This is a genomic window from Sphingobacterium sp. UBA7625, assembly GCF_002484085.1.
Taxonomy (GTDB): Bacteria; Bacteroidota; Bacteroidia; order Sphingobacteriales; family Sphingobacteriaceae; genus Sphingobacterium; species Sphingobacterium athyrii.
This window is the reverse complement of record NZ_DLJD01000065.1, coordinates 57,672-115,342: the sequence shown is the minus strand read 5'-3', so window position 1 is coordinate 115,342 and position 57,671 is coordinate 57,672. Positions and strand designations below refer to the sequence as shown.

Genomic DNA, 57,671 nt, shown 5'->3' with positions numbered 1-57,671 from the left:
TTGTTGCTCACTATGGGAGTCACACTATTCTCGGCTTGCAAAAAAGAGTATGAAATTGCGCCGACACCTTACACCGAAATCACCTCATTTAAGATTCCGTACAACGCGGGTAAAGATACCATCGTAGCAGCAGTGGATGGCGAAACCATCTATGTCTCCTGGCCCGGATCAACCGAATGGCCTATTCCGGAGACTGTTGCTCCCATTATCAACATTTCCAAAAATGCAAGTATAAGCCCTGCTTCTGGAACAGCCATTGCGCTCAAAGACGGGCTGCAATATCAGGTTAAAGCCCAGGACGGAACCCTCAAAACCTATACCATAAAACTGTCAAACGGTGCGCTTCTTCCCTCTTTCCAAGACGAAGAAACCCAAGTGACGGCAATTGTCGGCCAAAGCAGTTTTTATATCCGAATGAATAATCTTGCGCTGGATGGAAGCGATAATCTCTACCTCGTCGACGATCAGAATAAAAGCTATAAACTTATATTGAATACATTTACTACTTTCTATGTGGATCAGCAAGATGGTTCAGGTATTCCTGCCGGTGATTACTACGCGCAGGTGATCAACAAATTCGGCATCCCTGTTAAAAGTAGTAAAAAGTTTGTAACCGTTCCTGCCGGCCAATTCCTTCCTTATGTTTATTTTAGCCATACAAAAGAATGGCTGGTCAAAAGAGGTGAAATTATCAATCTGCCCGCAAGACATTTGACCAAAGCATCTGAGATTCGAGCTGTAAATTTAAAATATACCGAAGAGGGTAACGCCAACAGCTTGCCTTTGACTTTCCTCGGTATTTCTGATGATTTAAAATCCATTAAAGTGCAGATACCCGAAGATGCGCCGATAGGACTTACTTCAGATTTAAGCAGTGGTATTAGCATACGTGTAGTATTCAATCGTCTTCTCACACAAACCACTCCTTATCATGCCTATCCAATCAAAATCGTGGAGTAAAATCCTGCCGTTTTTCATAGATGATAAATCAGAAAACAGCATAAAAAATCAAAAATAAATACGAATCTTTATAGAATCGTTATAAATAAAAGAAAGAACATGTTAAGTCAACATATCAAAGAGCAGACGCACGCTGCTCACCAAAACGTAGAAGGAACGATCGTGCGCCAATTGAAAAATATTCGTTCTGAAGCAGATTATGCAGAGGTTTTAAAAGGTTTTTATGCTTATTTCCGTGCTGTGGAAGATAGCATCGCTCCTTTTGTTACATCCGAAGTATTACCTGATCTGGCGGAACGCCGCAACTCATCGTATATCAAAAGTGATATTGAAGCCTTGGGCGGTAACGTGGAGAATCTTCCGGAAGCAACAGCTCCGGCGGTAACCAATGTGCAGGAAGCTCTTGCGTCATTATATGTACTGGAAGGATCGATCATGGGTGGTCCCTACATCGTACAGATGCTGAATAAATATGGCGTCAACAAGGGAACCTCTTTCTTTGAGGGTTACGGTGACAATAGCCGTGAGATGTGGGCTGGGTTTACAGCAGTATTGAACAAATATGCTGCGGATCCTGCAACTTTTGACCGTTCGGTAGAAATTGCAAACCAAACTTTTTATAACTTTGGTGAAGTATTCACGCCTATTGCCAGTGCAAACTAAATAGGCTGGATATTGTTTAACCCTTCACATGGAGCAAAAAGACAATAATAAAGACAATAAATCAAAATGGTTGAAGCGTGCCGGCATGGGGGCATTTATTTTCTTCCTGGCAAAGGGACTTGTTTGGCTCGCGGTATTTTTTTTCGCAGCGAAGTCCTGTAGTACTTTTACTTAACGTTTGAAAAGAAGCAGTCTCTAGTATTTGCTATGAATGAATACTAGAGATTGCTTCTGTTAATTTCAAGCAAACAACCGTTTAGCGATTGCAAATTCCTTTAGCTCGCGCAGTATTTTCTATTACCGTTTTTAGCTTATTCCATTCACGCTCAGTTGGAAAGTTCATTGCTAGACAAGTTTATGTTAATATTCCAATGGTTGCTTCCTCCATCTTGCACATCGATAATATCTTGTGAGAACTTCTCGCACTTCATCCTTATGTCCCTATATAAATAGATACGGATAATAATATATAAACTTCCAAACTGGTTTTCGGTGGTGGATCTCCTTTGCCTCCTCCTTGCTGGTGATATGTCAAAACTTTATTAAAATTAACTGTATTTTCTTCTTCATCACGATAGCGTTTTTCATCATAATCGTAAAACATACCATCTTGGGCTTCTCTAATGACCTAGATATCTCTTCTTGCTATGTCACTATCAGGTTTAACCATAAGCAGCATTTGAGAATAAACAATAGCCTCTTCATCCGACAATATTTTTTCAGGAATATGGTTATAGTACAAAATAATCTCCAGAATATCTGCATCCATTGGCTTTAGCTTATCCGCTTCTTTCGCATGGTACAGACCTATCAATTCACACCCATCAATATGATTTAAAATCCCCCCATCAACCTACTAATGGATAGATGTATTCGCCAATCATCCTCTTTACCCCCTAAAAGTCTTAACATATAAGTATAGATAAAAAAGTTAACATCTCCGTTTTCTGGATTATAAGCAAGTCTATATAAAACTTGTTCAAACTCTTCAAAGTCAATACTATTAAACAAACTATCAAGTGGATTCAAGTTTAACTCCTTCAAACTAGTCTCCAAATTCTTTAATTCCATTTCGTTAATTACTTTGCTAAAACTTGTAACGCCTTCCATTTATAAACAGGATCAGTAATTACCCAAACATTGCTAACTACAGTCTTACCCGCAACATTTTTAGTAGACATTCCCTCTTTTACGGACAGAGATTACAATGGGAGTCTAAATATCCCCTCTATGCCGTAAGAATATGGGCCTTAATTTATCAAGTTCAATAGACTCCCATTGTCTCTCTTTCGCAAGTAAAAGAAGTTCATTGCCAATACATAATACCTCTTTAAAAAATACGTTTATATCAACAAAACAAGATGATGTTGATTTTCTGTTTTCAAAAAAATCTACCCTATATAAATTCGAAGCCTTAGATAAAGTAAAATAAAACGGTCCATCAAAAAAAACAAATCTTCCTTTGTAATTCGAATTAATTTTCATTACATCTAGTTCATTCTTCCAAGATTCTAAAATAAGAACAATATTATCATTCCATTGTTTTTCCGGAAAATATTTATCGGGTCCCAATTCTAGCGAAATAATGCCTGTTAAAACACCTCTTCGAGAAAATTCCAATGATTCTCTAACAAAATTAATTTTCATTTCTTACACTTTAGTAAACGGGATAACCTGTTTCAATAATTTTTGTTGCCTTATTAATCCACATCTCTATCTCCAAACCGTTTGAAGCCGTACCTCTTAATAACATACGATCTCCCTGTGTTTCAAGCTTAGTGTGAACATTTTTATATGCATCTCTTATTGTTTTAATTACAGTTTCCTTTGACATCGTTTCAGGAAATAATGTTTTCAATGGACTCACTCGGCTTCCTCCTTTAACATGACCTGATAAAACATGTTCTACATCTACAGACATTTTCTTCCAACTTGGTAATATCTTTTTGAGATGACTTATGACCTTCGTGCTTTTCTTTAAAGCATTTACTTTCCCATTTGGGCTTCGATCAAGAATAGCGAACCCAGCTGTAGCTATCCAATAAGATGTTTGATCAATTTTTGCTTCGTCAAATCTTGGCACAATGTAATGTCCTGTAAAATGATGAAAACTATCTTCAAACTGTGAAAAACCGGGTATGGCACTAAATTGCACATCCGCCATTGCATTCCAAACACCGTTAATTTGCGCACTATTTTGTTTATAAAAGTTATTCACACTCTTATAGCCATTTACAACTACTTCCTCAAGTCTGTTATAAGCATTAGTAAATACTTTTTTTATTGGAGGATCTCCATCACTCCACCCTCCATCGATATCAAAACCACTCACCGGATTATTCCCCATACCTACATAAGGCGAGTCATATTGTCCATAAGGATCTGTTGTCAACCATCTTCCTATCGCAGCATCATAATTACGTAGCTCAAAATTGTTCCAGCCGGTCTCCTTGTCCTTCTCAGCGTACAATCCCTGATAACCATATCTGTTCTCAATACCTCCAGAACGTACTTCCATACCAAAAGGATAGTAATCTGCATAGTAAACAATATCAGCCGCTCCCCCTGGAGTCTTGTTCCTGTTAATGACTACTCTAGTATTGCCCAGATGATCAGCAATCGTATATTGATAATTGCTTCCCAGTCTATAGTAGGTACCCAAACGATCCGATCCATAGATTGGCTGTTCCTTTAGCTGTATTGCTCCCGTTCCCTGCTGCTCAAAGACTGCGGCCAATGTCCCATTTCCATCGTAGCTGTACCAAGTTACCGCACCGGTACGATGATCTTTCTTCATCACCCGATTGCCGTCATCGTCGTATACAAAGCTAAGAATTATTGTCTGCTTTGTATTATCGCTGTAGATTTTACTTACCTTGCCTGTTACATCATAATCAAGGTACATGCCTGCAGATCCCTTTACCTGTGAAGCTAGCTGCCCCAATGCGTCGTAGGTGTAGTTAGCGTAGTTACTTACCGATGTTAATTTATTGGTATTCGCCTGATAATTGTAGGTATAATTACCTAAAACTGTAGTACCGGTTCCCGTGCGGATAAGGGATTTAATATTACCATGACTGTCATAGGTCAGCCCGTGTTCCCGGTTGGACTCGCCCGCAGAAACAAATGCAGAGCCAGCAAAATTTGGTGTCCCCCAGCGGCTTTCGGCCAGTTGTCCTACCGCGTCATAACTGTAGATGTTCATCACAGCAGCGACATCCGTCGAGCTCGGTTTCTTCGAAAACCAGCTTATTCCGTTAATCAGACCACTATAGCTTGCGGCACTTCCTCCCTTCTGGATATTGGGTATTCCTACCTGTTTGTTGTTATAGTCTCCCGGATGGTATTCTAGGTTTAAGCCAAAGACATCCGGCGCAAAACCATTCCCACCGTCCATCCCCGGATCTTTTGCTGCATTGGCGTTGTTAATACTCTTAAGTTTACCATCAATACTATACACATAATCTATACCCTGTAATTTATCACCCAGCTCCATGCGCTTAAGCGGGCCATGTAGGTAATAACTGTATTTAGCATGCAGAACTTTACTTGTAGCATTGTCAGTTGTATTGGTATAAGTGGCTACCAGACGTTTATTTTTATCATATTCAAAATAGTGAACCATGGTTTCAACAGCAGTACTTTTCTGGTAAATACTCTTGACCACATTGCCCAGATCATCATAGGTATAATCCATTGTTTTATAACCGAGACCGGCAACATATTTGACTGTCCAAATCACATTCCCATCACCATCGTAGTTGTACCAGGTTTTACTGACTAAATTCGCGGGAGTCACCGCTCCACTATACTTAGCCTTGGTAGCCACGGCGCTACCGGAAAGAAAATAGCTATCTTGAACGTAATTTGCAAGTGTGGGTACTACCGATGCTGTATCATAGGTCACCACAGTCACATCGTATTTTGTACCTGCTGGATACTTACTAGGATCTTCTTCGGTAGCATCAAGCATGGCAGCTGTAAGATTTCCAAAATTAACCGCACCCGAAGGGGACAGTTCACCGCTCTCCACATTGCGACCATAACGATCATAGTTTGTATAGCTGAACTTATTGGTCGATCTCTGAAGTGCGTTCTGTGAATAGCGCAGCTTACCATCACTGCTGTATTTGAGTTCACTCTTACCCGCATCCGGATCCGTGCTTTCAGTCAGGTTGCCTTTGCCATCATATTTGAATGTTTTGACAAATGGAACACTGGCCAATGTAGCAAAACTTCCTACGCCGCTGGTCCATAATTTCTTAACACCCTCCGGAGCTATAGTAGCTTTAACACGTCCCAGTTGATCATAGAATGTGAAAGTGACATCGGATAAACCTAACTTATAAATAATCTCATTATACCCCGAAAAATCGGAAAACTGATAAAGTCCCGGTAAAAGTGCCCTCGTCCCAACATTCACCGACTCAGCTTCACTCCGAAAATAGTCCTTTAGCTTACCAGATGGGAATGTGATATTTTGATTGGTGACTATACCAAAATAATTGGTTTCCGAGGTATTCAGCGCCAAAACTCCGGTCAACATCAGGTCATTCCCACTGCGTCCCGTCATTACGGTACGTCCATCTATGCTCACGACAACGGAAGCTCTATTGTCTGCATCAAAACTTACAGACATCATTTTCTGTCCGTTAACATTCAATGTCGTATCCCCGATATCAGAGACCGGAAAATAGGTACGGCGCACCAAATTATAAAAGTCCAGCTCTTTATGGACCGGCGCATTGAACTGGCGTACTTCGTGACCGCCACCCAATTTCATTACCTGTCCAACCCCGCCAGAGACAGACAGGACATTAGTGCCGTTTTTGGCTCCAGCGGATGTACTATAAGGCATATTGGTATAATCATGGAGCCTTTCCCAAGGGTTCTTGCTGCTGTAATAATAGCCTAGGCTGCCGATAAGGCCACTGGTGGTATCAACAGGATCGGGTTTGAGGCTCTTTTCCGGCAATCCTGCAGTGCTCGTAAATCTGCTATAATTGCGATAATTAAACACTGTATTCCCCGTTGCACGCACAAAATCTTCCTTATAATTGAATGCAGCATTGTTGATCGGAGCAGACATCGTTGTCCCTACCTGCCTACCCCCCACATCATAAAGAGGCTGTGCCGCCAGTACATGCCCAGCCTGGATATTCCTGGTCTGGGTTTGAATCAGTTTACCATTGTCATCAAAAAAAGACTTAGTCTCTCCAATAACCGCTCCACTCGCGTCAAAAGAACGGGACAATGTCCAGTTCATCTCCGTGTTCTCATTAGGATTGTTAGGAGCAGCTGGCCCAGAGACCCCATTGTCAATCCGCAGCACCACGTTTGACCCACTCTTAAAATGGACGCCTGGTTTGAGCGTTATACTCACTCCACTGGTTGCGGTATACGTTTGACCTGACTCCACAACAAATGAGGTCGTGCCACTCGCTGGTAAAGTTATTGGATTCAAGCTGACAGTTTGCGAAAATGTAACAAGAGGAATTACATGCAGTATAAATTGCAACATGATCCTTTTAGATATCAAAATTGTCTTCAGTGATTTTTTCATCCTACAATCCATGTTTTGAATGTTTAGTATATACCGATCTTATTTATTGATTGCACGCCCCAAGCGATTCAAAACTGACCGCGCTCCATCCTGTATAAAATTCTCCATTTTGGGAATAACCGAAAGCAACTGTGTACGGATCTTCTTCCGTACATAAAGTGAAAACTCGTTTACCGCCTACATTTGAGCCCAAATATTTAAGAGGCATAATAGAATATGCATTCACTCCACAGTTTTTATAGCGGATCCACATTGTTTCTGGATCAAGACCAACTGTAAATTTATAGGTTTTACAGGCGGAGCATATACCGATCGTATTTGCATTTCGTTGCCCCAAACGATCCAATTCTGCTTTGGCTTTTTCATTGGCATCTGTTTTGCTAAATTTTGAAGAAAATGCCCCGGCAGCTATTTGATATGAATGTGTAGAACCTTCCAATTGGTATCCGCAATCATTTTTTCTATATATGCCGCTTATTTCATCATTATAATACACTTGATCAGCTGATTTCGAGGCATAGTTCATCTGATATTCATTGGTCTTATATGGTGCACGACCAAACTGTTCCCTATAGGTTTTTATCAGACGTCCGATTGCATCATACTCAAATCGCGTAAATAGATTGAGATGATCCAAAATATAAGTAAGCTGCCCTGAGAAAGCATCATAGACATAAGCTATAGATGAACTATTTTTGGGGTGAAAACGAAAATCATCTACAAATCCTGCAACAGTACCGGTATTTTTAGTGAATACTTTAAGCGTTGTCCCCCCTGTAACCTTGATCTCCAAATTGACTAAAGTCCAGTTTCCAGACTTCTTCGTACTGGTAGCAGACGTAATAGGAGCCACAATATCGGCTCCGCCAATGTTGTAGTATAGACCAAAATTACTATTAGCTACATTTCTGACCCAGACACTAGCCACATAAGTACGTCCCATTGTCAAACCGGATACGGGAACAGTATATTCAAATCCTGTTGCGTTAGCAGGAACCGACAGACTTTTGCTTCCCGTATGCGCAGCATTAGATGAAACTGTTCCTCCCCCTTTGGTTACCTCTCCAGATACCGTTTTACCCAACAGCTCGTCCTCAGCCCCACTGAAAGCAATTTCACTATACTTCGCAAAATTAGCTCCCGCCACAATCTTACTATTGTTATAGCCGTAACGATTGGCAGAATAATTATTATTTCTGTCATAATCTTCCAATGCCTTGGAATATACATTGTACAGGCTGTAGGCGCTTACTAACTTCCAGTAACCACTACTAAAACTAAACTGGGAGATAGGTAACACCCCCGATACCCCATATTGATCTGGTATTTCGAGAATCTCCTCCCTTTGCTTACGCCAAATATTACCATTGGTCACTGTATTTTGCTTGATGATAACTCCGTCTAAACCCAATACATCGCCTCCTTTTCCCCAGATCGTTCTGGAAGCACTAATGACCCCTAACTTATTATTATTAGCATCAACTTTATAATTCACCTGACTGTATACCTGACTTAACATATTCTTATTATTTAAGTTGATTAGCTTACTCCTCATCTCAGAATATTGTTTATAAGCAAAACCAGTTTCAGTCACAAAGTAATTTCCATAAGAATCTTTTTTGAGCACACTATCGGGCTGACCATTCAAGAAATCGAAACCTAGATTTTTCGTAGTTTCGGAGGAGTTATTGACATAGTCATTAATCGTTGATGATAGTAAAATAGAAGGGTATTGTTCTCGGGCAGTCATTATAACGTTGGAACCATCCTTAGCCGTATTATATCGTGCTTCTGCAAATCGCTCATTTATGAAACCTTGCAGATTAAACTTATTTTTCAACTCCGTCTTATAGTAATCACGGATGTCATTTGACGGTACTGCCCTTTCGGTTTGATCATATAAATACTCATTCTTTGTTTCTTTAATGAGTTTACCATCTGCATCGAAATATTTAATACCTTTGAGGTCTCCGATATTGGTAGTAAAATCACTAATTCGAAGATTTACGGCATGTACATTATGTTCTCCACCATCCTGATCTTGTAAGATCGCCCGTTTGATCATACGCTCGTCCATAACCCTATACCTATTTTCTGTATAACCTTCTTTTTGGGAATCACCATTTGGTAAAATAACCTTGTTCTGGATACGGACAGATTCATACATCACTCCCGGTCCCGGTATTTCACGTGCGTATTTAAGGATATCCTGAACCCCTCTGTTCAGGAGCTGTTTGTACATCGTCTTATATTGCTCATTTGAAGTTCCTGAAAAATCTCCTGTTTCAATATTATAAGGTAGATAAGAGGTCAGACCAGTGGAGGAATTATTCACCCTGTATTGATACTCAGTTTGATAAGTGGTATTATCGACTGTTTTAATACCAATTGTTTTTATACGTACACCGCCACCGTAATTGATCAAAGGATCAAGCGGAAGCCTGATATTACCGGCATACATAGAGGGTACATCACCCGTAAATCGAATTATGATACTATTGGTCGCACTGACATCACGACCTTCATAATAACATGTAGGGCTCCCTGAGTTTGAATAAATAGGCGCCACTGGAAATGACAATATTTTTCCTACAAAAAAACCGTTAATGACGCTTCCTACAGTATATTTTTCTTCAAAGATCTTTACATCCAACGGGAGATCAATTGCAAATCTTCGATTATCTAATCTTCTGAAAGACCTCATTGGAATGGAAACGTTTCGTTCAAAAACAGCTTTCTTAAACTCATTGCTCTCGTAATTGAGTTCAATACTACTACCTGTAGGCGAACTTATAGACCTTAAATTCCAGGCGTCAGTTCCTTTGGCAGATGTAGCGGTGACGCGTTTTGCCAAATCATCATTTAATCCAAGCAAAGTTTTATCAATATCGCCCTTATAGTATCCCCAAACATCTTGACAATCTTTGCAGTACTCGGGATTTTTCGTTCGGCGAAGTTTTAAGGCAATAGGATTTTCCCCGAACCCAGTTCCATTTGCCACAGTATAAACCTTTCCCTTTCCTCCATTTGTTACGGCTGTGATCATACCATAATAAATGGAGTTATCCTCCGCATGCTCGACCATAGTTCCAACTTCCATTGAAATCGTGGAAACAGTGGTAAATTGATTATTTGCAACTACAGTAGCGTCGAATATAGCATTATTTGGTTCATCGTAGGAAAATACAGTTTGCGGGAGGAGATTCGCTCCACCTTTTCCTTTAAATTGAATACCTGTCAAGGTTAATTTGCCATATTTTACAGTAGGTTGGTCTATCCTAAAACTATTGGGAGTATTCTTGACCAGGCTATTGTCATGTCCGAAATCAATGATACGAATGGCTTTACTTTCCAATAAAGATCGTCCGACTTCATTGACATCACCAAAATCAAGCACATTCGAAAACAGACCATTATATGAATATTTTATATCTCCCGAACTTTGCTCATTAACCAAATTAGCATCGGAATTATTTAACAGATATATTCTAGAAAGTTTTAATGACTGGGCTGAATGAGAACTAAATCCGCCGTTATTATACTCATCTTTGCCGAAAAAATTTGCTCCAGTTCCCTTACCGTCCAGTCGGACATCTTTTTCAAAAATAGCTGTATGTGTCCTGGTCCGTATTTTATTCAGGTAATATAGTTGTTTATAACCGAAACTGTACATTTGATAATTTTGGTCTAAATCACGATCTTTCCCTTCTGCGGGCGTGCGCCACAAATAATTATCGGTCCACATACCATAATCCATCGCTGTCCAATACCCCCAATCTGCTGCGTCAACCAATCCATTTCCGTTCCGATCTACGTAATCTGGCCCTGTTACTGCGGTCAATAACCAAGTATAAGCGTAGGGTTCATCTCGTGTAGTTGCTGAAAATTTAAATCCTTCTGTTGCGTTGTTTATATAATTATAAGAGTATTCACTATATGAATAAACAGGTAAAGCATAATGATAGGTCACTCCTGATTCATTGGTCACCATAAATCCACCGATTTGGCTAGCTCCTTTGCTGACGGTGGTATTATAACCGATGACACCACCATTTACCAATCTCTTAAACCCCTTGGCTGTCGTGCCAACATCGATAAATCCTTTCGATTTAGCAGCGCCACTGGAAATTTCCGCGTTTGTAAAGTATTTAATATGTTTTGAACCTATGATCTCATTCCCCAAACGATTGTCTATATTCCCCCCCATGCTAAAGGGTAAAATAGTGCGTCCACGCAGCACGCCCAACTGCATAGCTACATCGTCCATCCCTTGATCAAAAGAATTAGAAAAATCGTTCACAAATCTAAATCCAACTCCTTGTTTTATAAAGGAGTTTGTTGCAGTAGCTTTACTAAAGCTTGCTCCTGACTGGCTATTTTGCAAATGTAAAGAACGTTGATATAGGAATGGACGAATCTGTCCTCCTACTCCTTGTCCGGAAATGGAATAATTATCGTATTCAGGTAAAGTGCCTCCCAACATTTGAAAGTCCTCCGGATTATCAGCTATATTGATATTATCAGGTAAAAGTCTATAATTGTCATAATTATAATCATTCCAATAGGAATAATCGGTATTTTCGGAAAATATCGGGGCATATAAACTTCCCGAAGAGTAGACCAGAGATGTTTCATCGCTCCAATAACGTGTATTTTTGAAGGACAACCCTACACTTATTACGCCCAGGGGGATGGTTAACCCAAAACCTGAGCTATTGGTACTAATCTTTCCTGCATTTTTATTCATTACGGATCCAGTAGAACCCATAATAGATAAACTTGGTTTATTAGACGAGCTACTCATTGATGCGGACAAGAGGCTGGTCGATACCTTATCGCCGCCATTTGATTTGGCTAATGAAACACCTCCTCCCACACTTACACTCTCGAAATTTGTGTTTATACTAAGACCAGTTGACAAACCAATCCCCTTAGCGACCGCTCTCCCTGTGGAAACACTCATCCCTGTATAAACACCACCGTAAGGACCAATACCAACATCTATACCAGTACTAATAGGCCCCATATTAAAACCGTAACCCACGCTAGCGCCGACACCGAAACCTTGATATGTATCCGAGGAGAATACCAATCCGACGTTGACAGTACTTGCAAAACCAACATTTAGCCCATATTCTTTACGACTTCCGCCGGACCAATAATCTCTCCTTTTGAGGCTCACTTCACTATAATCATCTGGTAAACCAGCTACATTTCGATTGATTGCTCCAGGATTAAGCGTCCATCCCAAGCCCACCCAGGATGCTTCAACGTCAGGGCGTATACCAGCATGGTAGGACAGAGATAATGGGTACCCCCCTTCCGGTCCTGGAACCTCCAATAAGGGAACATTATAGGTAAGACTTCCAGTCAGTGGATTGACCATATCTGTCGTGTCCACTGGCTCAAAACTTGACGCTTCGGGAGCCGTTGGCCCTGCTGTCAGAGCAACCGCGATACCTGGGCTCAAAATTTCGAAAATAATGAAAATAGTAAGAAAGATAGCGATCCTTTTTGCTTGTCTATTTAGTGTAACGATAATTCCCATAAGAAAGATAGTTTATTAAACATGGTCGATATAAGGGTTGTAATTTAACTGATCAGAAGTAAACTTGAATTTAAGTATTCCAAGGTTCATTCCGAATTCTTCAATATGCAGTTCGACATCTTCCGTGATTGGAATATTGTCATCGAAGACCGCCAATAGTTCTTTGCTCCGCCCCATATTATATGTCGGCTGGTAGCTCACCATACTTGCATTATGTGATTTTCCAGAGGCTGTCAGGACTTTGATCTTGCTGTCTATACCAGATGAAAAAAGTTGTACATAGGAGCCATATTGCCCTCGAGGCAATTGAGCCAGTAAATCTCGATCATGATATGAATTATACTCCTGATAAATACGGCTAGATTCAATATAACCAATCTTTTGTTTATCAAATACAAATTGGTAGATACTTGCACATAAACAGAGGATGACTCCCCCCCATAAAAATAGGTTACTCTTCATGATTTTGATTAATTTAAAAATGGTTAAATAAGAAAGTTAACAGAGTATAACTATAAATACAATAGATACGGCATTAGAAAATAGGCTTAAATACTTTTCATTACTTGGCCAGTTCCATTAATTTAAGCTTAATTAAATATAAGAATTTAACCAAATAATATGCAAAAATATTTGCAATAAATTTTCACTTAACCAACACACTTTCCATATGAAAGAAAATGCATCATTTCTTCCAATATCACATTATTTTAAAACCCATCTTTTTTTCGCGGTATAACGACCACCGACAGCATGCAATTTTTAGTTTGAGCATCTACAGATTTTCAGATATGATATTTCCAATTGACCTTTATCTTTTGTTTCTTTTCTGTAGCAATTTTATCTGATTGGCCTGCGTCCTGATCTGTTCTGATTGTTTTACTACGGTATCGTTCAACTGGATCATCTGTAACGTCATCTCCTCGATCTTCTGTAGTAAATCTATCTGCAGATCACCGACATTAATACCATTCTGCTCCATTTGTTTTGCGCTCGGAATTCCCGGAAGGTGTTTATTTTCCTGTACGAACGTTTTTATAGAATCTAAGCTTGGAAGATCATAATCAGGTTCAAACACAAAATCTGCAGTTTTTTGCGTATTGACAAGAATGCTATGTGCACGTGCTGTGCCAACAATATCCAATTTATGTTCCGGACTTTTGGTTCCGATACCAATACGGCTCTCCGTAAAACTTCTGAAAGAACGTACTTCCGAATTTTCTTCTGACACCGGAGTCGATACGGTGAGGCCGGTAGCAAGAGTCTCAATAAAAGCCGTTTGTAACACATGAAATTTAACCTTAACGGACAAAATATTGGAAGTCGAAACCAGATGGTAAATGGGAATTCTTGAGTTTACCGCATCAAATTCACCTATTGTCCATTGTCCGGCCAGAGGCTCACTTGCGGCAACAATTTCACTACTCTGACTTAAATATGCCTGCGGAGTACCCCCATATACGATATCTATACGCTTGGTCAATACACCTCTATTCAGTTGGGTATTATAGCTACCTGTCAATTGTATTTCAATATTTCCCGCAATTGGATTACCTGTTGGCACATTAATATAGCTCACCATTTTTGCCGTTGACCCAAAAGCGATATTGAAGGACTTCTCAAAAAAATGTTGGGCTTGAACCTGTAGCGAAACCAACATTGTCAACAAAACAATAAAATAACGATTCATCATGGTTTAAATATAATTAGGTTAATAAATAGATTATTCGTTTTGGGATTCTGCTCGTATACTCATTTGTGTTTTTATTATTAATTGATATATAACAGCAAAATTCCGTTCATATTTGAATTATAAGAATGTATTCCGATCTTTGAAGAACCATCTGTTTGCGCCGGGGCTCAATTTTCTTCTACTTTTTTATTCATTGAATCTATCACCTTCTTCTGTTACTTTAAAGAAGTAAATAACAAAGAAATCACGAATAAATTTATCGGCTACAATAAACAACTCTGACTAAAAAGATGATCAATGATTGACAGGATACGGCATTACTAATTGAGCTTAATTACTTTTCATCTTTCGGCTAATCGCATTAACTTAAGCTCAATTAAAGATAATAAATTTTCGAACAGATATCATAATAATTTTTTGTTAACTATTTCCCTACTATAGACTTCAATAAACATCCTAACGATATCTATATCCTATAGCTGCATGATGCAAGTCCAAATAAACAAAAAAGCACCCGAAGGTGCTTTCATATTTACTTTTTCCGTTTGGACCATCTTCCGAGCAGTTGGCTTGTTGCGAAACTGACCAATGTTCCCAGGGCAGCTGTCAGTAGTGTTTGTAGGATATCGCCAAAAGAAATACTCGCCCACAGCGAACATAGCGTACCGCCAAGTGTACCTATGCGGATATCATTGACTTTCATCTGGTCCTCCCTCCTCTTCAATCCTGTCCTTTTCGCTTTCCTCCTTGTCGTCAATGACGGATTCAACAATACCTACACCAATAGCGAGATATTTTAAAATATCCATTGCCTTTCCCGGCAACTTAACCGGAGCCAACAGGATCACCTGCAGTGCCCGACCGATTTTATTGATTATTTTCTTCATTATTTAGTTTTCTATAAGCTGTTAATACTAAATATTTAGCCTATTATGTCCCCCATCTTTCTCCGAACGATTGTCCTGGTCTTCGAGCTATGGTCTATTTATCCTGTCAACCGCTTAACACACAAATCCGGCTGACAGATCTGTAACCAGACTTCGCCCTGCGCCATCAGGCCCAGCAATCGTTTATACAAAGCTTTGTACGCTTTCTTCGACTGATAGATTTCGTATTCTCTGGTATCCTTGATGTATTTCATCGTATAGCCCACCAATAGACAGCCGGCAGTATCGCCAAAATTGTTACCGATATGGATGTAGACATAGGAGAAGTCGGGAATTGAAAGGATCTCGATCATGCCTTTGTGCAATTCTGGGAACAGTCTCTTATACCGCGCATTCATGGCACCATACCTGTTGAGCCCCAATTTATAGCTACCCGCAGGGATCGCTGTACTGCCCTTGATCTTATAATCACGCACGGAATCCTCCAGTCCATAACAGAAAAATTCACCGTTGATATAGATTTCGGAAAGGGTGCTGTTTTCTCCTTTTTTCACGCGTTTAACGTTTACAATTGATTTCATAAGTTTTTGTTCAAGTTTGACAAAAGGAAGTCAGCGCCCGTCAGGCAGGCGCTGATTCCATCCCGGTCCGATTACCGTGCAATCAGCGAAACTGGTTCGCACCAATCCCCCGTTCCCTTCCCGTTGCGCGTACGTATGCGCACGCAATAGCGTACTCCGGGTTCCATTTCTGATAGCACATTCCCACGTGAGGAGGTCGTCAGAATGACCTTATTCCAGGTGATCTCTCCCGTACTTGCCATCGTGCCAATTTCCACCTCGTATTCCCAGGCTGCCTTAACGGGCGTAAAATCGAGACGTAGCTGTCCACTGAGGCGACCGTCGCGCAACTGTACTTTCTCTACCATTGTGGGGGTCTGCGTGCTGCTGGGTTGTGATGCCAGAACCATCCCGGTACTCAGCAGCAGCGAGAGCTGACCGTTGGCGACTTCATTGACATAATGTGCCAATGTACGGAGCGCATTCAACAGCGCGTCACGGCTCTCGTTCTTTTGACTGATCTCCAATGCGCTTCCACGGCGGCTGGCGATCTCATGCTTGGTGATATAGTCGTTGACCAGCGGTTCCAGAACCGTGATTGCCGGATTTGGCTGTGGGAAATTCGCTTGTGCCGTTGTTTCCTGCATGGCTTTTAAAATGCGGCCAGCCAGTGTCGATAACGCATAGTCAGACCAGCCCGAATAATTGCTGATTACTTTTTCTTTTCTCATTTTGTTGTCTTATAAATCATGAATAAAAATTTTACGTTCTGTTTTGGAATACGCCTGTCTTACTAAGGGGGTACCCAATGCCTTATGGATCGTCGTGTTTTCATGATTCAAAGGTGGTAGGAGAAAAGCCCAAAAAGCGATCTTTTGGGCAAGGATGGGCCAACTTGGGCAAACGCTGATCTGTCTGCCTGGCAAACTTTGGCAAAGTCCGCCATTTCGCATTTACTTTTACCCGGGACGAAATCACTTGTTCCCAGACCAACAAAGCAGCCGTGCGCAACACATACACTCCGGGCGTCCCGGTAAACACTTGCGCGCTCAACGCATTTTCTTCGGACGTTTTTTAAAACCAATGAACCGCAGGTACAAACAGGAGCCAGACGAACCAGATCGGGTCAGCGCCCAAAGGATTATGGTCACAGTCACAAGAAGATGCAAATGAGGTACTACGAAATGTGAATAGCTTAAAAGAATATACGTTGGTAATCGAAGCGATTGTTATCATTGCCGAAGCAGACAGTTGCTGCGTGCCGGCAAACACGTTTGCCACGAATGAGATTGCGTATACGGAGCAAGACAAACCGCGGTATATCGCAACAATTGTTTCGGCCTTCAATGACTTTAAAAGAAAAGAGCAAGCAATTCTACAAAGGGAGGAAGAAAATTAATCAAATGGAATAGCTAGTGCGACGGTGAACATTGATTTTGCCTGGGCAGGCAAGTAAACATTGTCGACGGGTTATAGAATTGCTTGGTGGTGTGACAGGAAATCACACGGATCGGAAGAGATTGCGGCCCGGCAGAACCAAATATCGGACCGTCACGATTTACCCTTGATCAGGCAGTACCATTTCTTGGCATCTTCCACTTCAGCCCTTATGAGCCGTACATTCCGTTTTTTAAATATGCTCGTCAATTTCTTCTGCCGCCGCAGTGCGTCCAGGGTGTTGCGGCTGATCTTAAGCTCGAGGTAAGCTTCTCTTATGGTCATGAGCTCCTCCTCAGTGTAAGTCTTTACCTGCTGTATTTCTGTGGATTCTTCCTCTGTGGGTTCCACTGCATTTTGCGCAGCCTTGCGCTCTTGTAATAGGCTCAACATGGCCAATAGCGTCTGATAGATCGCTTCACTTCTGTTTCTCATATACAATTTCAATTAGATAATTTATGGTCATATCAATCGTATCCCCATATTAGCAGGGACAATAATAATCTGGTGGCTATATAATTGGTTACCGCAACGCAAAACTTCTGTTAACGCGCTATCGCTGCCTATCGTGTTCGAAGAACGATCCGTTCTATCAGCACAGCTATTAATAAGTGCTGAGCCTCTCGCTCATATTTGTCAACAATTTCCGTACTTTCAAAATACTGCTCCGGTCCAGATCGCTATATTTTTTTCGCAGGCTCTCGTACGAAAGATGCTCTTGGTTGACCGTGCGAAATGATGTACAAACAAAGGTCAACATCTGTTTCAGTGAGCCCTGCTCGACCAGTTCCATATCCTTTAGCAGCCGCATTAGCAGCAATAACTCCCTCGAGGCAATCTTTAATGTACAGGTTTCTTTTAGACCAGCGAGCTGAAACCCTACATTTGCGATCCATACCTTATAAAACGCCAACTGATCAGCCATCCAGATCTGCCTAGCTTCTTCACTCAAGGCCGAAGTCGCCAGAAGAGACTGCAGTTCCGAGCGACCCAATAGCAAATCGGACTGGTAGCCTGCAAATTCCTTTAATAAAATACACAAGTCTGTACAGCTCTTTTCAAGCTGGATCAGCGCTTGCATCCTGCAATCGGCAGCCAGATCCCCTCGTTCGAGCGTCGCGCAATCTTCTTGCAGCGCCCCTATCGCGGCCTGTATATTGCCTTTAAACGTCACTTTTAAATTGTTTCCGCTCATTTTTAAACATATTTTTCACTTTCTTTACATAGGTTCGGCCCACCTGCTGTTCGGTACGCCCCATTATCCCGCGCAGCTCCAGCACATTTCCGCGCCTAAGACATAGTATATTCCGCTTCAACAAAATACAGTCGCGATGCACCTGGATAAAAAACTCGGGCGGCAATGCCTTATTTAGCGCACTTAAAGTCATATTGAGCACGATTCTTTTATTGCCTGAATACAGCTCCACCTGCTCACTGTCACTCTTGGGCACGAACATATCCATCTCTTCAAAGCACAGTTTCATTTTATTCTCTTTCCCCGGCAGGATCAGGCTAAACTCATCCGTTAGCTTCGGAAAGCGCTGCAGTAACTGCCCATTCGTCGCTTTTTTCTTTAATTCCAGCTTTTCAAACACCCGGTCAACAGCCCGGTCAAAGAGCTCATTATCATAAGGCTTTTCCAGATAAAATCGTATACTATCGTATGGCGATAACTTGGGGCCATAATTATCATAAGCCGAACAGCAGATGATATCCAGCTTGCCGTCCAGCTGTTCGATCAGTTCAAGTCCGTGCAGTTTTTCCATTTGCATATCTACAAATAATAGATCAGCCTGATGCTCCTCGACCTTTTGCACCACGAGTGTCGGATCCGTTCCCCACCAGACCAGATGCAGGTCATTGCGGGCGTTGATCTTGTCTAAGAGCGCTTTTAATCCCGACCGCTCGTCATCTACTGCGATACATTTCAAGATTCTTTTTTCCATCAATTTTGATAAATAATTAATTTCACGTGGTAATGATCCCCTTGTGGCCCATACTCAAATACATGCTTCCCAGGGAATAGCATCGCTAGTCTCCCTCCACAATTGATCAGTCCCTGTCCGGTTGACGGCTTGGCGCTAGCTCCCCGATCGATTGCATTGCGACAATAGAACTCCAGCCGGTTATCGAGCAGATCCAGCCGGATCTGGATCGGATCCTCTTTTTTATTTTTTAAGCCATACTTAAAGGCATTTTCGAGCAGCACAAGCAATAAAGTCGGCGGCACCTTCTGTCCCCACGACTCGCCGCTCACACAATAGTCTACCATACTATCCTTAAAGCGGTGTGCCTGTATCTTGAGAAACCAGTCTATGGCTTCCATCTCCCTATCCACCAGCACCACCGTATTTCCATTGGCAACCTGTTTCACGCAATAACGCAGCAGATCTGCCAGATACTGCATCTGACGGGCAGCGCCGGGCGCAACATCTTTGCATTCCTCTTTGATATCATTCAGCACATTAAATGTCAGGTGCGGAAAGATCTGTCCCATCATTTGTTTCAGTTGCAGGTCTTTTGCTTCCAGTTCGAGCCGGTGTCTCAACTCACTTTCCGCACGATAATCTGCCGTGGACTTTTTATAAAATACCTGCAGTACAAGCGCCGTTACCATCATCATCATGCTCAGTACCTGATTGGCGATCTGCCAATACAGCCTGTCCCGCTCCGCCAGTCGGTCCGTGCTAACTTCGAAAAGCCCCAAAAAAGGGAATACGTCAAACGCAAACCAATTGACCAGTTCGATCAGGAGCCAGACCACACTGATAAAAATCAATATTTTATACCATGGCAGCGATCTCAGGTAAAACCTATACATAAGCAATAACGAGAGATTAAAAAATACAAGCAGTATACCTAGTTTTATCAGCACAGAAACATAATCCAATGTACATTGCTGTAAATGATAATTGATCAGTAACGAGAGTACGATATAGACAGGCCATACCCGTGCCTGCACATGCAGGCTCTCCCTTGTGAATATAATTGAGTCCATCATATATTGTGAAACCACAATATATCAAACACAATTGAAACACAATAAAAACTACCTTAATAATTAAGTAAAAATTTATTTACACCATTGATTAAATAAATTGACATACTCTTGTTGCTTCAATGCATATATATGATAATTCCTTTTATCCAATAAAAAATATCTACTGTCGCCCCTATCCCGATGGATCAGCCCATACCGCTGCCGATCCTGACCTTGTACATCATTATTGATTTCATCCACATAGATAAGCCCCCGCTCAGGGAGGAGCAACCGTTGCAGCTGTGTCCATACCGTCCATTGTTGTGGCGCATGCATCAAAAATGTAGCTAGAAAACCAAATAGTGCTGTCGTGGTCGTTCGCACAAAATCAGGACGCGGCATACCGACTGGAGCTGAAATAGCGTCTCTGCTCCGCAGCACGATTTCCCCTTCTTTTCTCAATGCCAGCAACGGGTAGATCGGACATTGAAGCCGATGGGCCAAAGCGGCTACCCCGCCCGGCACGTAAATATGCTGCCCCAAAAAGGTGATCTCCACAAGATTTTTGGCACTTGCAGTCCCCGTTCCTGTAAGCCCATCCGCATAAATCACGAGTTGATAGCCGGCCCGCACCAATCTGTAAATCTCTTTGAGCGCAGCCGCTTCACCCGCATTGAGCAATTTAAAGCGACCTTCCTTTTCCCCCAGCTGCATCTGTTTCATCAAGTTGGGATAACGTGAATCCCAAGTGGACCGTACCTCGTCCCCCACCAGCAGGGCAAATTTAATTTTGTCACGCAGCAGCAAATAATTGATCAATTGATATGCCCCAAAATGAAATGTACAGATAATGCCATGCCGTCTCAGCAGTTTAGCGCTTAAATATCCCCAACCAGTTATCGGCAGCGGAAATTCCCCGTCCATAAATAGCACATCCAAGGCGTTTAACGCATTGTTTTCACGAAACTGAAGATACAGCTGCCAGTGTCTGTCCCAATCCAGCAAAGGCATAAAGTGCTTTAGATTGGCGCTGAAATATGCATAGGCATTTACAGACTCCACTGTCCCGTTTGTCTCTTTCAGTTGCTTTTTGATATGCTCCAGTTTTTCAGTATACAATTTTATACACTTCATAAGATACTCCTATATTAGTTGTCCATATTTTCCGGCAGCCTGATCAGCAGTCAGGCTACCGGAAAATGCGCGGCACTTGTTTAAAACATATCCAGTCCGGGCAAGACGACATCGCAGATATCAGTTTTCAATACGGTCATTGCGACGAGGGTCATTGCATTGCCGGCTGTCAGTGTCTCTCGCGACAATACATTTTTCACCAGCTTTTCCCATTGTTGTGGTTCATGAACATTTACTTCTTCTTTCATTGTTCTGTAGATTACGATTAGTTAAAAAAATAGCGCTGCGCAGCGACGTTGTTGATAGATCTACAATGCGAACATAAGCAGGAATGCAAAAAAATGGATGAAATAAAAAACTACGACATTCTCCTCGGGGTGAATGGCAAATTTTCCAGAAAAATAGCACCTATGTCACGCTTTTTTACTGCTTTTAGGGACAGTTCCATTCCTCTTAACATGGTCCTCCGAATGAACTGTCTCCCCTGTCACTTGTGCAAAAAACAAAAGATCATTTTATTAGCCCCCTTTGTCGCTATTGAATAGCGAAGTGCCGTATCAGAAAAAATTGGGACCCCAGCAATACATACAACCTTAATGCAATGAAAAGAATGTTTACCTACTTTGAAAAGTACCATACACTGAATGACGAACCAAAGGAACTCCTGCAGCATTTTGGCAGGATACGCCAGTACCGAAAGGGTGATTTTTTTAAACAGGAATACGAACCCATCGAGAAATGGTGCTTTGTCCTGGAGGGGCTTGTCTCCAAGGAACATATCAATTCAGCCGATCAGCTTGTTATTGAGCGGATCTGCGAGCCCGGAGCCTATTTTACCGGCACCAAGCATCTATTTTCCAAGTCGAGCGAGCCTGTCGCGGTACATTTCCTTCGGGATACGACACTCTTTGAGATCCGCAATCAATACTTTCAGGACATGGTCGAAACATTCCCGGGTTTAAAAGCCATTTACCATATCCTTACCCAGCACAAGCTAAACCATGCTGTCCGCCATCAGCATACCATTCACGCCCTGCGGGCGGAGGAACGGCTCCATGACCTATACCTGTACCGTCCGCAGCTGATCAAACTGTTGACCGTGGACCAGAAAAAAGCATTTTTGGGAATCGCCAACAATACGGCATACTATAGAGCAAAACGTTACCTCGAAAAAAGAATAAAATAAATTGACATGTTGTACGAATCGTACAAGTTTAGGAAAGATGGCTGATTTAAATTTGTAGTAACAATACGGATAACAGGAATCACCCAGACGGCTGGTTTCCAGGAAGCTGGCCGATCATTATACAGGATCCCTCGATAGCATACTGTGAGGCAAAACCGATATGCGCAACAAAAATATCAACAATTTAAAACAAAAGTTATGAAAACTTTAAAATCAAAACTAATTGCTGGTGTATCAGCATTTTTAGTAGTATTCGGCGTTGTTTTCGCAGTAGACGCCATGGAAAAGGATGTAGAAAAAAAGGTAGAGAAGAAAGTAATTACCGAACAATGGTTCGATTATACCAGCTCCTCTACCAATCCCGCGGACTATGATCTTCCCGGAAATTATCATCTTTCCTCTAACCCTTCTACGGGACAAAATTGTCTAAGTGGAAATGATATAAGGTGTAAGATCAAAGCACAGCCATCAGCTACAAATCCTGATCAGCCAGATATGGACACTGTGGTCGAATTCCAAAACAGGAGACTATAAAACAGTTTGCTACTCATTCTGTTCCATACCGTTATTTATAATAACCTGATATGGAATCTTCAAAACATACGAACTGATCCTTTCAGGTTTCAGTTCGTATGTTTTACCTTTAATAGTCCTTACGATCTTTCCAATAGACCTTCCCTCAAGCACATACCGCCTTAGGTCAGACCACCTCACCCCTCTGAACGGGAGTTCTTTACGGCGTTCGTCCAATATAAGATCCAAAATATTACCCCTATTTTCAATTGGAATAAATTCCATCGAATTGTCCCACCTTTTCTTCAAAAGATCGTTCAACATATAGGTTGCCTTTTCAAGCTCATTACTACGGGCGTAACATTCTGCAATGATCAGACAGAGTTCATCCGCTGCCATTCCGACAAAATATCCCAGGTCACCATCATAGCTTCCTTTAAAACTAAAAGCTAACGGTGCGGTACTAACATCGTAAAGTAACGATCGCCGGAGATCGGAAGAAGCATACATTGCATATAAATCTGGCGACACCCTAGAGAGACTCTTAGGCTGGTCAAAGGTTGTACAATGAAAAATCACCTCTTGGTTAAAACGGTCAAACGGATACAGCGAAGCAGAGGAAAGTTCGTTATAATCCATTAAACCTTCCGTCATGCCCAATGCTTTCTGGGCATGATCCATTGCATTTCTATAGTCGGCAATGCTAAGATATATCCTTGCCAACAAAGCATGGGCAGCACATTCGTCAGGCAAGGTTTTATATTTTTGATTTTTGGACAACAGCTGACTTGCTTCGGTCAGATCGGCTAAGATCTGGTCATAACATTCTTTTACAGTCGCCCTTTTCACCTTTTCATTGATATCGGCTGATAGTTTGAGCACGATACCGGGATCAGTCCCTTCCGCTCCCACCCTAAATGGTTTTGCAAATAGCTGTATCAAACTATAAAAATTCAAGCTCCGAAAAAACAATGCCTGCCCCTTGAGGTTATTCCACTCGCCAATATCAGTTTCATCTTTTTTAATGAGCTCAAGAGTTTCGAGCGCAACATTACAATAAAACACATTCGCGTAGCTCACAGACCAATCGTTAATTTCAGAGATTAGTACATCCGTCTCCCAAATATAGGAAAGGCCAGTTGTCATCGTTGCTACTACACCGTATCCATCATCTGTAAGAAAATAATCATCTGTAATGACTTCTTGAGTACCAGTATAATTCATATTCATCCGACTATTGTTGTTCAACAGCGAACGTACATCTTCAAGGGTAGAGGGAACAACAATTTTTTTATTGGGTTCCATATCCAGGAAACTATCTGAACAGCTTCCCATAAAAATCACTATACACACCAGTGTACATGTGATCAAAAAAAATATTTTTTTCATATCTATTAAGGTTCCAATCTAAATCCAACCGAAAAAATCCTAGGACTGGGATAGCCGACAATATAATCCGGATCGAGTTTATGCCCATTTGCACGCCAAAGTATACCGACATTATTCACATAGAGATAAGGACTCAGCGCGCTGAACATTCTTCCTTTTTTCCTTGTTAATAAAACCCTGTAGGAAATATTGATATCCTGAAGGCGTATATGGTCGCCCTTTTCGACCAAAGCGCTTGAACTCCGATAAAAACTGTTTCTATTTGCATTATTGGGATACACCATTGAAGGGATATCTGTATACTTCTCATCCCCTGAAGCCTGCCATCTTTTTTCAAAATCCGCATGACCAACATAGCTCTGAAACAACTCACCATAGTCTACCGACTTTCTGAGGAAATAATAGCCCAATCTATAGGTAAGGTTAGCGGAAAGTGTAATCCCTTTCCAACTCCACGTGTTGCGCACTGCTCCAAATACTGTCGGCAGAGCTGCGCCATGAAAATCGAGTTCTTCGGGCTCAGTCTTACGCAGCATATTGAGATAATCCTTACTAACTTCTCCATTCAAGTAGCCCATGGGATCACCAGTTTCTGAATCCAGACCTGCCCAACGATAGCTTACCACTGCACATATCGGTTTTCCGACGATCGGTTGAATTGTATTACCATCGGTCACATAGGCACGTAGGTCTGTAATGGGGTTCAAGTATCGGGTAACCTTGCTTTCCGTCCAGCTCAATAGGTAATCTGTACGCCATGTTAATCGATCTTTTATATTTTGGGTATACAGATTAATATCAATTCCCTTACCGAGCATTTCTGCAGAATTCACTTTTTGCTTATAGCTGCCCGTGCTCGGGTTCAAGGCTCCAGTAGTCTGGTCAAGCAACATAAAACCCAAAAGATCCCGCCCATTTTTCCGATAATATTCGATACTTCCACCAAATCTTTCGGTACTACCCCTGAAATCCACACCAATATTCAACATTCCCGTTTTCTCCCACCTGAGGTCAGGATTCGGCGGATTCATGATATTTGCATAAGGGGCATTTACAAGTTCATTGTTCCCGATGTAGCGTATAGAAGTATAAGCAGCCAACGAATTGTCCATATTTCCATTCACCCCATAGGTTAGTCTAAGCTTTAGATAATTGATAAATGCATTGTGATAAAATGGTTCGTTGCTTATTGTCCAGCCGAGCCCCGCAGACCATAGCGGGACAAGCTTCTGGTTGGACCTCACACCAAAGAGGTTAGATCCGTCCTGCCTTACACTTGCATTCAATGTATATCGGCCAGCATAGGTATACCCCATATTTGCATAATAAGAACGGAGCCTGTCCGTTAGTTCAGTGTAATCCGTATTATCTGGGATCAAGCTGGTACCACCGGTATAAAGCGGAAACTGCCTGGTCATGTCCACGGGGGTAAAAGTTAAGTTGTTGTCAGCATATCCATATTGGCGCATGGAATTCCCTGTAATGGTGCGCTGCTTATATTCCAGTCCCACAAGAAAGTTCAGATCCGATTGTGCCCATGCATTGCGGTAATCAAGTTGCCCCCGCAGTGTTTTACCACTGAGTGTACCGTTGGTTAGATCAAGAATATTACCGATAGGGATCGCCCTGTTCTGCTGCCGTGTTACAGGATCAATGCTTGTGTACCGATTCACCAGATTACGTACATAATAGGAATCTTCAGACTGGAGATTTTTAAAAGCGTCCAGCTGTGTTTCCTGCTGATATTTTGCGCTGATCTCAAAGTGCCCCAAAAATCGGTATGCAGCACCAGCATTTATTAAAAGATGCCTAGTTGTATTGATGTCGTTGCGCATCCCAGCCTCCGCCAGGGGATTGTACGACCAGTCCAGCAGACCTTCGTTAAATGCTTTCTCTTTCAACGTATTTCGGTAATCCTTGTCCACGATGATCCCTACACCATTGCTTTCTACCAATTGCATATAGGGTAACAATTTTTTACCTGATGAAAAATAAGTATTCTCAATTCCATCTTTTGGGCGCTTACTTTTAGAAAAAGTATAATTCAATCCGACATCCAGGGTCAGATCTTTGACAGGCGTATAGGAATTATTGAAACGAAGGCTCATCCGTGAGAACGAGTGGTCAAGGTTCCCGATATTCTTGTCATATCCCACGCCAAATACAGTCGTTGACCGATCTGTTCCACCCCTAAGGCCTAGCGCATACTGCTGATTAACACTATTTCTGTAAATATATTTCAGAAAGTCTCTTCTGATATCATTATTTCGCAGCCGGTCGATTTCTTGATCCACCTGCCCTGCAAGCTCTGGATAATCCCTTTTCTTGATCAACAGCTCCACAATGGGAGACAATACCGGTTTGCTGGAGCTTGTTTCCTGATTTTTAAAATACCCTTTTTCAAACAGAAATGACTCCACATCAACCATTGAATTTGCGTTCATGGGCTTAGCATAATAGAGGTTAGGCTTCTCGCCCACTGTCAGTACAGCATTCATATTTATCTGCCAAGGCATATTTAACTTGCCTTTTCTTGTGGTTATCACAATAACACCATTACTGGCCCTTGCCCCCCATATGGAAGATGCTGCAGCATCCTTCAAGACGACAACATTGTCTATCTCATTGGGATTTATATTATTGATATCCCCATCAAATGGAAAGTTATCCACCACGATAAGCGGGCTGGCATTCGCATGAATCGTGCTGAATCCACGCACAGAGAGACGGTTTCCTCCAGAAATTCCCCGTTTGTCTACCAGTACCGAGGCCACGGTACCATCCAGGCGGTCCAGGATATTGGTTGAGACCTGACGGTTGAGCAGGTCTTTGTCCAATACCTCAAAACTGCCCACCGATCTTTCTTTGGAAAGAGACTGATAGCCTGTGGACACCGCGACCTCCTGCAATACAAATTCGTTAGCTTCAAGCGCTATTGTCAGTAATTGGGCAGAAGAAACAAATAGTTTTTTTGTCCGGTATCCCACATTGCTAAAAACCAGTGTATCCGCTTGCTTTAGGTTGATCTGAAAATGGCCATTTTGATCCGACACCGCGTCTATGAAACCTGAACGGACAGTCACCCCAGGCAGCCCTTTCTTTTTGCCCGCATCGACCACTTTTCCTGTTACCTGCAACTGGGCAGCACATCTTATACTACAAAGCAGTCCAAAAAGTGATATAATCAGTGTTTTCATCGTAGATCCTCCTTTATCTGAAAAACTTCAATTTCACGAACAGCTGGCGTAAGCGCCAAACTATAATCGGAAAGTTGTTTATTTAGACCTGAGAGATCAGCTCCAATCCATTTTTTTAGCTCCGAGGGTATCGAACTCCTTTTACTTTCATTTATTGTGGGAATACCCCGTGCATATTCAATATCGCCCCGAAATCTTTCGATGGAAATAGTTTCCTCACTCTCATTCCTTGGCTGATTGCTATTACTTGAAATATCCGTAAGAACAAGACATTTCTTTTTCTTTTTTACGAAACCTGTCTTCACCCGAAAGAAAAAGTCAAGGTCCTGTACTATTTTTTTTCGTTGTTTTTCCAACGACATCCCTCTGGTCAACAGTTCGTAGGAAAACAACTTATCCTCGTTACCTTTACCCGCAGCAGGAAAATATTTCTCAACAAGGGCAGCACTACAGTCTATCCTTGCTGATCCGAACGAAGCCAACTCAGGATATGCCAGTCCGTAAAGCAGCAATAGCGACTGGTTGATGCCATAGATACGAGTGGCCCCCGGCTTTCTTCTAATCCCACTGACAGCGGGCAATCCGGGCAGATTATCAGAAAAAGCACTCTGAGTCCGTATTTCCTGATCGATACCGTAGACATTTCTAAAGAATATGGAAGAATCACTGTCAAAGTTCAGGACATCCTTTTTCTGCTTTAGGCCATCTACGTTACCTTGAATAGCTTGAAGAATACTTTTTTCTTCAACATCTTTACCATCCGTTATGGCCAGGATCTTTCCAGAGGGCGCCAGCCATACTGTATGGGGTATCATCCGATGTGGGAAGTAGTTTGCAAACAGGCTATCTTCTACGATTGATCCAAAGTTGCTCTGTTTAAGCAATTCTATTCTGTCAAAAGCATCAGTTACCTCTTTACTATGCTGATCGGTGATTGGCAAAACGGCAAAATCATTGTTCAATGCCCTTTGTATTTCCTTTACTTTGGCCATGCCGGATATGCAGCTACCGCACCAGGTCGCCCAAAAATCCAGGATGATCAGTTTTTTGTCCCGATAGTCATTTAGGGTAATCTCATCTTTACCTGACGGATGGTTAACTACCTGTAGTGGTCTATTCCACAAAGCTTCGGGAATGGTATCCCCTATCTTTAAGGCAGTGATGTGATTTAGCCCACCGGCCCCGCTGTCCTTGCGGGGCGTCTGGGCTGATAAACTAAACATAGAAAAACATAGGACAGATAGTAGGGCACTATATAGTAATTTTATGCTGAAATTGGGCAAGAGCTCTCCCGCCCTAAAAAAAACGTTCATTTTTTAGGTGTTTAAAGGAGTGACCTCAGCACAATATCTTCCCTATCCGACCATGATCGGATGCTACCTTTCCCAAGCCTGGCTCAGGTCACGTAAATAATAAATTGATTAATTGGAGAGCCAGACACGTTTGAGTGGTATTTCACTAGGTTACATAATTGACATCACGTTGTCCATGGCTAAGGGGCCAAAAAATTGGCAGGTCCAACCGAGCTACTCGGCGGGAGCTTTCAGATTTTTGATGTTTTGTTTTCTGTTCATTGCATATAAAAAGTATATCGGCAATGAATCTATATGGAATAGGCTTGCATCAAAAAAGAGATGGAACCTGCCTAATTCTTCCAGAAGGCCGTAGGAAGCCAGAGAAAAGAAAAAGAGCAAGCCCATCTCTTCTTACAAAGATAAGAGAGAATGGGCTTTAAACCCCTGATCTTGCTTCTCTTGAAAATTTCCTACGTTTTCTGGACAAGATTCAGCCTTTTAAAGCCTTTATTTAAAAGAATACCAACTATTTATTCTTCCATTATATATGTCAAATATAAGGTATATTTTACAAAATTCAAAATTTGTCTCAAGCTTTTATATCAAGCCAAAGAAGTTTACTTGCAAAATGATTAAACTTCCATTTACAGCTGTTTTTATAATAAATAGAGTCAAGTTCCTAAGGATACTACGAGGATTTGCTGCAGAGGAACTTTCCGAGGAAATCGGAATGTCTGACTCATATATCAGTAGTATAGAAAATTTATTAAATAAGCACCAATACCCTCATCAAATATTAATAAAAATCGCTGCCGTCCTAGAATGTTCGCCACGCGACTTCTACCCTTCTGATGAGGTATTACAAAATAATTCAGGCGAACTTGTAGAGAAGAAAGTTATCTCGCTATCAAATTTGGACGACGCAATTAAAATTTTGTTAGCCATGAAATTAGATGGATATTTCTCCGAAGAAAGATCCACAGAAGACATTTTGCGATACTTCTATATTTTGGGAAAACCGGAGGCAAATGTTGTAAAAGAGGCATTGAGTAGACTCGTTAACGAGTCCAAATTAAAAAAACAGGGCGAATATTTTATCGAAATACAGTATATATAATCGAATGCAACATTTAGTTTCTTATCTTCGAATATCATTTGAGATGTACAGATGGGGAATAAAAAGCAAATAACCAAAAAGGACAGTCCGCTTGTGCTAATGCTTCGCACGGATTATGAAGTGTTGGTAAATACTTACGAGTTATTAAAAAATTCAGTACTAGATGAAGAAGATATATCCTTTCTTTTAGGGAAACCCAACAATTATTATTTTGACCTTCTCGATCCTACAGACAAGAAAAAAATAAAACAGGAATATTTGACACTTTTCCCTTCTATTTTTAATGTACCTTTAGCTGATATACTTTCGGAATGCATTAATGCCGATGAAGAAGTTAAGCTGAGCGCCTCTTCCAAATTCAATAAAAAATCAACGGTCTTCAAACATACAGTGACTTATGAAGATGGAACAATTTCCCCTGAAATCGAATGGCGACGAAAAGTAGTAAAAGGTGTCCGTAAGATCGAAAATAAAGCCCTAACAGATTATTTGGTATTTTTGGTAGAAGAAGGATATTTCTTAAAACCACAATCTGCATTGGGACTTTTCATTCATCTGAGAAATCATTTTGATTATTCCTTCACGGTGAAAGATCTAGCTGTGTCGCTTAAAAGATTAAGCAGAAACGACGCAAATACCCCTCCGTTATTGCAAAGGAACCTAGATCGAGCTAGATTCACCTATTCTGAAGTATACCAAATCCAACCTCCTGCAAATTCAATAGTAGATTTTAATACAATATTTAATTGTGATACGCAGAAGCTGTCTGATTCGCAGATTTACACCCTTTCAGATCGCAACGATCGGATATTAGGTTATGCAGCTTTAGTCAATCGTCAACTTATAGACATACAAGTTCTTCCAAATTATAGGCGGATGCGATTAGGAAAACGTCTCATAGATTACCTGATCGCTCACGATAAAAACAGACCTATAACTTTTGAGATACCAACAGATGTCAATATCGTCAACTTCTTTATTGCTTGTAAACTTTTGAAAGATGAAGCAGATGAGGAAGAAGAAGATTAAACGCGGAGTTGAAAAATCATCCAACCTACCAATGGTGAGGATATTCCTTCCATCGATGCGGCTGCTAAGATAACCAGCACCACTAAAAGGAAGCAACTTCAAGGGCGATCTGGGCAAGAAATTGGGAACTTCGGGCGATATCATTGGCCGGTATAAAAGGGACGAAGTTACGCCCTCGGTGAAGGTAGCCTCTAGGCCGATGTACTTGATGTATCACTGGACTATCTTTCGGGACAGACTGATACACTGTTGGATTCCGCTACGCTCGGCAGGATCATGGAGATATCCGTGATGCCTGAGGACGACCAGAAACAGGTATTTCTTGTGCTTGATGCGCTCATAAGAGACTACAAGGCTAGAAAAGCCTATGCGCAATAAACAATAGTGCCAACCTTTTTCAAGATTGGCACCGCTGTTTATATACTAGTCTTCAGTAATATCGAAACTACGGAGTGTATTGTTTTAAGACCTTTACTTTCTTATCATTATTCGTAGCTGGCCAAATAACTATACGATAAAAATCATCTCCTTCATCCCCCTCAACAGTCGTCAAACCTTTTGAATAAACCCGAACACTATACAATCCCGATGGTAGCTCAACTTCTTGAACTACACTTGATGTAGGACAGTCCTGAACTTGTAAAACACCTTTCTCAATATCGATTTTACCTTCAACAACATGATCATATTCCTCTAAATTTTCAATATTAGATCCATCATTCTTTATTTCCAACTGCCCCTTTACTGGACCATAACATTCTGTACCTACAGCTAAAAAACCTTTATTTACAGCCATTCTTTCATGATAAGTTTGCTCTGTCCACAGGTCACTATCAGGAAATTCATCAGCCCCATCAGTCAAATAAAATTGTCTATACTGGGTATAAAAATCCAAAGGGTATACATCCTCATTAATCATATTTTTACAAGAGCTAAGATTTAATAAAATCAATAAAACAAACAACATAAAACTATCCTTGATTATCAAACTCATAATTACCAGTCTGAAAAGATGGTGGAACAAAAATCGGAAGCATAAATGGCATCAGCACCCTATTCAATATCGGAGACAATATAATTCCTGATGGAACTCTAGGAGCCATTTTTGGCAACGGTACTAAAGGAAAGACCGGCACTGGGCTAGGTTCAGGCACTGGACTAGGCTCCTTATCTATTGGAACTGGTAATACCAAAAAAGCTTCTTTATCCTGCATAGTACTATATAATCTTGCTAGATCTGTTCCCTGTCTACTATTTTCAGGAATTGGAACATGCTTTACCATAGCCCCCTTCCCCCCTTCATAAGTTGAAGCATAAGGGTATTCGTCTCTGTGAAAACCAGTAATAGTGGGAATACCTTTCGTAGCCTCATATCTTCTTTTCGGATGGTTACTCCTGTCTGCATCAAAATGAAGAACTTGTGGCTTGCCATTCCTAAAGGAATTCAATGTGTGCGCATATATATTTGGAGAATCTTTCTGTCTAACTAAATGAACATTCAAAGGTTTGTTACTCTCGGCCTGCCTCTTAATTGCTGCAAAAGCTATCTGAGCATCCTCCCCAGTAAACCTTACACCTCCATTTATATTAAAAATATCCCTCCCATCCGGATCGATAAATCTAATTGGATTATTAATGGCATAATTATAAGGAGACCATCTTCTGTGCTTCTCCGCCAACGGATCCACCACATTCCATCTACCGATCTCTGCATCGTAGAACCTTGCCCCGTAATCGTATTTACCTTTGTTTAGCTTCTATATTGGCTTTATATTTTTTTACAATATAGTCGTAATCGTTAGCTCTATGATAAACACTATCCACTGATTTTTTATCACCCAAAAAATAACTTAAATAAGTTATTTTTTTTTGATCCGGTAATTCCAGCGTTCCTAAAGTACCAACTGTCAACTTCTTGTTTCCATTATCCATACCTCCATTATTTTGTATTCTTTTTCTTGTTTCGTCAACTTCTACCAAATCTATAATGTCGTCTGGAACATATTTACTGAAAATTATGCCATCCGTTGGCGTATAAAATACTATCTTGTTATCCGTTTTTTCAAACTTACCTCTATTATATTCCTGGCCATAAAATATCCAAATTTCACCTTTATATGATTTCGGTATAACTAGCTCTTGCTTCGTAAACTTATTACTGCTACACGACATAAAAAGGAATAGGAAACACACAATTATCAATTTATTTTTCATTTTGTCAATCTATCAAATTGCTCGAGAATTTTTTTATTCCATTCTTCTACTGGGATGGTCTGTTTTCCATTTCTGACGCCAATAAAATTTCCATTCTTATCAAACTTCACACTCATGTTCACATTAAAAATATTCACGTCTGCACCACCTGTTAAAGTCAACACATTCCCTTCCTCTTTACTTGCGCCTAAAAATAGCCTATTTCCAGATTGATCTTCCACAAATGCTTCTGTTGAGGGGAAATCATCTCCGTAAAAACTAGCTGAAATATTCAAATTATCTCCAGATTCTTTCATTACAAAATAAGCCCATATATCCAATGCTGGAGTAGCAAACTGAGGTGTCAAGGGATCTTTTGCCGTATAAGAGAATTCAAACGCACCTTTCCTACTATTTTTATCTCGATTATGAATTTCAAAAGATGGATTTGCTATTTTTTTCTCTTCAATCTTACCATTACTGTCATATTTTACAGTAGCATCAGCGCTAATATTTGCACCTCTATATTGTCTCATATCACCATCGAATACAAAGTTGAATTTTGTTCTTGACGTTGCTCCAGTTAAGTTAGGCCCTGAATCTGCGGTTGACGGTCCTCGCCCATCACCTCTAAATTTTTTAGCGTAAAAATCACTTCCTGCTCTTGCTGTAGAAATGAAACTTCGAACCCATACTGGCCACGGCCAAGCGCCATCTGGATCTATAAACCTAATCGGGTTATTGAATGCATACATATAAGGAGACAAGCGCCTGCCTTTCTCCGCCAGTGGATCCACTACGTTCCATCGCCCTATCTCCGCATCGTAAAACCTTGCCCCGTAATCCAGCTGCCCTTCCAGTACATAAGAACTTCCCAAGGTATGCGTGCCACCGCTCAGATCAGCCTGCATCTCCTTGCCATTGTAAAGATACTTATTATCAATGCTCGTTGCAATACTTTTGGTCTTGCCAAATGGATAATAATCCTGCTTCTGCATCACCGTAGCTACCGGTGCTGTCGCCGTACCAGTCTTCTTGAGCACCGAACGTACATTGCCCAGATGGTCCGTCAGGTTGTAATGGTAGCTGTACGTGCCCGCACTGTTCAATAGGAAACCATCCTCCGTGGCGATACGCTCGATTACAGGAATCGCGCTGCCGCTCCTGCTGTACTCGATACCACCGATATAGTCCTGCTGGGTTTCGATCCCCCCTACTGTGGATTTCCGGTTCAGCTTGCTCCCCAGTGCATCGTAAGTATAAGCGACAGTCCTGCTGTTTCCGACTGCCGTCTTGGGTAGGTTCAGCTGATTATAGGTAAACACCATGCCCGTACGGTCCTTGGTCGCATTTCCGTTCACATCATAAGTAAATGTTCCCGTCAATCCACCCGAAAGACTGGCCAGCCTGCTGCTCTTGTTGGTATTGTTATACGCATAGGTAATTGCCGTGCCATTGTCCCGTATCAGCGTCCGGATATTGCCCATATCATCATAGGTCAATGCCTCGCTCATCACTGTACCAGTCAGGTAACAGTGTTAGGGGAAGAAATAAAATTTGTAAAATGGGCATGGCACAGATCAGAAAAGTCCTATATATAGCAGCAACTTCCGCTATCAGGTGCAAGGGCCTGCAAAGAGCTCTATGACAGACTCAGGGCAAAGGGAAAACCATATAAAGTCGCTATGATCGCGGTCGTCAATAAATTGATCAAACAAATCTTTGCTATCGCAAAATCTGGAAAATCTTATACAGTTCAACTACGGTAGTACAGAACAGAACCATCCAGCTACCCTAAAATCAATCCAAAAGATATTTCGAATAGATTTTAGGGTAACGTAGAAAGGGCCCAAAACAAAATTTAACTTGGAAAAATTTTAAAATAAATTTGGATATCAACACAGTTCATAGAACCTTGCCCTGTAATCCAGCTGATCCAACTCCAGTTCACCTGTTTCGCCTTGCCATTGTATCTCTAAAGGTTAGAATTACTCAATGCATTGCCCTGATTCATCTCTATGTAACTTAGCCAGTTCCAAGTTTTTATTGACTAATTACTTCTCTGCAATTCTTTCCCTCTTTTGTGAACATCAAGCAATCCCAAACTGCTTTCATCAAATTCTAACTCATTCTCATATACTATGAAGTATGAAGCTCCAATATAGAATTTTTCATTACCTGTTTCTATCTCAAACAAACTGTTGTTATCAGCGCTAACAAAGGAGTTTACCGAATTGTAATTAATCGGCTTTTGATCTTTTTCCACTAATTTAACAGAAAGTCCAAATAAAGAAGTGAACAATTGCATGTATCGAACTCCAAAGAAAATAAGATCAATATTTTGATTATCACGATCATCCTTACTAGCTCTGAGCAATAATTGTCCATGACTCACCGTGAAGTCAAAAACTGTGAAATATCTATCTGATTTAAAGATGTTCTTATTCATATTTTATAGCGTTAAAACGGGTTTGATATTACTTTTCCATTGTGATAAAAAATAGTTCTTTTCAATGCTTCAGGATTTAAATGTAATTGAAATAATTCCCAGCTTGTGGCTCTACTAGAATTAAGTCCTTTTGCTCCCTCGGTAATAGCCTTCAAATGATCAATCATCCAAATGATCAATCATCTTTCCGTTTGGCCCTGTCATATTGAAATGTATTTTATTCGATGGATTGCTTATGGTGTTCATAAATTGAGATTGAAAATCTTGAGCGCCCCATATTTTCCAAGTACTTCCATTGACATTTTTAGCAAAATCATCAAGATGCTCGACTTCCACTATTGATATAAAAAAATAAAGTAATAACTAACCACACTATTTTCACTCCGGCTTTAGAAACTTTAGACTTAAACCTAGTTAAGTATCTATTCCATACAAACTTGCGGTGTCAAGATATACCTTAGCCAGTTCCAAGTTTCTATTAACCCCAATGCCATAATAATAGCAACGACCAACCTCGTAAATAGACTGTTTCTCACCAAGTAAAATAGCCTTAGAATAAAATAAGAACGCTTTTTTCATATTCTTTCTTACCCCAAAACCATTTTCATAACAAACAGCCAAATCGAAACAGGCCATTTCATTATTCTGAAAGGAGGCGTCCAACAACAGCTTGACAGCTATCTTATAATCTTTTTCAACGGTTTTCCCATATAGATACCAAGTAGCCAAAGCATATTGTGCCTTATTATTGTTTCTTTCTATCGCTTTTTTTAATAACTCAAGTGCATTTAAGTCTCCTATCTCAGTATTTTTGCTCGCTTCTTTGAGCGCTTGAAAATATAATTTATCTCCTTTTGCCATATTAAATAATTATTTTTTAGGAGGCCAAGGCCCTTTCCAATTTGGTGGTCTTTTTCTTGGAGGCAAAGTTTCTCCTTTTTCCCCCCCTCTATCTACAGCTCTCCTAGACTGTCCTTTTTGATGCTTACCCAAGGTGCTGGGCCTTGCACCTTTGGTGTGTTCAGCTGAAAAAAGATTTTCGTATTGTCCTGTAAATACATTGTTAAAACTGGTAGCTAAAAAAGCATCTACCGCAAAAGAGGCTGTAGTTGATGCATCCCATTTATCAATAATATCAGATGAATATACATACGCTGCTGTTCCACCTATAATTACTCCTCCTACTATTTCTCCAAATGGGAATGGTCCATCCAGTGTTGAGGTACCAAGTGCAATTGTGAAAGCTGTAGACATCGCTTTCTCATGCCCTTTGTTCTCTTTTAGCGAATCATTTTCAGCTTTTTTCTTCTTGTCTTCTTTCTTTTCATTTCCTTTTTTGTTTTCTTGATTTTTTTTCTTAGGGGGATCATCACCTTGATCTTTTCCCTCATTTTGAAGCATGAATTCGGCTATATCTTCTGGATCATTGGTAGACCAACCTCCATAGTCATTTTTCTCCCACATCCCGTTCGGATCTAACTTACCGATTGGGCTGTTAAGAACATAATTGTATGGTGAATAGGACTGGTAGATTTCAGCTGCAGGGTCCACAACAAACCACCTACCAACTTCTGCATCATAAAAACGAGCGCCATAATCATAAGTTTCACCAAGCTCGCCCTGGATCTCCTTACCATTGTAAAGATACTTATTATACCCACCGACCACAACCTTGCGCTTGCCAAATGGATAATAATTATCACGTTGTACAACATCTACTGCAGTCGCACTCGTCCCACGTTTCAATGTCGTACGAACATTGCCCAAGTTATCCGTCAAGTTGTAGTGGTAAATAAAATTTGTTCCACTTTTGAGCGCATATCCTATAGGATTATAAATGATTTCAATAGTACCATTATTGTATTCGATGCCATCCAAATAGTCCCTTGTGGTAGTTACAATACTCGCCGTACCTATCTTCGCTAACTTCTGGAGCTTTTTACCAGTAGCATCATAGAGAAAGGTTACATTTGTACCTGCTTTAATAGCCGTTTGCGGGAGGTTCAGATAATTATATGTAAATGCCATACCTGTTCGGTCAGTCTTGGCATTTCCATTATCGTCATAGGTATAACTGCCTGATAAGCCCCCCGTCAGTCCAACTAGCTTGTTACCACTGTAGGCATAGGTAGTTACAGGCAGCGCGTCCCGTTTGAGTGTTTTGATATTGCCCATATCATCATAATCTACCACCTCACTCATACTTGTTGCTCCTGCTGGTGTACTGATGCCGCTCAACAATCGACCAGTTCTATCGTAGGTATAATTGAACGTACTTGTGGTAGCCCCAGGAGCAAAACGCCAAGACAATGCTGAAATATTGCCGTTGTACTGCCGGTTACCTCCATCTTCGTACATAAATGACTGCGTAAAATTGGTCGAAGCAATTCGTTTAGTCCAACCGCGCTCATGATAAGAATAATTTGTCGTATCCACATAGCGAGATTCGGTTGCAGATTTGCCCATATAACGGGTTTTGAGCTGACCAATCTCATTATAACGATTCGACGCAAGTGTCACCTCAGCTTGCACATTTATCTGTTCCTTTGTGGCAACCAAACGGCCCACATGGTCATAATCATTGGTTGTTATTATTTTCGTTGCAGAGCCGTTCTTAGGGCTATGTGTTCGCGTGCTTGTCAAAAGCTCTCCCGGAAAGCTGTAAGTGTTGGTCACCACATCCGTTCCGTCAAGATGGTTTGTACTACGCAAATCCACTACTCGCGCATAATCATCATAATGATTTACATTCCATAACCATTTTGTAGTGCCTAGAATCCTCGTTTTACTTGCGGTAAGCAATGTTTTTAATTTCTTGCTATAAGCGGCATGGTCCGTAAAAGGAAGACCTGAGATGTTGTCATAGCTATCATAATAGTTGACCTCCAGCACCGTCATATTAGCGGTATTCTGCGGAATTGTATTATTTGTATAGCTTTCTAACGCATCACCCCGCTCTTCCCACATGGGTCCAGTAAATTCCTTCAGTGCTTTTTGTAGCGCCTCTTGATTATCACCCACGTGGCCAGTCTCTATCCCTGTCATCACGATGCGGCCAAAGGCATCATATTTTGTGAAACTCCACTCATTTCGCTTTAATTGCTCGGCATCACGTGTAAAGATCACTTGATCGTTTTTATTGTAAACGATATATTCCCAACCTTTTCCCGGAATTTTTTTCTTTATAACGCGTTTGCGACCATCATGTTTATAGGCATAGATATATCTATCAAAGTTAGGGTCGCTAGCCGTTTCAGTAAAAGCGATTGCCGATACAGCTGGCGGTAGCACATATTTAAGGTTTCCTAGGTCATCATAGATAAAATAGGTTTCTAGTGGATATACGACCTTGGTCTGGGGATTGATATTCCATTGCCGCTTAAGTACAACCCGGCCGCCGAAATCTTTATATTCGTCTATTGTACCTGCCCGGCCATCGGCTTTGACCCAGTTTTCATCCTTTACCGTCATCCTATTCAGCTGGCCGGCGGCATAAAATGTAGCCTTGGCGCCGCTGCCTGATGCATCTATTGTCCAGAGCTTGACATCATTCGTGCCGTTGGTTCCGAATTCGGTAGCCAAAGTTCTACCATTGGGAGTTGTCAATGTAATTAAGCTCCTGTCTGCTGGCGGTTGCCAGGCGGAACCCGGGAACCCTTTTTGTTGCACACGGTTGAGGGGGCTGTTTTCAAAAATCGTTACTGCATATGGAAATTCTGTCTTTGTAATATCAGCATCCCATGTGTTGGACTTTGCATAATAGGCCAATTGGTCCGTTTTTGCTGTCGTATTGAAAGATCCATTCCCAGCAATATTTTTTACATGGGGCAAATATTGCACTGCCTCACGCCCAAACCCATCGTATTCAACATGTTGGACAACGTCTTTATAAGTTGGGCTCGCCATCAACTCAATGGTCTGGCTCGGTCTGCCGAGCCCATCGATATATTGCACCGTCTGGTTTTCATCAGCAATACTACGTGTTGCATTCACGGACTGGGGCGTTACTCCGCCTGCACGAAAAGTTTTGGTCAATATATAATTTTGACCAGCAGTTGGTGAGCTTACTATGTTTGGAAATGTAGAAATGCCTATTGTAACATTCTTCCCCGAGGGAATATAAAATCCGTCTTTAAGTATAATACTATTTAGCGCGCGGATACTCGTCTGATTGCTATATGCATTCAATACAGTATCCTTGGGTAATACCTGTCCCTGAGCTATGTATAATGCGAATAACGGAAATAGCGTTAAAATTTTCTTTTTCATAACGTAAAGGCTTAATTGGGACGGTAATGATAATCAAGGGATCTTGTGACATTGTTTAGATGGTCCAGAACCATCTGTAGCCTTTGCATACCATCATAAAGATAGGTTTCAGTGATTCCTTTTGGATCGGTTCTACTGGTCATTCCAGTCAATGGCTTATAGGTATAACTGGTCACCATAGCTTTTGGAAGTCCAGCTCTTAACTTCACCATGGCCGCGTTAATACTAGCATCCGAAACAGTCGGGAAGTTCAAACCATCGATAACAGCTTGGGTCAGCAACGTAGAAACCTCCAAATAAGTCGCGTTTTTTATTTCCGCTATAGGATATTGGCCGTTGTAACCCCAGAGATATACCGTTTGAGATTCGGACAGCTTTCTAATTTCTCGGGGATTATTATAGCTATCCCGCTGTAAAATAGCGACTTCATCTCTATAACGGGTATCGGGATTATAATTCTGTTTTGTTCCCGTGGGCGGTATAATGCCGATACTGCGGTTACTAAATTTAAAACTAGATTTCGGTATAAATGCCGCAGTTTCCAGACGGGCATATTTGCTCAAGTTGCCAAATGCATCATAGCTAGCTATAGTTCCGCCAACAATTTTTTCAATACCTGCATCTACAATAAGCTCAACGGCCTCTATCGGATTTTTGATAATATTCTTGTTTTTAAGAATGTCGAATTGTGTATTACTTAGATAATCGTTGATATAATTTGTAACACTTACTCCTTTTCCTTTTAGCGAACTATTGACAGTCTTTACTGCCTGATAAAAATCTGGATCTGAATAGGTATAATTTGTAGTATTCACCACGGAATCCACTCCCGAATAAGTCACGACTGTTTCAGAGGATAACGCAAATTTATCTGAACCTACCGGCGTTAGCGCTTCAGTAAAATATCTTAGGTGGTCATCCTCTCTTTCCATTCCATTCATCAAGAGATAGAGTTTATCAAATTTAACTCCATTGTCCAACTGTGAATTTAGAGGGGGATCTGTATAAGTAAATACTTTTTTTTGCACAAGAACACCGTCATCTCTGATATAGTCTTCACGTAGAAGCGAGGGATCTCGCCATGATAATGCAAAAGGTGTAGGATATGGCCTTACATTGTAGCTACCATAGCTAGAAGTTTCCCGATTATAGTACGATACTACTTTACCCGCGCCATTGTCTTTTGTTACTTTACCATATAATAGATCATAAGGTAAAAATGGCACGAGATTATGAGAATGTACATTATAACGGTACCCACAATTATGACTGGGGATATGGGGGCCCTGGGTAGTATAACCAAATACATCGGTCGTAGAAATATATTTAGGTGAATTTATAAGCTTTGGATCCTCATAGCTAAAAGTTTCTGCATGCTGCAATTTCCCCTGATCCTCATATTTAATTTCTTTCACCCTATTCCCTCCGACCTGTAATGAAATGTTAGACTTCTTTGTGAATGCAATAAGTATACTGGCAAAGTTACTATAGCCTTCTTCGTAATCACATCCGGCATTTAAAAGATATTTGTATCTACCCTTTTTCAAGCTGATTGTACTACTACCGCTTGGACTGTTAATTTCTGATCGACTAAAAATGTTATACTCAGACGGTCCATTTAGGTCATAGATATCAATCCCTCCACCATTAACATTATCATTGGGATCTCGGCCTATGGACCACCAAATATCATAGTCATTGTCTTCCAATATTTGAAATTCGCCAGAAGCATTACCCCAATTTGATGCTGCTCTACAGTCGACCTCGGTGTCAAGTACAGTTGTACGGGTCATATCGTATTTGGCACCATAGGCAATCTCATAAGGAATACTTCCCAAATCCGGAAAATTTATTGTGTTCGGCTCATAATTGAATAATACTTTACCCTTGGTGGGCGTCTGTATTTCAATCAGCATTCCCATTCTGGAAGCTTCTGCATCAGCATTTTTATCAGAACGGATTATATTGTTGGGCGGTACCGCATGAGCGGGCATAAACTTGGAATAATCAAACGTCGGAATACTATAATCATAAGCGATTTTCCTATTGTAAAAGCCCCAATGGTCCTCACTAACATTCATGTTGTTTTCGCCGGCCAACGGAAAGTCTTGAATTTTATCTGAACCAGCTTGATGGTATTTGAAAGCGTACCATGACTGAAACACATTGGTCTTTGTGTCTTTTTTTTCTATACTGGTAAGCGTCAGTCTTTTTGTATTAAAATAATTAAATCTATAGCTTTCAATAATTGAAGTTCCTTTTTGAATATCAATTCCTGATAGCGCCTTACCCTTTTTATTGTCTGTCCCAACCAAGTCATTTCTGGATACTGTGTTAAATCGGATATGAATATCATCAAGTTTTATCGATGATATAACCCGCTGGTTGCTATAATTCAATACTGAAGAGTTGTATTGTCCCGTGCCATTACCGCAAACACCATCCCCAGTGTATTGATCCGGGCCATAATACACGGTCAGTAAGTTTGTTCTTAATCTGTACGAATAATCATCAACATATTCAAATGTTACCTTTTTCCCATTTGGAGTAATAATCTCGTTTAGATACCATATCATAACACCACCTGTAATCGGATATCCCATTTCACTCATACTTCCGCCCGAAGAGGAACTATATCTTTCATTGAAGGAATATTTTATGCCGCAATCATCTGTAATTTGGATTGAATTCTGGGTAACATTGATCTTGAAAGATCTAAAATTTGTGGTCTTGACCTCGTTATCATTAAGATAGAAGCCAAAATTATCTGTGGGCAGACTAACCTGAAATAAATCGTATTCGGCATCGTATTTTCCTTCGAAGATATCTTTTTTATACGTATACTTTTCCAGAGTCGAATAAGCATTGCTGAAATAATCATTCAGTTTCTTTTTAATGCTTGCCTGAGCTAGGCCAACATTACTACTTAGATCATCATGCCCCCGAACTTCCTGAATAATAAAACCCCCGGGATTGGCACTCCACGAATGACCAACCCAGCTTGGAATACTCTGTGGTTTGAAACCGTTGTTGTTGTAATTCAAACTTATTGGGATATTCAGTCCCGCCTCTACTGCCAGGGAGTAAATATTAATGTCATAATTGACCGTACCAGTTGCTCTGTTAATCTCAACATTATTCACCTTCTCAAAATTGCTGACATTGGGGGGCGTTATATCAACAATTGATCTAATATCCATCTGCGCATAACTCTCATTTTTGACACCTATATATACAGCTAACGCGAGCAACAAAATCTTCTTTATTTTCATAAAATATCAGTATAAAATCGAACTGGTTAAATTTCTAAAAGGATTTTCACAAAACAGGGTGACACTACACTCATACTTAGGAGATGTAAGAGGTTGTTTTTAGTCAACAATTTCATATGAGACATCCATAGCGATCTTACGCTGTAGTTCATTGATCCTTTTTTCCTGCTGGATAACATGTAGCGTCAATTCCTCAATCTTTTTCAGTAGAATTTTGTTCATTTCACCAAGCTGTATACCATCATTTTCAACTTCTGCAGCTTTGGGAACATCAGGTAGGTGGCCATTCTTTCGTATAAACGTTTCTGTTTCGCTTAAACTTGGAAGCCTATACTCGCTATTGAAAACGTAATCTGGCCAATTGGCAGTCTCCACTTTGATTTCATGTGCACGAATCTTCCCATTAACAGAAAGTTTCTCTTTGGGCACATCTGTTCCGACGCCTACATTACCTGCAATGTTCTCGGACAATACTTTACGCCAACCGGTCCAACCTGCTGCCTGGGTTCCCGTACGATAATAAATACCCTTAGTACCTGAAAAAGCAAGTTCGTGTGCTGGCCCACCACTATCATCTCTCCATCCTCGAAGCCCTAGTAAGGTATAGTAAACAGCATCAGAAAAACCGACAGAGGTCCCCATTTTGAATGAAGATCGTAAAGTACTGACATAGTCAGCTGGAAGCGTAGCAGTAGATCTAGTATCCTCTATAGTTAAGTAAGTCGATTGTGCCAGGAGCATATTGGGAAAAGCAAACAAAACTCCTACCGCAATTTTAATAACAGGCAATCTTTTCATAATCAATATAGCATTTGGTTAAAATACTTATTACAAAATAAATTAAAATTCATAAACTAATTATTAACCAACAATTACATTATCGTTAATAGCAGCACATATCACGTTAAATTAACAAGTTTATTATTTCCTCTGTCAGTACCGTCCTAAATAAATTTTAAGGCCATAAAAATCCCTATCTATTGTTGTTTCCATGCAGATTTTGTTGATACTTTCGGATTTGACCCTCTATTTGCGTTTCAGAACAGGTTAAACTGTCCATTTTGCTCATTTCCACAGATCAATCTTCACGAAGATATTCAGCCTTATGAAATTCACCAGATTGGATAGGTTCCAGCTATATTTCGCCCGTTTTTGAATGTACTTGAAGAGTAGTATCCCGATCAGCGCTGTCCAGATCTGGATGTAAACGGCATTCTCGGAGATGCCTACAAAACTGGAAACTGGAGACCTTTAACCGCTGCTTGGGGTGTTTAAAGAACGTCTCGATCTCCCAGCGCTCTTTGTAAAGTGCAGCTACCGTGGCCGCTTTACACTGAAAATGATTGGCCAAGAACTCAAATTCCAGGTTTTTGATGTTTCTAACCGAATCTGCAGACTATAAATGGCAGAAAAGCATGCTTACCAAATGCGTTCAGCTGTTGATAACTTTGTGGTGCTTGTATGAATCATGCTTACCTACCAAAAAATTGAAATCCTCTCGGTCGATAAGCGAGAGAATCTGAGAAAATACGTTAATATTTACCATAGTGGTGATTTGTTTTAGCGAACTAAATATAGCATTCCCTGCTATATCATTCACCACCACTTTTTAAATCACGTTTAGGACGTTACTGATTAAAATTTTAAAAAATCAAATATATTCTAATAAAAAGAATATATTTCGTACCTTAAATTTTAATTAATTTTTAAATGAGCACATTAGGAAAAAAATTAGATTACTTAGACACCAAAAAGGCTGGGGCCAAAAGGATGCTGCGACACAATTGGATATATCAATTCCAGCATTTTCTAAGATTGAAGCAGGAATCACAGATATTAATCTCTCTCGGATAATCCCAATCTCAAAGTTATTTAATGTCTCGGTTTTACAGCTTTTATCTTCTTCTGACACAGAAGAGATTAAAGACTATGCCAACGAGATAGACGCAATTAAGCAAAAGTTGCAACAACGTGACGACGAAATTATCGAACTTCAGAAAAAAGTCATCGACCTATATGAGCAGTTGTACAAAAAATAACAACTGTAAAATTACCAGTGGGAATACGGCACCAAATTCAATGCTGACTTAGGAAACCCTATTTTTGTATTAACGCCAAGGATATGGCATTTTAATAACTGATAGGCATGCCTTTTGGCCAAAGACTGATAACATTGAAAAAGGTTAAGAAACTCCCACCTCACCGAGCGATCCTGGCAAGAAAGTGGGAACTTCCAGCGATATCAAAGGCCGATATGAACGTGACGAGATTATGCCCTCTGTAAAGGTTATCTAATAATCGGCAGGATCATGGAGATATCCGTCATGCCCGAGGACGATCAGAAATTTCTAGTGCTTGATGCACTTAATAGGAGACTACAAGGCTAGGCAAATGCGTAATAACAAGAAAAGCCCGACCTAATGATCGGGCTTCATTTTTTTTAAATGGTGTAATCGTTCTTTATAAACCTTTTTCTGACGCTCGGTTCTTTTTGCGTCTATCATATGATAAAGAACAAACGTTATTATAATAATCGAAAACACAGCTAGAATATATACTAACCAACGCACATGCTTTTTCATTATGGTTTATTTTCCGTAAACAACTTTCCTAAAGCCGGCTCTATATGACCATCCTTCTGTGATAGCCCTTTTATCAGCCTTACTATCTGGATAATTATACATGGTCCCCCATTTAATAGCTTGGCCAGATGAGGTCCCAAGCTTCTGCTGAGCATAACCCTATAACCAGTTACCTGCATCAAACATATTATATGCTGTGCCATAATTATTAAATATGTATATAGGTCCCTTATCTTTTAGAAGCTCTGTATCAAAATCATAATTCTCAACAAGTGTATCATCAAAATATCTTGGAAGATGATAAACTGAGAAATCTAAAGATCCTCCATGAGAGTTAGCCAAAGTAAAAAGAGGTCTAGTTAACCAATGCATTTTCTCAACCCCTGATTCATTCATCATATCATCGATATCACCTTGAGACACAAAATTTATAAAACTTATATTTTTAAAGTTATCTCCAAATTTCTTCATGTTATACTTAATCGCAGCAACATCCGTTTTCGGATCATTGAATTCATAAGAAGTAGATTTTCCTGTCTTCGAATTCTCTACTACCAACTTAACAGGTTCATCATTCTCTACAACGCGTTTAAATCTACCCTCTTCATCGAATACAAAATCATCCTCTAACATTCCGTCTGGATCAATAAACCTGATCGGATTATTATAAGCATAACGATAGGGTGACCAACCTCTATTGACTTCCGCCATCGGATCCACCACCTTCCAACGCCCATCTCGGCATCGTAGAATCTCGCCCCATAGTCCAACTGATACAGTCCTAATTCCACTTGTTTCTCCTTCCCATTGTATTTGTAAAGGTTAGAATTACTCAACGCATTGCCCTAGTTCATCCCCATACCAAATGGATAGTAATCCTAGATCTGCTTGATCCCTCCACTATGGTCTACTTCCGCACGTGTATTACCCAGGTGATCCTTTAAAAAATATTCATAAATGTAATACTCGCCCTCATATGTTGGTGAGTCAAAAGAAATTATAGAGTAAAATTTATAAATACGTCTCATGCCTTTGTCGTTTTTTTTAACATATCTACATTAACAAAAATCTATTTAATTTTACCCTCTAAATTCCAAGCATAATTTTCACTTAGGTTGATATTAATGAAATCAACTCCTTTTTTGTATAACGATTTTGTACCCTTAAAATCTATATATAAACTATCATTGTGATCCTTATCATCATTATAAAGTTTAATCAATCCATGAGAAGATCGCTGAGAAACATCTGAATAATCATCAATTTTAATAAGTAAAATATTATCTTTAGAAAAAACCACACTTACAAAATCTCTGTCCAAATTTGTTATCTTCACATAGTCATCTAAAGGAATTTCTTCACCTGAATATCTTCCAGGGATAAAATAGATTTCATCATCTTCTCCATTCATAACAGTGATACATTTATTATCTGAAAGACAATACACGGATCTTGGTGATAGGCTTATTAAGGCGTCAATAATCATATATCCAATTAAACCTAAAAAACTTATCAGTAAAATTTTCAAGATCATTTTTACCACTTTGGTTGCCCTAGAAACGGGTTGGTTTGCATTAGCCATAGTCTTTCTTTTGCTCCTTGTTCATACTTTTTTGATGGATACATAGGACTGTGTCCTGATCGTTGCGCACGTTGCGTTGGTTGTCCTTCTATTGCCCACTTTTTCCACCTGAGAACATTCCATGTTTTATTTTCTTGTTTAGATTGAAGGAAATCAAACCCAAATCGAGCCGTTTCCCATGCCATACCATTTTTAGCAGCAACGTAGCCAGCTGCATAATTTCCTATATCACGTGCCGACGCTATTTTACCTTCAAAAATCATTCCTCTATAAGTTTCTTCACCCCTCGATTCGCCTTTAATCAGTCCTCGTGTTTTGAAATCATAAGGTTCCCAACCTTTAGCGTTCAAAAGGTAATCAATTAATCCGACACCTTTTATCTCGTTATTAAAGAAATTTTGCCCTGATCGATCATTGAGATCAATTATTGCTCCCTTAACTGCGTTGCCGCTTTCACCATGAAAGGAATATTCAGTTAACATTTGGCCTAATACTCCCACACGTTTACCTTCCTCCATTAAATAAATATTTTTATCTGAATTTTTTGTTCCTCCTATTACCTCAAACCTACTACCCCCTAGTGCTTTTACTTCCAAATCATCACCATCACTCCATCCACCATCTTTATCAATTCTGTTCACGGGATTATTTCCCATCCCAACATAAGGTGAATGATATTGACCATAAGGATCCGTTGTCAGCCATCTGCCTATAGCAGCATCATAATTACGAAGCTCAAAATTATTCCAGCCGGTCTCCTTGTCCTTCTCAGCATACAGTCCCTGATAGCCATACCTGTTCTCAATGCCGCCTGAACGTACCTCCATTCCAAATGGATAGTAGTCTGCATAATAAACAATGTCGGCAGCGCCGCCTGCCGTCTTATTCCGGTTGATCACAACACGGGTGTTGCCAACATGGTCTGTGATCGTATACTGATAGTTACTGCCAAGCCTGTAAAATGTACCTAATCTGTCAGATCCATAAACCGGTTGTTCCTTCAGCTGTACTGCGCCTGTCCCCTGTTGTTCAAAGACTGCCGCCAAGGTGCCACTGCCATCGTAGCTATACCAGGTAACAGCATTTGTCCTGTGATCCTTCTTCATCACACGGTTGCCTTCATCGTCGTATATAAAGCTAAGGATTATTATCTTCTTTGTATTATCACTATAGATTTTTGTGACCTTGCCCGTTACATCATAATCCAGATACATCCCCACATTGCCCTTTACCTGAGAAGCCAGTTGACCGATTGCATCGTAAGTATAGCTGGCGTAGTTATTCACTGAGGCCAGTTTATTGGTATTCGCCTGGTAATTGTACGTATAGTTCCCTAAAACTGTCGTACCGGTACCTGTACGAATCAGCGATCTGATATTGCCATGTCCATCATAGCTCAGCCCGTGCTCCCGATTGATCTCTCCCCCGGAAACAAATGCCGAGCCATTAAAGTTCGGCGTGCCCCAACGGTTCGCCATCAGCTGGCCAACAGCGTCATAGCTGTAGATGTTCATCACCGCTCCAACATCCGTTGAATTCGGCTTCTTCGAAAACCAGCTCATCCCATTGATCAGTCCACTGTAGTTGGCGGCACTGCTGCCCGCCTGGATACTGGGTATACCCGCCTGACGGTTGCTATAATCCCCAGAATGGTATTCCAGGTTCATTCCGAACACATCCGCAGCAAATCCATTGCCGCCGTCCCGCCCCGGATCTTTCAAGGCATTCGCATTATTGATGCTCTTGAGTTTGCCGTCTATGCCATAAACGTAATCTATACCCTGCAACTTATCTCCAAGTTCAACACGCTTAAGATCGCCATGTAGATAGTAGCTATATTTCGCGTGCAGGACCTTTGTAGATGCGTTATCCGTCGTATTGGTATATGCCGCAACTAACCGTTTATTCTTGTCATACTCGAAATAGTGTACCATCGTCTCGGCAGCGGTACCTTTCTGGTAGATACTCTTGGTCACATTGCCCATGTCATCGTAGGTATAATCCATTGTCTTGTAACCAAGACCGGCAACATACTTGACCGTCCACACAACATTCCCGTCGCCGTCATAGTTGTACCAGGTCCTGCTCACCAGATTTGCAGCAGACACCGCGCCACTGTACTTTGACTTGGTGGTAATCGCACCACCCGAAAGAAAATAGCTGTCCTGCACATAATTTGCCGGTGAGGGGACAACCGATGCCGTATCATAGCTCACAACAGTAACATCGTATTTGGTACCCGTTGGATACTTGCTCGGATCCTCTTCCGTGGCATCAAGCATCGCTGCTGTAAGGCTCTCGAACCTGTGGGTACTGAGTGAGGGCTGTAGCTCCCCGCTTTCCACACTACGGCCATAACGGTCATAGTTTGTATAGCTGTATTTATTCGACAGCTTCTGCAATGCATTCTGAGAATAACGAAGCTTGCCGTCGCTGCTGTATTTCATCTCAGCTTTGCCTGCATCCGGGTCCACGCTCTCGATGAGCCTACCACGACCGTCGTACTTAAAGGTTTTGACAAAGGGGATGCTGGCCAGCGTCGCATAGCCCGCAACTCCGTCCGTCCATAATTTCTTCACACCCTCCGGTGGGATCGTCGCCCTCACGCGGCCAAGCTGGTCGTAAAAAGTAAAGCTTACGTCTGAAAGACCAACCTTATAATTCACAGAAGTGCCTACATTATGTGTAAACTGGTATAACCCCGGCTGTAGCATTTTTGTCCCCGAGACGCCATACTCCGACTCTGAACGAAAATAGTCTTTCAGCATTCCGGAAGTAAAACTTACATTTTGGGAAGTGACTATCCCGAAATAACCCGTCTGGGCGCTATCTATAAGCAGTGTACCGTCCAACATTAACTCACTGCCCCCACGTCCTGCCATAACCGTTCGCCCATCGATACTTATGCTAACCGAGGCTCTATTGTCGGCATCAAAACTTACCGACATCATTTTCTGGCCAGTAGAGACCAAAGTGGTCTCGCCAATTTCGGAAACTGGAAAATACGTCCGCCGGACAAGATTGTAGAAGTCAAGCTCCCCATTCACCGGAACATTGAACTGGCGAACCTCATGCCCGCCGCCCAATTTCATTGCTTGGCCCACGCCCCCGCTCGCCGTGAAGACATTCGTACCATTTCTGGCACCGGCAGAAGTACTGTAAGGCATATTCGTATAGTCCTGCAGGCGCTCCCAGGCATTCTTGCTGCTGTAATAATAACCCAGGGTGCCTATGCTGTTCCCCGCAGTATCGACCGGATCCGGAGCAAAGCTCTTATCAGGCAAGCCAGCCGTACTAGTAAATCGGCTATAGTTTCGGTAATTCAGGGCTGTAAAATCAGGCTTGTAGCTGAATGCCGCGTTGTTGATCGGTGCGGACATCGTTGACCCCACCTGCCGCCCACCGACATCATAAAGTGGCTGCACAGCTAGTACGTGACCTGCTTCAATATTCCGCGTCTGTGTCTGGAGGGGCTTTCCCAATTTGTCAAAAAAAGTCTTGGTCTCGCCGATAATAGCTCCACTGGCATCGAATGAACGGGCCAGGGTCCAGTTCATCTCCAAATTCTCGTTCGGATTATTGGGGGCGGCAGGGCCCGTCATATTGTTGTCCAGACGCAGCAGCACATTCGAACCGCTCTTGAAGTGAACGCCGGGCTTCAGCGTGATGCTTACGGCACTGGTCGCTGTATAACTCTGACCAGGTTCGACGACCAAAGATGTCGCTCCACCCATGGGGAGCACTATAGCATTCTGACTGGTCGTCTGGGCTTGAGCTATTCCCAATTGAAACAATGTGAATAGCGCTAATATCGATATTTTCTTAAGACCTTTGTCTAACGATTGTTTTTTCATATGCGATAGCGTTAATTACAGTTACCCACTAATTCAATTTCAGCGGAGAGATTAATGTTTGGCTGATTTTGCCCATGACTAAATCGAATACTTGGATCGGAAGTATTAACACACACATAAAAGACCAAATACACTCCGGTATTTGCTTCTGGTTGAAAATTTTGATAACTGGATGACTGATATGCATTATAACAATCACGATAATTAACATAAAGATTCAAATTTTGGAGATCCATACGGTGAATCTTAACTTTATAGCGCTTACAGCTCACGCAACGTCCATAGGTATTTGCATATTGCTGTCCAAATTGATTTATTTCCGCCATAGCTTTATTATTTGCATCACCTTTACTAATAGTTGAATTATATTTGCCTTGCGGCACGGTATAGCCAACAAGACTCCCCTCACCAGTAGTACAATCATTCTTCTGAATGCTTTCAGTTAATTGATCGTTATAATAAATGCTGCTAGTTGTTCCGTAATTTTGTTGGTACTCATTAGTTTTATATGGAGCTCTGCCAAACTGTTCCTTGTACGTTCTTACCAAACGGCCCATTGCATCATACTCAAACCGGGTATACAGGTTCAGGTGATCCAGAATATAGGTCAGCTCCCCGGAGAAACTGTCATAGACATAGGCCATCGCACTGGTATTCTTTGGATGGAACCGGAAATCGTCAACAAAACTTGCAACCGTACCCTCATTTTTAACATATACTTTCAATTGTGTACCTCTGGAAATGGGGATCTCAACATTGACAAGGTTCCAAGCTCCGGACTTCTTGGTGCTCTGAGCTGAATTCAATGGTGCAGCTGTAGCAACCCCATCGATATCATAGTACAGGGTCACTTTTCCGTTCGTCACATTTCTTACCCACACACTGGCAACATAGGTACGTTTCGATGTCAGGTTAGCTATCGGAACGCTATATTCAAAACCTGTAGCGCCAGCTGCCAGCGATAAACTTTTGTTTCCCGTATGGAATGCTCCTGTGGACACTGTACCCTGTCCCCTAGAAACTTCCCCTGCAACTGCTGTACCCGTCAGTTCATCCTCTGCTCCGCTGAAGGCAAGTTCACCATATTTTGCAAAATTGGCTCCGGCAACGATCTTACCATTGTTATAGCCGTACCTGTTGGCCGAATAATTATTGTTCCGGTCATAGTCCTCCAGAGCTTTTGAATACACATTGTACATGCTGATGCCGCTCACAAGTTTCCAGTACCCATTAGTAAGGGTAAACTGTGCTATCGGAAGAACGCCGGATGTTCCATATTGATCCGGTATTTCAAGGACTTCTTCACGTTGTTTGCGCCATACCTGGCCATTGGCAGCTGTATTCTGTTTGATGACAGTGCCATTGGGCATCAGGACATTCACATCTTTGCTCCATATGGTCTTGTTTCCACTAACCACGCCAACCTTTGTATTGCTGTTGTCAACCTTGTAGGAAACCTGACTGAAAACCTGGCTCAGCATATTTTTATTATTGATATTAGACAGCCGGTTGCCCATCTCAGGGTACTGTTGATATGCAAATCCTGTCTCGCTCAGGAACCTGTTCCCATAAGAATCTTTCTTCAGCACCTTATTGGGCTGGCCGTTATAAAAATCAAATCCAAGGTTCTCCGTACGCTCCATGGACTGGTTCGCAAAATCCTTTGTGGTAGACGATAGCAGGACCGAAGGATATTGCTCCCGAGCCGCCATAACAATATTCGTTCGATTACTATATTCTTTTGAGTAATGATACCGGGCTTCACCAAACCTTTCAGTAACCAATCCCTGAGAATTGAACCGGCTAGCTAATAAGTTCCTATAATTAGTTCTCAGATCCCCCGTTTCAACCGCTTCGTCAAATAGGTAACTATTCATTGTCTCCTTGATCAATTTCCCATCCGCATCGAAATATTTGATACCCAAAAGATCTCCTATATTTGTCGTAAAATCACTGATGCGCAGGTTAACACCATGAACATATCCCTTAGCTCCAGGCATATCTTGCATAACAACCCTATTTATCATACGGCTATCCAACAAACGATAGGAGTTTTCAGTATATCCCTCCATCTGGCTGTCACCATTGGGCTGAATTACTTTATTTTGGATACGGACCTTTCGGTACATCACCCCCGGTCCAGGAATTTCGCGTGCATATTTGAGAATATTCTCCGTACCTTGGTTGAGAATTTTCTTGTAAAAGATTTTAAAGGAATCCCCTGTAATATCATTGAGGTTGCCCGTTTCCACATTATAAGGTAAATAAGAAGTCATACCCGTCGATATACCATTGGATCGGTACTGGTATTCTGTCCTATAGACCACACCATTTACAACTTTATTGCTTATACTTTTGATTCTAGCCCCACCTCCATAATTAACTGCGGGATCCAGTGGGAGTCGTATATTTCCAGTGGTAAGTGTAAGAACATCCTGGTTATAGCGCAGAATAATGGTGCTGTTACTCGTCCCCTGACGTCCATCATAAAAACAGGTTTGGTTACCGCTGTTCGAATGGATCATTGTCATTGGCAAACTACTTATTTGTCCCAAAAAGAAACCATTGATTGGGTTTCCGACACTATAACGTTCCTCAAATTCCGTAACAGTGAAAGGAAGTTCTACAGCATACCTACGATTGTCAAGTCGTTGAACAATTTTAATCGGAAATGAAAGGTAGCGCTCAAATACGGTTTCCTTAAATTCATTACTCTCATAATCCAGCTCAATTGTATTTCCTGTCGGAGAACTTATTGTGCGTAGATTCCATGCATCGGTTCCTTTTGCAGATGTCGTGGTAACGCGTTTTGCCAGGTCGGCATTTACCCACAATTGTGACCAGTTTAAGTCTCCTTTATAATAGCCCCATACATCTTGACAGTCCTTACAGTAATTTGGGTTTTTAGTTTGTCTTAGCGTTAAATTAGTCAGGTCATCTGCTAACACTTCTCCATTCATCAAAGTATAGATTTTTCCTGTTCCACCACTTCTGATTGCCGTGATCATACCATAATATACAGGATTGTCATCGGCACTCTCGATCATCATTCCGACCTCTAGAGGAATAGCATTGTCCGCCGAAAATTCATTATTCGCACTTCTGGTGGCTGCAAATTGACTATTTCCTGTTTGCTTATAGGAAAATTGGGTTGTTGGCAATAATTCAGCTCCACCTTTACCCCTAAATTTTACACCATCTAAGGTTAGTTTCCCGAATTTAGCATCAGGCTTTCGTGTATGAAAGCTATTCGGAGTTTTTTTACTGAGATCATAACTATAACCAAAGTCAATAACGCGAATGCTTTTCGCCTCAATAGTACTACGCCCAACTACCTCAAAATCAAAATTGTCAATAACATTATAGTGGAGGTCACCATTTTCTCCCCTATTTATTGTTTCACTACTTTCGGAAACCAGGTTGGCGTCCGAATTATTCAACAGATAAATCTTGTTTAACCGCATACTCTTCCGAGATGTTTCATCAAACAATGGTCTTCCTACTCCTAAGTTTTTAGCTGTCAAGGCATTTATGGAGTTACCCTTGGCATCAAGTCGTACCTCTTTTTCAAATATAGCTGTGTGCGTACGTGTGCGGATCTTATTAATATAATATAACTCCTTTTGTCCGGAAGTATACATTGAGTAATTTTGATCGAGATCCCTGTCAGCACCTTCTGCTGGGGTTCTCCAAACATAATTACTAGTCCACTGTCCATAATCCATTGCAACCCAATATCCCCAATCGGCTGCATCTACTAAACCATTTCCATTACGGTCTACGTAGTCAGGTCCCGTCACTGCTGTTAATAACCAGGTATAAGCATAAGGCTCTTTACGTGTGGTTTCGCTAAATTTCACATTATCCTTTGGTGTATAATTATAAGAATACTCATTATAGGAATAAACAGGCAATGCATAATGATAAGTTACACCAGACTCATTGGTCACCATAAATCCACCGATCTGACTCCCTCCTTTGGTAGCAGTAGCATTTACGAAATATGTTCCATTTGTGATTCTAGTAAATCCTTTAGTCCCGGTACCAACGTCAATAAAGCCCTTGGTCTTTGCAGTTCCACTACGGATCTCATCATTGGTAAAGTATTTCACAAACTTGGAAGCAGCCAATTCGTTACCAATCCGGGTATCCGTTTTGCCTCCCATACTGAATGGAAAAGTATTCGGATCCTGTGGAGTTCCTGATTGCTGGACAACGTCATCAAGTCCTTGATCAAATGAATTAGAAAAATCATTGACAAAACGGAAACCAGCTCCTTGTTTAATGAGGGCATTTGCAACATTCTGTTTAATCTGGCTTTTGGAAGGTTCATTGTTCTGCAAATACAATGCCCTCTGGTAGAGAAAAGGTCTAATTTGACCGCCCACACCCTGACCAGATACCGAGTAATTATCATACTCAGGTAGGGTTCCTCCTAACAGTTCATAATCCTCAGGGTTGTCAGCAATATTGATATTATCTGGAATCAATCTATAATTATCAAAACTACGATTGTCAAAATAAGTTGCGGGTGTATTCGTCGCAATTACCGGAGTATATAAACTACCTGTAGAAAGTGTCTCAGCCGTTTCGTCTATCCAATAACGTGTACTTCGGAATGATGCTCCGATGCTAACGATCCCTAAGGGTATAGTAAAACCGAAACCAGAACTACTTGTGCTGATCTTACCTGCATTTTTATTAAAAACTGATCCTGTACTTCCTAACGCGGAAAGACTGGGTTTGTTTGATGATGAATTCATCGATGCCGATAAAAGGCTCGTCGGCGCCCTATCCGTACCATTACTCTTAGCCAATGATACTCCCGCCCCACTGTTCAGACTTTGAAAATTGGTAGAGAAACCAATACCACCAGAGGCCGAAATACCTTTTGCAACATCTATTCCCGATGAAATATCCATACCTACATAACCACCACCATAGGGACTAAAACCTACATCAACACCAAGATTTACTGGCCCAGCTTTTATACCATACCCTATACTAGCCCCAACTCCAAATCCCTGATAGGTATCACTGGCAAACACAAGTCCTACATTGACCACACTTGCAAAACCAACCTGAAGCCCATACTCTTTACTATTTCCTCCACCCCAATAATCTCTTCTTTTTAAACTGACTTCATTAAAATCATCTGGCAGACCGGCGACATTACGGTTGATAGCACCTGGATTCAACGTCCAGCCCAAGCCTACCCATGAAGCTTCCACGTCCGGGCGGATACCCGCATGATAAGACAGCGACAAGGGATAGCCACCCTCGGGGCCCGGAACTTCCAATAAAGGTAAATTATAGGTCAGGCTTCCCGTAAGGGGGTTAACCATATCGGTCGTGTCAACGGGCTCGAAACTAGTGGCCTCAGGCGCTGTAGGGCCTGCTGTAAGTGCCAGAGCCGCCATAGGACTTATTAATTCGAACAGAAATACACCTCCCAATACCGCAGCAACCTTGCAGCTATGCCTGTTCAATAGTTGTATAAATTTCATTGTTGGTTGATATTAAAATTGATCGATATTTGGCGAATACTTTAGCTTTTCAGCATCTATGGAAAACTCCAGTTGCCCAAGATGAAGCCCAAACTCCTTTATCACCAGTCTCAGGTTTTTATAAGGGGAAAGATCTTCGTTAAAGACCGCAAGTAATTCATTACTCTTGCCCATATTATATGTCGGCTGATAACTCACCATACCGGCAGAATATTCTTTCCCCGAATCTGTCCGAAGAAAAATATACTTGTCCATGTTAAAAGAGAATAGCTGTACATACGCCCCATATTCGTCCCTCGGCAACTGGGCCAGAAGCTCATGGCCATCATGGGAAAACTGGATGCTAAAATACCTCTGAATACCGGGATCATTCTTCTTTTGGACCAAAGACGCCGGTAATAACTGTACCTGTACTTTAATCCCATTTGCCACAGTGGTATCATACACAAAACCGTGATCTTTTTCTGAAACATACTGGAGTCCCGCTGCAACAGTAGCAAACTTTGCCGGAGGGCGTCCACAGGCAATCATTCCCAGCAAAATGAGAAATAAGAATAAATAACGATTCATCTTACTGCTTATTAATTTCTTTGAGTACGTCTTCGGTCACATTGGTACCCTCGGCTGCATAGGCGATCGTGCCGGATGGATTGGCTATAAATATGAACTTGTAATGGTTGCGCTTACCGTAATCCTTCAAAAAGGCATTCAGTTCGTCCGCTACCTTGGACATGGCAGCAGATTCCTCAGATTGAAGTGTTTCCTGAACATTCCGCTGGTAATCGTTCAGCTGCTTCTCTTTGAGCTGGATA

At 41.1% G+C, this 57,671-nt stretch carries 49 protein-coding genes and 1 pseudogene (2 of these 50 cut by a window edge); 10 read left to right on the top strand and 40 right to left on the bottom strand.

Annotated elements, in window-relative coordinates; genetic code table 11:
* The 3 genes from B4G94_RS27940 to B4G94_RS27930 form a co-directional block, all read left to right on the top strand.
* Window positions 1–960 carry the 3' portion of a hypothetical protein gene (locus B4G94_RS27940; RefSeq protein ID WP_286863401.1) on the top strand. It extends 36 nt beyond the left edge of the window, so 960 of the gene's 996 nt are visible here — the last part of the coding sequence; its start codon lies beyond the left edge, outside the window; it ends in the stop codon at window positions 958–960.
* Window positions 961–1,059: 99 nt separating this feature from the next.
* Window positions 1,060–1,623: a biliverdin-producing heme oxygenase gene (locus B4G94_RS27935; RefSeq protein WP_108633763.1), complete on the top strand. Its 564-nt coding sequence runs from the start codon at window positions 1,060–1,062 to the stop codon at window positions 1,621–1,623.
* 28 nt (window positions 1,624–1,651) lie between these two features.
* Window positions 1,652–1,798 (top strand): hypothetical protein, encoded by a 147-nt coding sequence (locus B4G94_RS27930; protein WP_286863400.1) that lies wholly within the window; start codon window positions 1,652–1,654, stop codon window positions 1,796–1,798.
* A 258-nt stretch (window positions 1,799–2,056) separates the two neighbouring features.
* Here the strand turns inward: B4G94_RS27930 and B4G94_RS27925 are convergent, their stop codons facing one another.
* The 13 genes from B4G94_RS27925 to B4G94_RS27865 form a co-directional block, all read right to left on the bottom strand.
* Entirely contained in the window at window positions 2,057–2,227 is a 171-nt protein-coding gene (locus B4G94_RS27925; protein WP_183078881.1) for a hypothetical protein, read from the bottom strand.
* Between the two features lie 24 nt (window positions 2,228–2,251).
* Window positions 2,252–2,392, bottom strand: a complete 141-nt coding sequence (locus tag B4G94_RS27920) for a hypothetical protein (protein ID WP_286863399.1) — start codon at window positions 2,390–2,392, stop codon at window positions 2,252–2,254.
* Between the two features lie 65 nt (window positions 2,393–2,457).
* On the bottom strand, window positions 2,458–2,733 hold the full coding sequence (locus tag B4G94_RS27915; protein WP_286863398.1) for a hypothetical protein: 276 nt from the start codon (window positions 2,731–2,733) through the stop codon (window positions 2,458–2,460).
* 105 nt (window positions 2,734–2,838) lie between these two features.
* Window positions 2,839–3,270, bottom strand: a complete 432-nt coding sequence (locus B4G94_RS27910; protein ID WP_286863397.1) for a hypothetical protein — start codon at window positions 3,268–3,270, stop codon at window positions 2,839–2,841.
* 10 nt (window positions 3,271–3,280) lie between these two features.
* A complete protein-coding gene (locus B4G94_RS27905; protein WP_286863396.1) occupies window positions 3,281–7,186 on the bottom strand; it encodes an RHS repeat domain-containing protein in 3,906 nt (1,301 codons plus the stop codon).
* Window positions 7,187–7,229: 43 nt separating this feature from the next.
* Window positions 7,230–12,734 (bottom strand): DUF5977 domain-containing protein, encoded by a 5,505-nt coding sequence (locus B4G94_RS27900; protein ID WP_286863394.1) that lies wholly within the window; start codon window positions 12,732–12,734, stop codon window positions 7,230–7,232.
* Window positions 12,735–12,749: 15 nt separating this feature from the next.
* On the bottom strand, window positions 12,750–13,196 hold the full coding sequence (locus B4G94_RS27895) for a hypothetical protein (RefSeq protein WP_286863393.1): 447 nt from the start codon (window positions 13,194–13,196) through the stop codon (window positions 12,750–12,752).
* Between the two features lie 349 nt (window positions 13,197–13,545).
* Window positions 13,546–14,427, bottom strand: coding sequence for a hypothetical protein (locus B4G94_RS27890; RefSeq protein WP_286863392.1), 882 nt, complete (start codon window positions 14,425–14,427; stop codon window positions 13,546–13,548).
* A gap of 532 nt (window positions 14,428–14,959) precedes the next feature.
* Window positions 14,960–15,130: a hypothetical protein gene (locus B4G94_RS27885; protein ID WP_286863391.1), complete on the bottom strand. Its 171-nt coding sequence runs from the start codon at window positions 15,128–15,130 to the stop codon at window positions 14,960–14,962.
* Window positions 15,117–15,314 (bottom strand): hypothetical protein, encoded by a 198-nt coding sequence (locus B4G94_RS27880; RefSeq protein WP_121125300.1) that lies wholly within the window; start codon window positions 15,312–15,314, stop codon window positions 15,117–15,119. Before B4G94_RS27880 ends, B4G94_RS27885 begins: the two co-directional genes overlap by 14 nt.
* Window positions 15,315–15,412: 98 nt before the next feature.
* The gene (locus B4G94_RS27875; RefSeq protein WP_286863390.1) at window positions 15,413–15,895 is read right to left on the bottom strand and encodes a DUF5675 family protein; all 483 of its coding nucleotides are present in this window, start codon (window positions 15,893–15,895) and stop codon (window positions 15,413–15,415) included.
* Between the two features lie 71 nt (window positions 15,896–15,966).
* The gene (locus tag B4G94_RS27870) at window positions 15,967–16,401 is read right to left on the bottom strand and encodes a fibronectin type III domain-containing protein (protein ID WP_286863389.1); all 435 of its coding nucleotides are present in this window, start codon (window positions 16,399–16,401) and stop codon (window positions 15,967–15,969) included.
* Between the two features lie 304 nt (window positions 16,402–16,705).
* Window positions 16,706–16,927, bottom strand: a complete 222-nt coding sequence (locus tag B4G94_RS27865) for a hypothetical protein (protein ID WP_286863388.1) — start codon at window positions 16,925–16,927, stop codon at window positions 16,706–16,708.
* Between the two features lie 133 nt (window positions 16,928–17,060).
* On the opposite strand from B4G94_RS27865, the gene B4G94_RS27860 reads away from it, so the two are divergent.
* A complete protein-coding gene (locus B4G94_RS27860; protein ID WP_286863387.1) occupies window positions 17,061–17,273 on the top strand; it encodes a hypothetical protein in 213 nt (70 codons plus the stop codon).
* Window positions 17,274–17,425: 152 nt separating this feature from the next.
* Here B4G94_RS27860 and B4G94_RS27855 read toward each other — a convergent pair whose 3' ends face one another.
* The 6 genes from B4G94_RS27855 to B4G94_RS27830 form a co-directional block, all read right to left on the bottom strand.
* Complete coding sequence (locus B4G94_RS27855) at window positions 17,426–17,746, bottom strand: hypothetical protein (protein WP_286863386.1); 321 nt, start codon at window positions 17,744–17,746, stop codon at window positions 17,426–17,428.
* Window positions 17,747–17,915: 169 nt separating this feature from the next.
* Window positions 17,916–18,506: a hypothetical protein gene (locus B4G94_RS27850; protein WP_286863385.1), complete on the bottom strand. Its 591-nt coding sequence runs from the start codon at window positions 18,504–18,506 to the stop codon at window positions 17,916–17,918.
* Window positions 18,475–19,257: a LytR/AlgR family response regulator transcription factor gene (locus B4G94_RS27845; protein ID WP_286863384.1), complete on the bottom strand. Its 783-nt coding sequence runs from the start codon at window positions 19,255–19,257 to the stop codon at window positions 18,475–18,477. The genes B4G94_RS27850 and B4G94_RS27845 overlap by 32 nt, the downstream gene beginning before the upstream one ends.
* A complete protein-coding gene (locus tag B4G94_RS27840) occupies window positions 19,257–20,312 on the bottom strand; it encodes a sensor histidine kinase (RefSeq protein ID WP_286863383.1) in 1,056 nt (351 codons plus the stop codon). The genes B4G94_RS27845 and B4G94_RS27840 overlap by 1 nt, the downstream gene beginning before the upstream one ends.
* Before the next feature lie 72 nt (window positions 20,313–20,384).
* Window positions 20,385–21,425: a hypothetical protein gene (locus B4G94_RS27835; RefSeq protein WP_286863382.1), complete on the bottom strand. Its 1,041-nt coding sequence runs from the start codon at window positions 21,423–21,425 to the stop codon at window positions 20,385–20,387.
* 80 nt (window positions 21,426–21,505) lie between these two features.
* Window positions 21,506–21,673, bottom strand: coding sequence for a hypothetical protein (locus tag B4G94_RS27830; protein WP_286863381.1), 168 nt, complete (start codon window positions 21,671–21,673; stop codon window positions 21,506–21,508).
* Window positions 21,674–22,026: 353 nt separating this feature from the next.
* Between B4G94_RS27830 and B4G94_RS27825 the strand changes: the two genes are divergently transcribed.
* Both B4G94_RS27825 and B4G94_RS27820 read left to right on the top strand, forming a co-directional pair.
* The gene (locus B4G94_RS27825; RefSeq protein WP_286863380.1) at window positions 22,027–22,611 is read left to right on the top strand and encodes a Crp/Fnr family transcriptional regulator; all 585 of its coding nucleotides are present in this window, start codon (window positions 22,027–22,029) and stop codon (window positions 22,609–22,611) included.
* 198 nt (window positions 22,612–22,809) lie between these two features.
* Window positions 22,810–23,145: a hypothetical protein gene (locus B4G94_RS27820; protein ID WP_286863379.1), complete on the top strand. Its 336-nt coding sequence runs from the start codon at window positions 22,810–22,812 to the stop codon at window positions 23,143–23,145.
* A 9-nt stretch (window positions 23,146–23,154) separates the two neighbouring features.
* Here the strand turns inward: B4G94_RS27820 and B4G94_RS27815 are convergent, their stop codons facing one another.
* The 3 genes from B4G94_RS27815 to B4G94_RS27805 are packed head-to-tail and all read right to left on the bottom strand — an operon-like array spanning window position 23,155 to window position 28,933.
* Window positions 23,155–24,513, bottom strand: coding sequence for a RagB/SusD family nutrient uptake outer membrane protein (locus B4G94_RS27815; RefSeq protein WP_286863378.1), 1,359 nt, complete (start codon window positions 24,511–24,513; stop codon window positions 23,155–23,157).
* 5 nt (window positions 24,514–24,518) lie between these two features.
* A complete protein-coding gene (locus B4G94_RS27810; protein WP_286863377.1) occupies window positions 24,519–27,710 on the bottom strand; it encodes a SusC/RagA family TonB-linked outer membrane protein in 3,192 nt (1,063 codons plus the stop codon).
* The gene (locus tag B4G94_RS27805; RefSeq protein WP_286863376.1) at window positions 27,707–28,933 is read right to left on the bottom strand and encodes a TlpA family protein disulfide reductase; all 1,227 of its coding nucleotides are present in this window, start codon (window positions 28,931–28,933) and stop codon (window positions 27,707–27,709) included. Before B4G94_RS27805 ends, B4G94_RS27810 begins: the two co-directional genes overlap by 4 nt.
* A gap of 700 nt (window positions 28,934–29,633) precedes the next feature.
* Here B4G94_RS27805 and B4G94_RS27800 point away from each other — a divergent pair.
* A complete protein-coding gene (locus tag B4G94_RS27800) occupies window positions 29,634–30,122 on the top strand; it encodes a helix-turn-helix domain-containing protein (protein ID WP_286863375.1) in 489 nt (162 codons plus the stop codon).
* 51 nt (window positions 30,123–30,173) lie between these two features.
* Entirely contained in the window at window positions 30,174–31,151 is a 978-nt protein-coding gene (locus B4G94_RS27795; protein WP_286863374.1) for a GNAT family N-acetyltransferase, read from the top strand.
* A 445-nt stretch (window positions 31,152–31,596) separates the two neighbouring features.
* Here the strand turns inward: B4G94_RS27795 and B4G94_RS27790 are convergent, their stop codons facing one another.
* The 5 genes and pseudogenes from B4G94_RS27790 to B4G94_RS27775 form a co-directional block, all read right to left on the bottom strand.
* Window positions 31,597–32,145 carry a hypothetical protein gene (locus B4G94_RS27790; protein ID WP_286863373.1) on the bottom strand — a complete coding sequence of 183 codons (549 nt, stop codon included), beginning with the start codon at window positions 32,143–32,145 and terminating at the stop codon, window positions 31,597–31,599.
* Window positions 32,123–32,683, bottom strand: coding sequence for a NucA/NucB deoxyribonuclease domain-containing protein (locus B4G94_RS27785; RefSeq protein ID WP_376786629.1), 561 nt, complete (start codon window positions 32,681–32,683; stop codon window positions 32,123–32,125). Before B4G94_RS27785 ends, B4G94_RS27790 begins: the two co-directional genes overlap by 23 nt.
* A 69-nt stretch (window positions 32,684–32,752) precedes the next feature.
* A pseudogene (locus B4G94_RS28195) lies at window positions 32,753–32,896 on the bottom strand (RHS repeat-associated core domain-containing protein); the annotation flags it as partial.
* Window positions 32,892–33,365 carry a hypothetical protein gene (locus B4G94_RS27780; RefSeq protein ID WP_286863371.1) on the bottom strand — a complete coding sequence of 158 codons (474 nt, stop codon included), beginning with the start codon at window positions 33,363–33,365 and terminating at the stop codon, window positions 32,892–32,894. The pseudogene B4G94_RS28195 and the gene B4G94_RS27780, both read right to left, overlap by 5 nt.
* Window positions 33,362–34,858: an RHS repeat domain-containing protein gene (locus B4G94_RS27775; protein WP_286863370.1), complete on the bottom strand. Its 1,497-nt coding sequence runs from the start codon at window positions 34,856–34,858 to the stop codon at window positions 33,362–33,364. Before B4G94_RS27775 ends, B4G94_RS27780 begins: the two co-directional genes overlap by 4 nt.
* Between B4G94_RS27775 and B4G94_RS28035 the strand changes: the two genes are divergently transcribed.
* Window positions 34,846–34,992, top strand: coding sequence for a transposase (locus tag B4G94_RS28035; protein ID WP_313532947.1), 147 nt, complete (start codon window positions 34,846–34,848; stop codon window positions 34,990–34,992). The genes B4G94_RS27775 and B4G94_RS28035 overlap by 13 nt on opposite strands.
* Before the next feature lie 402 nt (window positions 34,993–35,394).
* Here B4G94_RS28035 and B4G94_RS27765 read toward each other — a convergent pair whose 3' ends face one another.
* The 6 genes from B4G94_RS27765 to B4G94_RS28190 all read right to left on the bottom strand — a co-directional run bounded on the left by B4G94_RS27765 (window position 35,395) and on the right by B4G94_RS28190 (window position 44,685).
* Entirely contained in the window at window positions 35,395–35,793 is a 399-nt protein-coding gene (locus tag B4G94_RS27765) for a hypothetical protein (RefSeq protein ID WP_286863369.1), read from the bottom strand.
* Window positions 35,794–36,207: 414 nt separating this feature from the next.
* Complete coding sequence (locus tag B4G94_RS27760) at window positions 36,208–36,654, bottom strand: tetratricopeptide repeat protein (RefSeq protein WP_286863368.1); 447 nt, start codon at window positions 36,652–36,654, stop codon at window positions 36,208–36,210.
* 9 nt (window positions 36,655–36,663) lie between these two features.
* The gene (locus tag B4G94_RS27755) at window positions 36,664–40,062 is read right to left on the bottom strand and encodes a DUF6443 domain-containing protein (protein ID WP_286863367.1); all 3,399 of its coding nucleotides are present in this window, start codon (window positions 40,060–40,062) and stop codon (window positions 36,664–36,666) included.
* Between the two features lie 11 nt (window positions 40,063–40,073).
* Window positions 40,074–43,334: a hypothetical protein gene (locus B4G94_RS27750; RefSeq protein WP_286863366.1), complete on the bottom strand. Its 3,261-nt coding sequence runs from the start codon at window positions 43,332–43,334 to the stop codon at window positions 40,074–40,076.
* A gap of 99 nt (window positions 43,335–43,433) precedes the next feature.
* The gene (locus tag B4G94_RS27745) at window positions 43,434–44,132 is read right to left on the bottom strand and encodes a hypothetical protein (RefSeq protein ID WP_286863365.1); all 699 of its coding nucleotides are present in this window, start codon (window positions 44,130–44,132) and stop codon (window positions 43,434–43,436) included.
* A 337-nt stretch (window positions 44,133–44,469) separates the two neighbouring features.
* On the bottom strand, window positions 44,470–44,685 hold the full coding sequence (locus tag B4G94_RS28190; RefSeq protein WP_376786628.1) for a transposase: 216 nt from the start codon (window positions 44,683–44,685) through the stop codon (window positions 44,470–44,472).
* A 367-nt stretch (window positions 44,686–45,052) separates the two neighbouring features.
* Between B4G94_RS28190 and B4G94_RS27740 the strand changes: the two genes are divergently transcribed.
* Window positions 45,053–45,373: a helix-turn-helix domain-containing protein gene (locus tag B4G94_RS27740; protein ID WP_286863406.1), complete on the top strand. Its 321-nt coding sequence runs from the start codon at window positions 45,053–45,055 to the stop codon at window positions 45,371–45,373.
* A 702-nt stretch (window positions 45,374–46,075) separates the two neighbouring features.
* On the opposite strand, the gene B4G94_RS27735 is transcribed toward B4G94_RS27740, so the two are convergent.
* From B4G94_RS27735 to B4G94_RS27705, 7 genes are all read right to left on the bottom strand, one after another.
* Window positions 46,076–46,627, bottom strand: coding sequence for a hypothetical protein (locus B4G94_RS27735; protein ID WP_286863364.1), 552 nt, complete (start codon window positions 46,625–46,627; stop codon window positions 46,076–46,078).
* A gap of 167 nt (window positions 46,628–46,794) precedes the next feature.
* Window positions 46,795–46,944, bottom strand: a complete 150-nt coding sequence (locus B4G94_RS27730; RefSeq protein ID WP_286863363.1) for a hypothetical protein — start codon at window positions 46,942–46,944, stop codon at window positions 46,795–46,797.
* Window positions 46,945–46,985: 41 nt separating this feature from the next.
* A complete protein-coding gene (locus B4G94_RS27725; protein WP_286863362.1) occupies window positions 46,986–47,498 on the bottom strand; it encodes a hypothetical protein in 513 nt (170 codons plus the stop codon).
* Entirely contained in the window at window positions 47,453–51,352 is a 3,900-nt protein-coding gene (locus tag B4G94_RS27720; RefSeq protein ID WP_286863360.1) for an RHS repeat domain-containing protein, read from the bottom strand. The genes B4G94_RS27725 and B4G94_RS27720 overlap by 46 nt, the downstream gene beginning before the upstream one ends.
* Before the next feature lie 11 nt (window positions 51,353–51,363).
* Window positions 51,364–56,859 carry a DUF5977 domain-containing protein gene (locus B4G94_RS27715; protein ID WP_286863358.1) on the bottom strand — a complete coding sequence of 1,832 codons (5,496 nt, stop codon included), beginning with the start codon at window positions 56,857–56,859 and terminating at the stop codon, window positions 51,364–51,366.
* A gap of 12 nt (window positions 56,860–56,871) precedes the next feature.
* Complete coding sequence (locus B4G94_RS27710) at window positions 56,872–57,429, bottom strand: hypothetical protein (protein WP_286863357.1); 558 nt, start codon at window positions 57,427–57,429, stop codon at window positions 56,872–56,874.
* Between the two features lies 1 nt (window position 57,430).
* On the bottom strand, window positions 57,431–57,671 hold the 3' end of the coding sequence (locus B4G94_RS27705; protein ID WP_286863356.1) for an OmpH family outer membrane protein. The gene runs 260 nt beyond the window's last position; 241 of the gene's 501 nt are visible here — the last part of the coding sequence; its start codon lies beyond the right edge, outside the window — the gene reads right to left on this strand; the stop codon is at window positions 57,431–57,433.

Coding starts and splice junctions, on each gene's coding strand:
- B4G94_RS27935 (WP_108633763.1), top strand. CDS start 1,060: ATGTTAAGTCAACATATCAAAGAGCAGACGCACGCTGCTCACCAAAAC.
- B4G94_RS27930 (WP_286863400.1), top strand. CDS start 1,652: ATGGAGCAAAAAGACAATAATAAAGACAATAAATCAAAATGGTTGAAG.
- B4G94_RS27925 (WP_183078881.1), bottom strand. CDS start 2,227: ATGTTTTACGATTATGATGAAAAACGCTATCGTGATGAAGAAGAAAAT.
- B4G94_RS27920 (WP_286863399.1), bottom strand. CDS start 2,392: ATGGATGCAGATATTCTGGAGATTATTTTGTACTATAACCATATTCCT.
- B4G94_RS27915 (WP_286863398.1), bottom strand. CDS start 2,733: ATGGAAGGCGTTACAAGTTTTAGCAAAGTAATTAACGAAATGGAATTA.
- B4G94_RS27910 (WP_286863397.1), bottom strand. CDS start 3,270: ATGAAAATTAATTTTGTTAGAGAATCATTGGAATTTTCTCGAAGAGGT.
- B4G94_RS27905 (WP_286863396.1), bottom strand. CDS start 7,186: ATGAAAAAATCACTGAAGACAATTTTGATATCTAAAAGGATCATGTTG.
- B4G94_RS27900 (WP_286863394.1), bottom strand. CDS start 12,734: ATGGGAATTATCGTTACACTAAATAGACAAGCAAAAAGGATCGCTATC.
- B4G94_RS27895 (WP_286863393.1), bottom strand. CDS start 13,196: ATGAAGAGTAACCTATTTTTATGGGGGGGAGTCATCCTCTGTTTATGT.
- B4G94_RS27890 (WP_286863392.1), bottom strand. CDS start 14,427: ATGATGAATCGTTATTTTATTGTTTTGTTGACAATGTTGGTTTCGCTA.
- B4G94_RS27885 (WP_286863391.1), bottom strand. CDS start 15,130: ATGAAAGTCAATGATATCCGCATAGGTACACTTGGCGGTACGCTATGT.
- B4G94_RS27880 (WP_121125300.1), bottom strand. CDS start 15,314: ATGAAGAAAATAATCAATAAAATCGGTCGGGCACTGCAGGTGATCCTG.
- B4G94_RS27875 (WP_286863390.1), bottom strand. CDS start 15,895: ATGAAATCAATTGTAAACGTTAAACGCGTGAAAAAAGGAGAAAACAGC.
- B4G94_RS27855 (WP_286863386.1), bottom strand. CDS start 17,746: ATGAGAAACAGAAGTGAAGCGATCTATCAGACGCTATTGGCCATGTTG.
- B4G94_RS27850 (WP_286863385.1), bottom strand. CDS start 18,506: ATGAGCGGAAACAATTTAAAAGTGACGTTTAAAGGCAATATACAGGCC.
- B4G94_RS27845 (WP_286863384.1), bottom strand. CDS start 19,257: ATGGAAAAAAGAATCTTGAAATGTATCGCAGTAGATGACGAGCGGTCG.
- B4G94_RS27840 (WP_286863383.1), bottom strand. CDS start 20,312: ATGATGGACTCAATTATATTCACAAGGGAGAGCCTGCATGTGCAGGCA.
- B4G94_RS27835 (WP_286863382.1), bottom strand. CDS start 21,425: ATGAAGTGTATAAAATTGTATACTGAAAAACTGGAGCATATCAAAAAG.
- B4G94_RS27830 (WP_286863381.1), bottom strand. CDS start 21,673: ATGAAAGAAGAAGTAAATGTTCATGAACCACAACAATGGGAAAAGCTG.
- B4G94_RS27825 (WP_286863380.1), top strand. CDS start 22,027: ATGAAAAGAATGTTTACCTACTTTGAAAAGTACCATACACTGAATGAC.
- B4G94_RS27820 (WP_286863379.1), top strand. CDS start 22,810: ATGAAAACTTTAAAATCAAAACTAATTGCTGGTGTATCAGCATTTTTA.
- B4G94_RS27815 (WP_286863378.1), bottom strand. CDS start 24,513: ATGAAAAAAATATTTTTTTTGATCACATGTACACTGGTGTGTATAGTG.
- B4G94_RS27810 (WP_286863377.1), bottom strand. CDS start 27,710: ATGAAAACACTGATTATATCACTTTTTGGACTGCTTTGTAGTATAAGA.
- B4G94_RS27805 (WP_286863376.1), bottom strand. CDS start 28,933: ATGTTTAGTTTATCAGCCCAGACGCCCCGCAAGGACAGCGGGGCCGGT.
- B4G94_RS27800 (WP_286863375.1), top strand. CDS start 29,634: ATGATTAAACTTCCATTTACAGCTGTTTTTATAATAAATAGAGTCAAG.
- B4G94_RS27795 (WP_286863374.1), top strand. CDS start 30,174: ATGGGGAATAAAAAGCAAATAACCAAAAAGGACAGTCCGCTTGTGCTA.
- B4G94_RS27790 (WP_286863373.1), bottom strand. CDS start 32,145: ATGAGTTTGATAATCAAGGATAGTTTTATGTTGTTTGTTTTATTGATT.
- B4G94_RS27780 (WP_286863371.1), bottom strand. CDS start 33,365: ATGAAAAATAAATTGATAATTGTGTGTTTCCTATTCCTTTTTATGTCG.
- B4G94_RS28035 (WP_313532947.1), top strand. CDS start 34,846: ATGCCTCGCTCATCACTGTACCAGTCAGGTAACAGTGTTAGGGGAAGA.
- B4G94_RS27775 (WP_286863370.1), bottom strand. CDS start 34,858: ATGAGCGAGGCATTGACCTATGATGATATGGGCAATATCCGGACGCTG.
- B4G94_RS27765 (WP_286863369.1), bottom strand. CDS start 35,793: ATGAATAAGAACATCTTTAAATCAGATAGATATTTCACAGTTTTTGAC.
- B4G94_RS27760 (WP_286863368.1), bottom strand. CDS start 36,654: ATGGCAAAAGGAGATAAATTATATTTTCAAGCGCTCAAAGAAGCGAGC.
- B4G94_RS27755 (WP_286863367.1), bottom strand. CDS start 40,062: ATGAAAAAGAAAATTTTAACGCTATTTCCGTTATTCGCATTATACATA.
- B4G94_RS27750 (WP_286863366.1), bottom strand. CDS start 43,334: ATGAAAATAAAGAAGATTTTGTTGCTCGCGTTAGCTGTATATATAGGT.
- B4G94_RS27745 (WP_286863365.1), bottom strand. CDS start 44,132: ATGAAAAGATTGCCTGTTATTAAAATTGCGGTAGGAGTTTTGTTTGCT.
- B4G94_RS27735 (WP_286863364.1), bottom strand. CDS start 46,627: ATGGCGGAAGTCAATAGAGGTTGGTCACCCTATCGTTATGCTTATAAT.
- B4G94_RS27730 (WP_286863363.1), bottom strand. CDS start 46,944: ATGAGACGTATTTATAAATTTTACTCTATAATTTCTTTTGACTCACCA.
- B4G94_RS27725 (WP_286863362.1), bottom strand. CDS start 47,498: ATGGCTAATGCAAACCAACCCGTTTCTAGGGCAACCAAAGTGGTAAAA.
- B4G94_RS27720 (WP_286863360.1), bottom strand. CDS start 51,352: ATGAAAAAACAATCGTTAGACAAAGGTCTTAAGAAAATATCGATATTA.
- B4G94_RS27715 (WP_286863358.1), bottom strand. CDS start 56,859: ATGAAATTTATACAACTATTGAACAGGCATAGCTGCAAGGTTGCTGCG.
- B4G94_RS27710 (WP_286863357.1), bottom strand. CDS start 57,429: ATGAATCGTTATTTATTCTTATTTCTCATTTTGCTGGGAATGATTGCC.